We start from the raw sequence: 56,017 nt of genomic DNA, 5'->3' as shown, positions 1-56,017 counted from the left end.
AGGCAACCCTGCCCTGCTCCTGTCGCGCCGTCCGGACATTGCCGGCGCCGAAGCGCGCGTCGTCGGCGCTGGCCTGCGCGCAGAGCAGGCCCGCCTCGCCATGCTGCCCTCGCTGCGCCTCACCGCATCGGTCGGCACAAATACGACTGACTTCGCCGATGCCTTCGATCCTGAACGCATCGCCGCCAATCTGATCGCCAGCCTGGTCCAGCCGCTCTTCACGGGTGGCCAGCTCGATGCCCAGCGCGACGCTGCCGTTGCGCAGGCCGAAGCCGCCGTCGCCAATTATGCGTCCACCGCCCTCGACGCCTGGCGCGAGGTCGAAAACGCCCTCGCCGCCGACACTTATCTCGCGGAACAGGAAGACGCGCAGGCCCGTGCCCTCGAAGAGGCCCGCCTCGCCGAGGACCTTGCAGAGCGCCAGTACACCAGCGGCACGATCACCATCTTCAACCTGATCGACGCGCAAACGCGCCGCCTGACAGCTGAAAGCCAGCTCGTGACGGCCCGCGCCAGCCGTGCGACCAACCGCATTTCCTATCATCTCGCCCTTGGCGGCGGCCTCCCGACCGGGACCGCCTCTGCACAATCTGCTAAAAGCAATTCTGACACGGACGCCGCAAGAAGCGGCAGGAGCTAATCTTTCATGGGCCGCCTTGTATCCATTCTCGCCCCCCTGGGCATCATTCTTGTCGTCGGCATCGGCGGCAGCTTCGTCCTGCACGCCATCAAGCCTGAGCCTGAAAAGGCCGACGAGGCGCGTGCCGGGCTGAACGTGTTCGCCGAGCCCGTGCGCCGCGGTGATCTGCACCTGACCGTCGAGGCCCAGGGCGAAGTGCGTCCGCGCCGCGAGATCGTTGTTTCGCCGCAGATCACGGGCCGCGTCGCCTATGTCTCGCCGGACTTCATCGATGGCGGCTTCATCAAGAAGGGCCAGCTCCTCGTTCGCGTCGAGGCGGCCGATTATGAACTCGGCGTCGTCAGTGCGCGCTCCGGTGTCGCCAGCGCTGAACAGGCGCTCGCCCGCGAGATCGCGGAAGCCGAACTTGCCCAGCAGGACATCAAGGATCTCGGCCTCGACAATGCTTCCCCGCTTGCCCGCCGCGAACCGCAGCTGGCGCAGGCCCGCGCCGCCCTCGATGGGGCCAAGGCCCAGCTGAAGGATGCTGAACTCGCCCTCGACCGGACCGCAGTCTACGCGCCCTTCGATGGCCGCGTGCGTGAGCGCAATGTCGATATCGGGCAGGTCGCAGCGGCTGGCTCGACGCTCGGCCGCATCTTCGCCAATGACGTGGTCGAAGTGTCCCTGCCGCTCGATGATGGCGAGATGGGCCGGCTTGGCCTCCCCCTCGCCTTTGCCGCCACGAAAGATCAGCCCGGCCCGAAAGTCACCTTCACCGCCAATGTTGCCGGCAAGCCGCGCACATGGATCGGCGAAGTTGTCCGCACCGCCGCCGCCGTCAACTCGATGACCCGCCAGATCAACGTGATCGCCGAGCTGAAGGATCCGTATGGCGCTGGCGCCGACGGTGACGCGCCAATGGCGCCGGGCCTCTTCGTCAATGCCACGATCGAAGGCGCAACAATTCCCGACGTGCTGATCGCCCCGCGCGGCGCCCTGCGCGGCGAAGACCAGCTTTTCATCGGCGATGCCAAGCACGGCAAGCTTTCCATCCGCACGGTCGACCTCGTCTTTTCAGATACCGATGGCGCCTACATCCGCTCCGGTGTCAACGCGGGCGAACTGGCCATTGTCAGCCCCGTCCAGGCGGCGTTTGACGGCATGAGCATCACCGTGATGGAGCGTCTCGAGGACGGCACGGTCAAGGTTTACGAGCCTGAAGAAGATGGCAAAGCCGCAACGGCGGCTGCCACGACGGCCACGCAGGGAGCAGAGGGAACTCCGCAATGAACGGTATTGTCTCCTGGTTCGCCCGCAACGCGGTTGCCGCGAACCTCCTGATGATTGTCGCCTTTGTCGGCGGCATTTTTGGTTACACCCGGATGGAACAGGAAATGTTCCCGGTCGTGAACGTTACCGGCGCGTCGGTCATCGTCGCCTGGAACGGCGCCTCGCCGCAGGACATCGAAGACCAGATCGTCACCCGTATCGAGGAGGCTGTTGCCGACCTCAACGGCCTTGACCGTATCACCTCGATTGCCAGCGAAGGCTCCGGTGTGGTCAACATCAAGGGCCGCGACGATGTCGACATGGACATCTTCCTCAAGGACGTCGAGCGCCGGGTCAACCAGATCAACAACCTGCCCCAGGCCGCCTTCCAGCCACAGATCCAGCGCTGGGAACAGCGCGACCAGTACATGGGCTTTGCCATCCACGGAAATGTCGACAGCCGCACGCTGAAACGCGTTGCCGACAAGGTGCGCGACGAGCTGGCCAAACTGCCCGGCGGCGAACTGGCCGAGCTTCAGGGCACACTGGATGAGCAGGTCAGTATCGAAGTCTCCGAACAGGCCCTCCGTCGCTTCGGCCTCAGCTTTTCCGATGTCGCCAATGCCATCCGTCAGTCTTCGCTGAACTCGTCCGGCGGGCGCATCGAATCCTCCATCGGCGACGTCAACATCACTGCGCGCCAGCTGGCCGACACGGCTGACCAGTTCAACAAGATCATTGTCCGCCAGACAACGTCCGAGGGCACGGTCTATGTCTCCGACATTGCCACCGTCATCGACGGCTTCGTCAGCGACAAGCTGAAGGCAACGTTCGATAATGAACCCACCGCCTTCGTCATGATCCCCTCCCCCGACAAGATGGACATCGTCAAATACACTGACGGCTTCAAGAAGTTCGTCGAGGAAGCCAACGACCATTCCAACGGCATCCTGCCACAGGCCGTGCGCATCGACACGCTCTGGGACAACTCGGTCGAGTTCAAGGCGCGTATGGACCTGATCACCCAGTCGGCGCTGTCCGGCGCCGTGCTGGTCATGCTCGTCCTCATCCTCTTCCTGCGCCCCGTCGTCGCGCTCTGGGTCACGATGGGCATCTTCACCGCTTTTGCCGGCGGCATCATGCTGCTGCCCTACTTTGGCGTCTCGTGGAACATCCTCTCCACCTTTGCCGTGCTCCTCGTGATCGGGGTCATCGTGGATGACGCGATCGTGGTCGGTGAGAACATACACAGGGAAGTCGAGAGCGGTCGGCAGGAGGGCCTCAACGCAGCCATTATCGGCACCCAGCTGGTGCTCAAGCCGATCATCTTCGGCGTCCTGACCACGATCATCGCTTTCCTGCCCTGGGCTTTCATCTCCGGCCCAACGCGCATGTTCACGCAGCAGATCACCTTCGTCGTGGTCGCGGCCCTGATCTTCTCGATCATCGAGTGCATGCTGATCCTGCCAGCCCACCTGTCACACATGAAGAAGCAGGAATTCGATGGCCCGGCCGGCGGCTTCCTCAAGCTGCAGCGCCGCATCGCCGACAGCCTGCTCTGGTTCGCCAACCATCTCTACAAGCCCGTGCTCGAACTGGCCCTGCGCTTTCGCTATGCCACCGTGGCCTTCTTCTTCTGTCTCTTTGGCCTCGCCTTCCAGATGCAGATGACCGGCATCGTGCCCTTCCAGTTCATGCCGGAAATCGAGGCTGACCTCATCCAGGTCAATATCGAGATGCCTGAAGGCACGCCCTATGAGCGCCTGCTCCAGGTGCGCGACCAGCTCCAGGTCGGCATTGACACCCTCACAGAAGAAACCGGCAAGGAATATCCCGACATCGAAGGCGGTCTGATCACGCAGGCCTCCGTCGTCGCCTCCGGCGCTTTCGTGCGGGCATGGGTCGGCCTCGCCGCGCCCGAGAACCGCCCGGTCACCCTGCGCTCGCGCGATATCTCAGAGCGCTTGCGTGACGCTGTCGGCCCGGTCCAGGATGCTCAGGAAGTCGGTTTCGAATTCACCTTCAACGATGATGACAGCGGGGTGCGTTTCGCCCTCAACCATCCGGATCTTGCCCGCCTGCGCGCCGCGTCTGCTGACGTGAAGGCCCACCTCGCCACCTATTCCAGCGCCTATGATATCGGTGACAACCTCTCCTCCTCCGCCGAGGAGATCCGCATCACGATGAAGCCCGGCGCCGAGACGCTCGGTGTCACGCTCGCCAGCGTATCCCAGCAATTGCGCCAGGCCTATTTCGGCGAAGAAGTTCAGCGCCTCCCGCGTGACGGGGAAGACGTGCGTGTCATGGTCCGCCTGCCGATAAGCGCGCGCTCTGATCTCGACAGCCTCAACAATCTCAAGGTGCGCACAGCCGATGGCCGGGAGATCCCTGTCACCCAGGTCGCCGATTTCGAATATGCCCCCGGGATCAACCGCATCGTGCGGCGCAACCGCACCCGCTCGGTCGCCGTCTATGCCGAGGTCAAAGGCGAAGGCGAACGCAGCCGCATCATGGCCGACATGGAAAAGAATTTCTGGCCTGAATTCCAGCAACGCTTCCCCGAAGTCCAGCGCGGCGAGGCTGGCGGCTTCGAGGAAGAGCAGAAATTCTTCAGCGAGATCGGCCGTCTCGTCGTCATGGCCATCGGCGCCATGTACATCCTGCTCGCGGTGGCCTTCCGGTCCTATTCCCAGCCCATCCTCCTGATGATGGCCCTGCCCTTTGCCTATTGCGGCGCCATTTTCGGCCTCGCGATCTTCAACACGCCCATGGCCATGTTCGCTTTCTTCGGCATCGCGGCGGCGGCGGGGGTCGTCATCAACGACAACCTTGTGCTGATTGATTACGTGAACCGGCGGCGCGACGAAGGCGCGGGCGCCATCCAGTCGCTCGTCGACGCAGGCGTCTCCCGCTTCCGTCCGATCCTGCTCACATCCGTCACCACTTTTGTCGGCATCCTGCCGCTGCTGGCGGTGCGCTCGACACAGGCCCAGTTCCTCAAGCCGATGATCGTGTCGCTCGCCTGCGCCGTGGCCTTCGCCCTCTTTGTCTCGCTGCTGATGGTGCCCGCCATGTATGCCGTTGGTGTCGAAATCGGCCGCATCTTCCGCTGGACATGGGGCGGCAAACCCTTCCGCCAGATCGGCGAAACCTATTCCGGCGAAGTAACTATCGACGAGGACGAACTCATCGGCACCAGCAGGGATGATGCAGTTGGCCCCCTTGCCCCCGCCGAATAATGGCGTGATTTAACCCGGATGCGCCCCTCCCCTACCGCGCTTTTGTGGCACGGGCTGTGGACGCATCCGATCAATCTGGAGAGACCTTCATGAAACATCTGATGCTGGGCGCAGCCGCGATCGCGCTCCTTACCGCCTGTGGCCAGGCCAAGGACACCGCGCCCGCCGAACCCGTCGCCACCGAAACGCCTGCCCCCGTCGCCAATGCCGACGGCAAGTATGAAACCGACGAAGGCCTTGAGCTGACCGTGCCCGACACGTGGGGCAAATGGGGCGTCAATCTCGACAATGTGAAATCCGACGTGAAGCCGGGCAATGACTTCTTCGCCTACGTCAACGGCAAGTGGCTCGACAGTTTCGTCATCCCCGCCGACAAGACGCGCTACGGCTCCTTCACCCTGCTCGGCGAGAAATCCGAACAGCGCGTGCGCAAGATCATTGAGGAACTCGCCGCTGCGCAGCCGGACCCGTCGACGCTCGAAGGCAAGGTCGCGACCATCTATAACGCCTACATGGACACCGACGCCATCGAAGCAAAAGGCCTCGTCCCCGCAGAGCCCTACCTCGAACGCATCAAGGCCATCACAACCCGTGAAGACCTGGCCAGGACCTTTGCCGCCAATGGCTTCACCACGCCGGTCGCAGGCTGGGTCGATGTCGATTCCAAACAGACCGACCAGTACATCTTCTATGTCACGCAGGCCGGTCTCGGCATGGGCGACCGCGACTATTACCTCGTCGACAATGACCACAACAAGGAATTGCTCGCCGCCTACAAGACCATGCTCTCCACCCTCCTGGCGCGCGCGGGCTATGACGATCCGGATGCGGCCGCCGACAAGGTGATCGCGCTCGAGACAGAACTGGCAAAAGCACACTGGGACCGCGCTGCGGGCCGCAACCGCAACCTCACCTACAACAAGATGTCGAAAGAAGACCTCATCAAGCTGGCCGGCAAGTTCCCCGCCGCCGCCATGATTGACGGGCTCGGCCTTGGCGACCAGACAGAGTTCGTCGTCCGCCAGGTCACGCCGACAGCCGAAGAGATCAAGGATAACGGCCTTGAGGGCGACGAGCTTGCCAAGGTTTCCGGCGGCGGCATTGCCGGCCTGTTCAAGGTCATGGAAGATGCGCCGCTTGATCAGTGGAAGGCCTATCTCGCCGCCCACCTCCTGATCGACACATCGGATGTCCTGCCAGCCGATATCGACAACACCGTGTTCGATTTCTACGGCAAGACGCTGAACGGTCTCGAAGAACAGCGCGAGCGCTGGAAGCGCGCCGTGGATACGGTCGAGAACTCTGTCGGTGAAGCCGTCGGCAAGGTCTATGCCGAGCGCTACTTCCCGGCCGAGAACAAGGCCGCGATGGACAAGCTCGTCTCCAACCTGCGCGCCGCCCTCTCCCAGAATCTCGAAGGCATCGACTGGATGGGCGCCGAGACAAAGGCCGAGGCCGAAACCAAGCTGACCCAGTTCACGCCCAAGATCGGCTATCCGGAAAAATTCGAGACCTATGACAGCCTTGTCGTCAGCGACGACGCTTTCGCCAACCACATGGCCGTCGGAGCATGGCAGTACCAGGACATGATCTCCGATCTCGGCAAGCCGATCGACAAGACGGAATGGGGCATGCTGCCCCAGACGGTGAACGCCTATTATTCGCCGAACCGCAACGAGATCGTCTTTCCGGCCGCCATCCTGCAGCCGCCTTTCTTTAATCTCGCCGCTGACCCGGCCGTAAACTATGGTGCCATCGGCGCCGTGATCGGCCACGAAATGGGTCACGGATTTGACGACCAGGGTGCCAAGTCAGACGGTACCGGCCTGCTGCGCGACTGGTGGACGGCCGAGGACGAAGCCAATTTCAAGGCCAAGACCCAGGCCCTCGTCGCGCAGTACAATGCGTTCTGCCCCTATGACGACGGCGAGACCTGCGTCAACGGCGCCCTGACACTCGGCGAGAACATTGGCGACCTTGGCGGCCTCTCAATGGCCTACAAGGCCTACCATCTCAGCCTGAATGGCAAGGAAGACAAGGTGATCGACGGTCTCACCGGCGACCAGCGCTTCTTCATGGCCTATGCCCAGGTCTGGCGTTCCAAGAACCGCGAAGAGGCCCTGCGCCGCCAGATGCTGACCGATCCGCACTCCCCGCCGGAGTACCGGGTCAACGGTATCGTCCGCAATTTCGACGCATGGTACGATGCGTTTGATGTTCAGCCAGGTGACGCGCTCTATTTGCCGCCTGAACAGCGCATCCACATCTGGTAACCTTCGGTTACTGCAGTGAAAACGACAGAAAGCGGCGCATTTTGGCGCCGTTTTTTTTCGCTCTGTTAAGGCCTTGGCGTGATACTTGCTCAGAACGGGGCCTATGGGTCCATGTGACCCAGAAATAGAAGAGTGAGTTAACGCCATGGCCCTGATGACCCGAAAGTTCGGTCAGAAGAAATCCGCAGCCGCTGCCCCTGCCAGCCGGATTGCGCAGGCCGTGTCCACCAATCATGCAACGCCGCGCCCCGTGCGCGGCACCGCCTACCGGGAAGCCTCAGTCGTCTTCGAATCGGGCTATTCGCTCCGCTGCATCGTGCTGGACTACAGCAAGACCGGCGTGCGCCTGCGCTTCCCCACGAACGAAGTCCTGCCCCCGCGCCTCATCGTCAACGCTGCCGCCGTCGGTGTGTCCGGCCCGGCCCGCGTCATCTGGCAGCACAATTCCGAAGTCGGCCTCGAACTGATCTGACCTGATCGGCGCCATTTCCGCCCTCACACGAAAAAATGTTCGCTCGCGGGGGTGACGCCGCCCCCAGTCCGTCTACTTGTATGCGAACAGATTCAAGGAGCCGCCCATGTCCATCCTGCGCCCTGCCCTCCCGCTCGCCCTTGCCGCCCTGCTCGCCTCTGCCGTCTCGGCCGAGCCCATGGCCGCACAAGACCATTCCGCCCACCAGATGGAGCCCGCCATGACCGCCACAGAATTCACCTCCATCGACGGCAAGCCGCTCGACCTCGCCACTCTCGGCGCGAAGGCCGTCCTCGTCGTCAACACGGCCTCGAAGTGTGGCTACACACCCCAATATGCCGGTCTCGAAGAGCTTTATAAGGCCTACAAGGACAAGGGCCTCGTCATCGTCGGCGTGCCCTCGAACGATTTCGGCGGCCAGGAGCCCGGCACCGAAGCCGAGGTGAAAACCTTCTGCCAGATCAATTATGGCGTCACCTTCCCGCTGACCAGGAAATACAAGGTCACCGGCGCCGAAGAACACCCCTTCTATGTCCACGCGGTCGAAACGCTCGGTGACGCGGCCCAGCCCAAATGGAACTTCCACAAAGTGCTGACCAATGCCTCCGGCATGCCGATCAAGGCCTACCCCTCCGCCACCAAGCCCGCCGACGCCGAACTCGTCGCCGACATTGAAGCCGCCCTCAAGGGGTAGCGAGGTATGACGGATACGCCCTCCCCGACTCCGTCCGCATCCCCGCCTTCCTGGATCCTCTGCGCCACGCCCCGTACAGGCAGCACGCTCCTGTGCAGCCTGCTCGAGTCCACGGGCGTCGCCGGCCATCCGCAATCCTGGTTCCGCAGGCAAGACATGGGCCGCATGGCACATGAATGGGGCGTCACGCCGTCTCCTGACGCGCAAGTGCCCTTCGCCGCCTATCTCGAAGCGGCCAACCGTGCAGGGCGCACCGCCAATCGCGTCTTCGCCGCCCGCATCATGTGGGGCACAATGGACGAACTCACGGCCAATCTCGCCGAGGTCTATCCCGAATACGCCGGCGATACCGCCGCCTTGCTCGCCCGCAGCTTCGGCCCGGTCCGTTTCATCCATCTCCAGCGCGAGGATGTCGTGGCACAGGCCGCCTCCTGGATGCGCGCCGAACAGACGCAGCTCTGGCATTACCGGCGCGGCGAGCCCGTGCCGCTGCGTGCCACGCCGCGCTATCATTTCGGCAAGCTGAAGGATTTCGTCCACACCATTGATGCCCACAATGCCGCATGGGACGCCTGGTTCGCCAAGGCTGGCATCACACCGCTACGCGTCTGCTACGAAACGCTCGACGAAGATCCGGCGGGCACAGCGGCCGATCTCCTCGCCGCCCTCGGCATAACCCTGCCGCCCGGCCAGAGCCTCGAGTCCCCCACACTCCGTCAGGCCGATGCGCTCAACCGCGAATGGGTCGCCCGCTTCCATTCCGACGCCGCCGCGCGCACCGGCTAAGCCCTCAGGCCTCCGCGCCAATCGCCGCCAGCTCAGCCAGCAGCGCGGTCCATTCCGCATCCACTTGCCCCGTCCAGTCATCCGCCATGATCTCGCGGAAAACGTCGCGCATGGCCACGAACATCAGGTCCACCTCGGCGGGCGTCAATCCGTACCCGTCATGGATCATCCGCGCCGCCTCGATCAGCAGGCGCGGCGTCTCGCTCTGCCCCTCGGCCACGCCGATCATGCAATTGAGGCTCGTCTCCAGCATGCTGCCGCGCACGCCCCCATCCGTATCCATCACGAACAGCGGCTCGAACTTCGCGTCCAGCGCATAGAGCCGCGCAAAAATCCGCCCCTTCGGATCCGCGCACCGCTCCGAAACCGTCTCAAGCGTGGACGTGATAATGGCGGAATTGATCATGCAGCATCTCCTGCGCGGTCGTCGCCGCAGCCACAGGCAGCTTAAACTAGGCGCGTGCCTGTGTCTTCACAACAGAACAAGCAGAAACGAGGGCGTCCATGCGGACGCCCCACCTCTAATATGAGGGCAAGCATATAGGCCTGATGCCTATTTCAGGCTGGCCATGACGCTCCCGGCCTGCGGGTCGGTGCGGACGCTGTGCAGGCTTATCAGGCTCGGATTCTTCGTGGCGGCCACCGCATTGGACAGGAGTTCAGCCTGGCAGGCGCGCTCATATTTCGCCTTTACACCCAGGTCGACCACACTGCGCTTGCCCACCCGGCAGGCCTTGCGGGCCTGGCGCTCAAAAGAAGTGTAGGTCGCTTCCGGAGAGAGGTCCGGATTGTAGGTGAATGCGGCTTCGAAGCTTGGGTCGGCGCTGGCGGCGCCAGCCGTGACGAAGCCAAGCGCAGCTGCGGCGAGGATTGCTTTGAACGTGGTGGACATTGGGTTTCTCCTTCGGGATCTGCATGTCTCTGATGCAGCGCTCCGGCTGCCTCACCATTCATCACGGCATGGGCCGCGTGATCCCGATGGACGCCCGATTTCGATCTGAGGAATTTCTGAGGAAGCCTGTTTCAAGCAGGATGTATCCGTCCGCTGATCAGGTTTGACTTGCCACCCGGCCGGGCGACGCCGATGATCCCGTCACAGAACGCAGCGGAGGCAGGCCATGGCCGTCTATAATCTGGAAACGGCACAGACCCAGTTGACCCTCGCAGCGATTGCGAATGCCGCTGTCGGACAAAAGATGAGCGTGGTGAAACCCGCCATCGAAGCCGAGCTTGCCAAGACAGCCTATGCCACGCGGGGCGAATGGTCGCTTGTCTGGGGGCCGGTGGTCGGCACCGTCGACCAGAACATGCTCTACGTGGCGCGCCAAAAGGCTACCGGTTTTCTGTCTGTCGTCCTGCGCGGCACGATCTATACGGTCGACAGTTTCTGGGAGGATGTTCCCAAGAGCCAGTCGCCCTGTCCCTACACGCAAGGGACCGAGACGGCCGTGTCGTCCGACTTCCTCGAAGCGGTCAACGGAATGCTGGGCGTTGCCGACGATATTTCCGGCCTCACCCTGCCAGCCTTTCTGAGCGCTGCAGCCAGCGCGGCACACGGCTTCAACCTGTTCGTCACCGGCCACAGTCAGGGCGCGGCCCTCGTTCAGATTCTCTATGCCTGGGCCCTGCAACAGGCGCCGACATGGTCCAATTCCGGCGGGACCAGCATAATCGCCTATGCGTCAGCGCCGCCCTCGCCGGGTGACCCTGCCTTCGCCGCCTGGATCGCAGCAACCCGCGCGTCATTCCAGATCATCAATCCGCTCGATACCATTCCCTATTGGTATGGCCGGATCGACCAGCTGATCCCCGACAAGGTCCCCGAGGCGCTGCCCGACACGATCGAAGGCGCTCTTATCCGCGATGGGACACGGCTCTGGGCTGACCAGGCCCGGGCCGCCGGCGCGTGGCAACAGGCCGAAACGCTCGTGCGCCTTGGATCAGTCCAGCTTCCGTCAACCATCGGCTTTGTCGATCAGGCCAAAAATCAGCACACACACAATTCATATCTTTATCTCATGGGTGCGCCGCAAACCGATATCGGTCCTGCCTCTTTGCTGCCGGCCTACGGCTCGCCGACCGGCTGACCGCATGCGAACCGCCCGTCGGTTCCGTCAGTGCCAGGCAATGGTGCGCAGCCCGCCGGCCAGCCGAACTCGCGCCACACCGCTGCCAGCCCGCGCGATTCTGCAAAGGCCGGAAAGCCTGTATGGCTGCGGAACGCGCGCGCCCAGCTGTAATCGCCCCACATGGCAACAGACGCGACGCTCTTGATGGCATAGGCATCGCCCCACTGGGCCATCAGTTCCTCCACCATGCCGAGATTGGCAACCGCGGTGAAAGTCGAGGCCGAGGGCTCATAATCCTTTGCGCCCATCTGCATCGACAGCACCTGCCGCATCATGTCGCCATCAGGCCGGCTGTCATGAAAAACGGCGCGGGCGAACATTTCCCAGATCGGACGGCCCTGCGTACCGCCCTCCATTTGCGCGCCGATCTCGTCGAACAGCGTCAGGTGCTGGCGCTCGGCCTCGTCGCGGTCACCTTGCGCAAAGGCGTTCCAGGCAAGCACTTCCCGCGCCAGGCGGTCACCCAGCTTGATGGCGTGCCGTGCATGGCGTTCCGCCACCTCGTATTGCCGCATGTTCTGGCGCACCAGCGCCAGCGTATGCCACGCGAACGCGTCCAGAGGATCAAGCTCAAGCGCGCCCTCGAGCAGCCGTGCCGCCTCTTCATGATAGCCGAAGCAGGCGGCATAATGGCCGACGCTGAACATGATGCCGGAATTCTGCGGCGCAAGCTGCAGGGCCGTCTTGGCCATCCGGAACGCCGTCAGCGCTTCGCCCTCGAAATAGCGGATATTTGCTGACCAGATGATTGTTTCGGGCGCGGAGGGGGCAATGTCCATCGCCCGCTCAACCGCTGCCCTGGAGGCTTCAAACATGGATTTCAGCGTTCGGTCCCGGTGATAGGCCGAGGCAAAATTGTTCAGGGTGGCAATCTCGATCCAGGCCGCCACGAAGTCAGGGTCAATCTCGACCGCCTCTCTCAGCATCGCTTCGGCGCGAGCGAATGTCGCTTCATCCTGATTGAGGCGATAGCTCGCCCGGGCCCGCAACAGGAGGTCATAAGCCTCGAAACTGATTGTCAGGCGCGGCGCCAGACGGGCCTGATCAGACGGATGAAGCAGCATGTTGAACTCGCGTGCCACGACTTGGGCAATCCGGTCCTGAAGATCGAAAATATCCGTCAGCTGCGCGTCAAAGGTTTCCGACCATTGATGAAACCCGTCTGCTGAACGTATCAGCTGGGTCGTTACCCGAACCCGCGTGCCGTGTTTGCGCACAGAGCCTTCAAGCACGAATTCGACATTCAGCGCCGCCCCGATGGCGCGTATGTCCCGCGTCTGTTCCCTGAAAGCGAACGAGGACGTTCGCCCGGCCACTTTAAGTCCCTCGACATGCACCAGCGCATTGATGATTTCCTCGGCGACCCCGTCGGCGAAATAGGCCTGGTCGCCCGTATCGCTCAGATCGGCAAAGGCCAGGACCGCAACCGACGGCGCCGCCGCTGGCGCATCCTTTCCGGGTGCAGGCCCATCGGGCACGACACGCCCTTCAAGGCGGTAGCCCAGCGTCGGAACAGTCACCACAGCGACGTCCTTTTCGCAGACAGCCAGCAGGGCCTTGCGCAGCAGCGACACAGCACGCGTCAGCACTTCCTCGCCGCTTGGGCTGCCCGGCCAGACACGCTCGAACAGTTCATCGCGCCGCCACAGCCCGCCCGGCCGCTCGGCCAGCGCCAACAGCACGGCCATCACCTTGGGCTCAAGCACCGTTTGCCCGCGCGGGGACGTCAGCCGCAACGCGCGCGGCTCGACCTTCGCGTCATGCAACTGGAAATCATTGAGCGTAAGGAAAGAGTCGAACACGCCTGCCATTTCGCTTCGCCTCCCCCTATTCCGGTAGCTCCCGTCCTTTATGCGGCCACTCCCTGCGCAGCGATAGCCCCCCGGACGCCCCGCCTGATCACCCTTACGGATTATCGGCCAGGAATGTCTCCAACTCATCCTTCCAGAACACCGGCCAGGTATGCGTGCCGTGGCCGCGTGTCTCTTCGCTGGCCGGCACCAGCACAAAGCGCGCATTCGGCATCTCGGCCGCCTTCGCTTCCGGGTCGCCAAGGCCCGGCGGGTTGATGAAATCATCCGCCGAATTGATCCACAGCACCGGCACAGTGATCTCGGAAAGGCGCGGCGCCGGATTGTAATTCCGCGACGCGTCGAACTGGTAGATCGTGTCGTTCGGGTCTGCCGGGTGGGCCGTAAACCGCTCCAGCGCGGCGTGCAGCTGGTCCACCGCCGCCTCCCGCGTCGGCGCCTCGGCCTGCATCCGGTACGGGTTCGATCCGGCAAGGATCAGCGCATTGGCCCAGATGGTGACGCCCCGCTTCAGGTCGCCCGCCTCGGCATAGTCCCCGCCCGCATAGGCCGGGTCCTGCTCGAAGCCGTCAATGATCATCTGCCGGAACATGCGGTTGCGCCCGGCAATCTCGATCACGTTGCAGGCCAGCGGCACCAGCCGCCGCGCAAAGCCGGGATGCTCCTCCCCCCATACAAAGCCCTGCATGCAGCCCATCGACGTGCCGACAATCATCTCCAGACCCTGCACATCCAGGCCCTCGGTCAGCATCCGGTACTCGGCTTCAACCATGTCGTCATAATCATAGCGCGGGAACGCCGCGCGCAGCCCGTCGCTCGGCTTGGAACTGTCGCCATGGCCCAGATTGTCGGGCGAGATCACGTAATAGCGCGCAAGGTCCAGCGGCTGGCCCGGCCCGAACAATTCATCCCCGAACGAGGGCCGCAGCAGCGACAGCCCGCTGCCCCCCGTCCCATGCAACAGCATCACCGCGTTGGATATATGCCCATCCGCGTCCCGCTGCGGCGTGCCGAGCGTATAATAAGTCATGGTGATCGCAGGCAGCATCTCGCCCGTGCCGAAGCTGAAATCGGCCAGTTCGACCGAATGCTTCTCCGCCCGCGCCTGCCAGTCCTCAGCCCCCGCCTGCCCCACGCCGAACAGGGCCGCAATCAGCGTAAGCGCGCACAAAATCCGCATGACGGGTTTCCTTTTTATCTGCTGCGATATGCAGCCAAAGGTAACCCGCTCGCGAGGGATGGCAACAGGTGCCCCCCCCAGATCAATTCCGGCACACCGCCGCGCTGGCATTGCTGCCGGCCATCTCGCAATGGGCCGTGCGGTATTTGTCGCGCACCTGGGCGGCGGCATCCCCTGCGCCGAACGTCCTTGTGGACGGTGTCGAAGGCGACGAAGCCCGCGTCGTGGGCATTGAGGAGCCATACAGCTCCTTCCAGCGCGCATCGGCGGCACCGGCCGAGTTCGTCCCTGTGCCGAACGTGCCTTCCAGCCCCGTGCCACGGGCCGCCATTTCCGCATCGGCGATCCGGCGCACCTCGCCGGACGAGAACCACGAGGCGACCACATAAAGGTCCTGCGTGTTCACCTTCGACATGGCGCCTGCATTGCTGGCCGCGCGCACCGCGGCCTCAACCTGGTTGGCAGAGCCCATCTGATAGATCGCGGTATTGACCGCCTCGCCATAGCGCCCGGCATTGATCAGGCCATTGATCGTGGCGGCGCGCTCGGCTTCAGCCGCCTCATAGTCCGCCTTCGCCGTCAGATACGCGCGGAACGACTTGGCTTCGGCGCAGGTCTGCTCCATACCCAGCTGGCAGGCCTTCTCATAGGCCACTGTCCCCAGCTCAAGCTCATTGATCATATAATAGACGCGCGCGAGGTTGTTGCAGCTCTCCGCAATGTCGGAGTCGCAATTGACTTCGGAATATTCCAGAGACTTTTCCGCATCGAACAGCGCCGATGACGGATCGCCAAACAGGGTCTCCGACACAACGCACGCCGACAGGTTGCCCTTCTCGCACCCCATCTCGCCAATGATGGCGGCCTTGGAGATGTCGGCCATCTCCGGATACTTGCCGCCATAGCCGTCCTGCGCCGCCCGCGCGCCCCAGCCGCACGCCCACATGGACCCCGTCTTGCACCCCTGAATCAGGACATCGACCACCTTGCCTGTGTCCGCCATCGGATTGTCTTGCGCTGTCAGGTATCCGACGGTCGATTCACACCCCTTGTCATCGCCGCGCATGCAACCGGTTTCCAGGATATGCATCCCCGCTTCAAGGTTCGGCTCGAGATCGCCAGCGCCGTCCAGAATGTACAGACCGGCCGTGGTGCAGCCCTGCGGCATGCCCCGGTCGCAGGCGCGCAGGAAGAACGGGATCGCCGCATTCATGCTGGCCTCAACGCCAGTGCCTTCTGCATAGGCCGTCCCTGTCTCGAAACACGCCTTGCGGTCGCCGGCCGCGCAGTCCGGCTCGGACGGAACTTCGGCTGACGACAGACCGGCAAGACAAAACCCGACGAGGCCTGCGAAAAACATCCTGCGCATGGCGCACTCCTGTAAAGAATCCACGTGATTGCGCACTTTGCTACACCAAAGAAAAATGCCCCGCATCACCCCTCGGGGGTAAGACACGCCTCCGGGCAGCCCCGATAAGCAGCAGACATTTCATCTGCCAAAGGGTCTCCAAAATGAACATCAAATTCCTCGTCCCCACCGTCGCCGCACTCGGCCTGCTCACCTCTGTTTCCGGTTGCACCACCGCCGTCGGCGCGGCCGGCTCCGCGCTCGCCGGATCAGCCGCCAGCGGCGCGCTCGCCAGCGGCGGCAACAAGGCCCGCTTCTCGCGCCAGTCCTGTGAAGAACTGGAAAAGGAAGTCGCCGGCGCCCAGCGCTCGATGATGAACCCGATGAACATTCCCTTCGCCCGGTCCTACATCAAGGACGTGAAGGAAGTCGCCGCCGAAAAGGAATGCGCCTTCGTTGCGACAGACGAAACAGAAGTCGCCGAGACAGACGCGACAGCCACCGAATAGGCCTTCTTCCCCATCCTCCCCTGCAACGCGGGGGAGGTGGCGCGGGCCGCCCGGCCCGTGACGGAGGGGGAAACCGCCAGCCCGCGCAAGCCTCCCCCTCCGACCCCTTCGGGGCCACCTCCCCCGCTGGGCGGGGGAGGATAAGCCCTCTCCGCCCCCTTCCCCCAATCCGCACACCACATTCCGCCCATCTTCTCCCCGCCCCGGCCCCACGCGCCTATACTCGCCGCCATGACACGCGCTGAAATCTCTGCCCTGCTTGCCTGCTTTGCCATCTGGATGCGGCCATTCGTGTGGGTACAGCTGATGCTCCTCAAGCGCGCCCAGATGCGCCATCGCCGCGAACTGATGATCCATGTCTGCTATGCCACGGGCCGCCTCCGCATCGTCTACATCGCCGATGCGCCGCAGCAGCCTTCCGGCTGGCAATGCCCCGTCCCCGCCGTCACGGCGCTGGACAGGCTGGCCCTCGCGCCGCCTGCGCCCGCATGCACATATGTTCGTTCAACCCTCGGGCTGTTAGCGCGTATCATGGCGACAGCCAGCTGGACGAAACAGATAAACCCCGCACCTCCCTAAACGCTCATCCTGAGCGAAGTCGAAGGACGAGCGTGGGCGAATCCAGCCCTCCCCCGGGCTCGTCCTTCGACTTCGCTCAGGATGAGCCCTTCCATTATTCTATGCGCCCCCGCCGCGCCTTCCCCCGAAGGCTGCGGACACCCGTGTTCTGCATAAAATATTGCAGAGCCTTCCTACCATTATTTCACGAAATCCGATGCAATTTTTGATTGCTAGCGTGATCTTTGAGCGACATGGTGGCGCAAATCACTTTTCAGGCGCCCCATGATCACTCCGTCCAACGCGCTCCTTCTCGGCTATCGCAAGACGGCGCTGGAAAAACTTTTCAAGGCAACCTTCATGCGCTCGCGCGCTGAAATGAATGACGGCGCCTGCGAGCTGGGCATGCTGCAATGCCTGATCCCGCCGGGCAGCACCACGATCGATATCGGCGCCAATGTGGGCGATTTCTCGCGTCGCCTGTCCCAGCTTTCAAAAGGTGGCCTCGTCATTGCGGTCGAGCCGCAATCCATGCCGCGCTCCGTGCTCACCATGGCGGGCTTTTTCAAGAAAGCGTCCAATATCCTCGTCGTGCCGGTCGCCCTCGGCGATACGCACGGCCTGGCGGTGCTCTCGGTGCCGATCAAGGCCAAGGGCAATGTCGGCATTGGCCTCGCTCATATCGGCGATGCGGCAGATTTCGCCGGGCGGTTCGACGTCAAGAAGGAGCTGGTCAGCCTCACCACGCTTGATGCCCTGATGGCGCGCATCGTCGCAGGGCCTGTCTCCTTCATCAAGATCGACGTGGAAGGCGGCGAACTGGCCGTCCTGCGTGGCGCGGCGGCCACGATAGATGCCTATCGCCCGTCCATCCTGTGCGAGATCGACGACCGCGAAGCCCGTTTCGGCGCCACGCGCACCGAACTCGTCACTTTCCTGACGGACAGGGACTATATTCCGCGCCGGATTTCCGATCTGGCCGAGCTTGCGCCGGACCAAATCGAAAAGAACACGGTTTTCGTGCCACGAGAGACCGTGATCCCCGCCCGGTCTTGACGACCGCCGCGTCAGGGCGCCTATACGTTCGCAACTGCAAGAAAATGCGTACTGGAAGGAACCCTGAATGTCTGAACAAGATCCCGTCGTCATCGTTGGTATGGCCCGCACTCCAATGGGCGGCCTGCTGGGCGACCTCGCCAGCTTCTCCGCAAACGAGCTCGGCGCCATCGCGGTGAAAGCCGCTGTTGCCGAAGCCAAGCTCCAGCCGGGCGAAGCAAACGAAATCATCATGGGCAACTGCCTTCCCGCCGGCCAGGGCCAGGCCCCTGCCCGTCAGGCCGGTTTCAAGGCCGGTGAAGACAAGGGCCTCGAAGCCGTCACGATCAACAAGATGTGCGGCTCCGGCATGCAGGCCACCGTCATGGGCCGTCAGGCCATCCTCTCAGGCGACGCCAATATCGTCATCGTCGGCGGCATGGAATCCATGACCAATGCGCCCCACCTGCTGAACGTCCGCAAGGGCCACAAATATGGCGCGATGACCTCCGAGGACCATATGGCCCTCGACGGCCTCTCCGATGCCTACAGCCAGGGCCCGATGGGCCTCTTCGCTGACAAGATCGCTGGCGAATACCAGTTCACCCGCGAGCAGCAGGACGCCTACGCCCTCGAAACGCTCAACCGCGCCCAGAACGCCACCAAGAACGGCAAGTTCAAGCGCGAGATCGCACCGGTCACCGTGAAGGGCCGCAAGGGCGACACGATAGTCGATAGCGACGAGCTGCCCCGCACCGCCATGCCGGACAAGATCCCGACCCTGAAGCCCGCCTTCTCGAAAGACGGCACGGTCACGGCGGCCAACGCTTCGGGCATTTCCGACGGCGCCGCAGCCATGGTGCTGATGCGCGAATCCGAAGCCAAGAAGCGCGGCCTCACGCCAATCGCCAAGATCGTCGCTTCGTCCAGCCACGCCCACGAGCCTGAATACTTCACCACCGCGCCTGTGCCGGCCATGAAGAAGGCCCTCGCAAAAGCTGGCTGGAGCATCGAGGATGTCGATCTCTGGGAAGTCAACGAAGCCTTCGCGGTCGTGCCGATGATCGCCATGAAGGAACTCGGCATCAGCCATGACAAGCTGAACGTGAACGGCGGCGCCTGCGCCATGGGCCACCCGATCGGTGCCTCCGGCGCCCGCGTCATCATCACGCTGCTCGCCGCGATGGAAGATCGCGGCGTCAAGAAGGGCATGGCTTCGCTCTGCATTGGCGGCGGCGAAGGTATCGCCATGGCTGTCGAGCGCTACTAGTCCACACCGGCCTCTTGGCCATCTGGAAGCCCGGGCCGTGCCAACGCACAGCCCGGGCTTTTTCATATCAGGGGGAAACACATGCCACTGCAGAACCGCGTCGACCCGTTCGGCCAGCTCCACGCCGTGCCTGACAGGGGCGCCTTCATGGGCAATCGCGGCGGCTGTTTCCACCGGCCTGACCAGACGCTGAAACCGCGCCACTGGGCGACGCGCCAATGGATCATCTGCCAGCTTGAGTTCAAGGGCCGCAAACGCCCTCTCATGCAGCCCGGTCTCTATACCGAGCTTTTCTTCCTCGACGAGGCCACCGCCCTCGCCGCAGGCCATCGCCCGTGCTTCGAATGCCGCCGCAACGCCGCCAAGGCCTTCCGCGATGCCACCGGCCTCGCCGCCCCCGTCCGCGTCGGTGATCTGGACGCCCGCATTGCCGGCGAAATCCAGTCCGTCCTGAAGGGCGAGACAGCCCGCGAGTCCATCTCGCCTGCCAGCCTCCCCGATGGCGCCTTCTTTGCCGTCGGAGACACAGCCTATCTGAAGCAAGGCACCCATGCCCGCCCATGGTCCTTCAGCGGCTATGGCGCCCCGGCTGCCCTACCCGCCAGCGCCCAGCGCCTGACACCCGCCACCACCTGCGCCGCCCTCGCCAATGGCTACCGCCCCGCCCTTCACGCCTCGGCCGCCGCATGATGCCGGACCGGATCGTCTCCCATTTTCACGAACAGGCCGGATGGTGCCGCGATCTCGGCTCGCCCTTCACGGCCCAGCTCCTGATTGCCCTCGCAAGGGACTTCAAAGCCACCGGGATTACCCATGAACTGGTCTCGGAATGGTCCGGGAACCCCCGCAGGGATGCCCTTGGACTCCGCCTTGTGGGCGCCCTCCACCATGCCGCGCTCAATGGCTCGGCCCCCTCCCTCTCCGCTATCTATCCTGCGGAAAACCCCGGTTGGACCATGGCAACGGTCTGGCCCGTCGTGGAAGCCTATCTGAAGACGCAGGGCGATACGGTTCTCGCCTTTCTCCAGTCCGCGCCGCAGACCAATGAGACGCGCCGCTGCATCGCCCTCCTGCCCGGTTTCCTTGATCTCGCCGCCCGGCATGATAGGCCGATGGACCTGCTCGAACTCGGCGCCAGCGCGGGCCTCAACCAGAACTGGGACCATTACGCCTATCGGACAGCCAACTGGCAGCGCCCCGGCCCGTCAGACGTCGTCATATCAACAGAATGGACCGGCCCGGCGCCCGCGCACCTCAGCGCCTCTCCCACCATCCGCAGCCGCGCCGCCTGCGACCTGAACCCGCTCGACATTACGGACGACGCAGAGGCCCTGCAGCTCAAATCCTATGTCTGGGCCGACCAGCCTGCCCGCCTCGCCCGGCTCGATGGTGCCATCGCCCTCGCCCGCAAAACTGGCCTCAGGGTCGACAAGGCCGACGCCGCCGACTGGCTGGAAACACAGCTCAGCCAACGCCGCCCGGACGGGCTGACGGTCATCTATCACTCGGTCTTCCTGATCTATCCGCCGCAGGAAACCCGCGAGCGTATCCGCGCCCTCATCGAAACCGCCGGCGCCGCCGCCACGCCCGAAGCGCCCCTCGCCTGGCTCTGCTTCGAACCCGAACCCCTATTCGGCGGCGAACCCGCCTCCGGCATGATGCGCACACGGTTGCAGACATGGCCCGGCGGCGCGGCGCGCTTCCTCAACCAATCCGACGGACATGTAACATCTGTTAGAGTGCTGGACGCCTGACGTCTCAGGAGGATTTCAGCTTGTCGCCCACAAGGCCCAGCGGCAGCGCGGTTGTGCGCTTCGACACGCGGACAACAATGCGCGATTGCACATCCGAAACGAGCGCTGAGCCGAGCAATTTGTCACGGAGGAAATTATCATAGGCGTGCATGTCCGTCGTCACGACATGGATCATGTAATCGACCGCGCCTGTCACCGTCATGCACTCGATCACTTCGGACCAATCCTGCACGATGGATTCGAACGCCTCGAGATTTGCCCGGCTCGGCAGCGCGAGTTTGACGCTGGCCATCACTTCGAAATTGAGGCCAAGCGCGAAATTATCCAGCAGCGTGACGCGCCCCGTAATGAAACCCGCTTCTTCCATGCGCTTGATACGGCGCCAGCAGGGCGAAGACGAAAGTCCCACGCGATCCGCTATCTCTGCAACTGACAGGCTCGCGTCGCGTTGGATGATATCAAGGATGCGTGCGTCGATCGTGTCTAGGTCTTGGGCCAATTTGCTGCGTACTCCAGAGTTTGAGGCATAATATGCCCCTAACTAACAGGAACGGCGCAAGATAGGCAAGCAATTTCACTAAAATTGCCCAATAATATACCCAATAGATATTCAGGGATGAAATCCATGAAACACCGTGAAGTCACGCTGGACGACAAATACGAGCTTGTCGAGGGCAACGCTTTCATGACGGGCATTCAGGCGCTCGTGCGCCTGCCGCTTGACCGCAAACGCCTCGATATTGGCAGTGGCCACAATACGGCCGGCTTCATCTCGGGTTATCGCGGTTCGCCGCTCGGCGGCTATGACCAGCAATTGCGGGCGGTCCAGCCCTTGCTCGACAGCCACAACATCCAGTTCTGGGAAGGCCTCAACGAGGATCTCGGTGCCACGGCTGTCTGGGGCAGCCAGCAGCTCGGCCTCTTCCCCGGCGCGCGCTATGACGGCCTCTTCGGCATCTGGTACGGCAAGGCCCCCGGCGTCGACCGCACGGGCGACGTGTTCAAGCACGCCAATGCCGCCGGCACTTCGGCCCTTGGCGGCGTGCTCGCCATCATCGGCGACGACCATAATTGCAAATCCTCGACCCTGCCCTCGCAGTCCGAATTCGCCATGGCGGATGCCGAGATTCCGGTGCTCAATCCCGCCTCGATCCAGGACGTGCTCGACTATGGCATCCATGGCTGGAACATGAGCCGCTATAGCGGCGCCTGGACTGGCCTCGTCGCCCTCGCCGACACGATGGATTCAGGCTCTGTCGTCAATGTCAGCCTCGACCGCTTTGCCTTTGCAGAGCCCGGCTTCCACATGCCCGAGGCGGGCGTCCACATGCGGCGCGGCGACACGCCGCTCGACAAGGAAGCGCGCCTGCGCCACTTCAAGCTGCCCGCCGCGCAGGCCTATGTGCGCGCCAACCGGCTTGACCATGTTGTCATCCCCTCCCCCAAGCCGCGCATCGGCGTCATCGTCACAGGACAGGCCGCCCGCGACGTGTTCGAGGCGCTCGCCGCCATCGGCCTTTCGCCCGAAGAAGCTGGCCGTCTCGGCCTCACGGTCTACAAGGTCGCCATGCCCTGGCCGCTTGAGCCGGAAGGCGTGCGCGAGTTCTGCGCGGGCCTCGAGCGTGTCGTCGTCATCGAACACAAGCGCCCCCTGATCGAAGAACAGCTGAAGGCTGCGCTTTACGACCTCCCGGATTCCCAACGCCCCCGGATCGAAGGCAAGCGCGCAGCGAATGGCGAGCCGCTCCTCTCGGACGTCGCCTCCATCTCCATCCCGGAAATGGCGCACGCCCTGATGAAGATCATTCCCACAGGCTGGGACACGGCCCGCGCCGATGCCTATTTCGACCGCGTGGGCCGCGCTGGCGAAGCCGCACGCGGCAATGCCTCGGAAACCGTCCGCAGTCCGCACTTCTGCTCCGGCTGCCCCCACAACACATCCACAACCGTGCCCGAAGGCTCACGCGCCCTTGCCGGTATCGGCTGCCATTACATGGCGAACTTCATGCCTGACCGGAAGACGGACATGACAAGCCAGATGGGCGGCGAAGGCATCGCCTGGGTCGGCCAGCATTGGGCGACTGATGAAGATCATGTCTTCGTCAATCTGGGCGACGGCACCTATTCGCATTCCGGCAGCCTCGCCATCCGCGCCGCCGTCACCTCCGGCGCCAAGATGACCTACAAGATCCTCTACAATGACGCGGTTGCCATGACCGGCGGCCAGCATGTCGAGTCCGGCCAGACACCCGCCCAGATCGCCCAGCAGGTCGAAGCCGAAGGCGTGAAAACCATCGTCATCGTCACCGAAGACCCGACCCGCTATGCAGGCGTCAAAAACCTGCCCCGCAGCGTGAAGATCTTCGACCGCGAAGACCTTGAAGACGTGCAGGTCATGCTGCGCGCCACGCCCGGCGTCTCGGTCATGATCTATGACCAGATGTGCGCCACCGAGAAACGCCGCCGCTCCAAGCGCGGCATCATCGCGCCCGACCGCGTGCGCGTGATCATCAATACCGAAGTCTGCGAAGGCTGCGGCGACTGCTCGATCAAGTCCAACTGTCTCTCCGTGGAGCCTGTCGAGACCGAGCTTGGCCGCAAGCGCCGCATCAACCAGTCCTCCTGCAATACAGACCTCTCCTGCCTCACCGGCTTCTGCCCGAGCTTCGTCACCGTCAAGGATGGCGAACCGGCATGGACCGGCGAAGTGCGCCGTGAGTTCGATGCCTCGAACCTTCCCCTCCCCGAGACGCCGAGCCTCGCTGCGCCCTGGAACGTGCTGTTCACCGGCGTCGGCGGCACGGGCGTCACCACGGTGGCTGCCGTGCTCGCCATGGCCGCGCATGTTGACGGCAATGCCGCCTCCTCGCTCGACATGACGGGCCTTGCCCAGAAAGGCGGCCCGGTCCTCTCGCACATCCGTTTTGCGCGTGAGCCGGAAGACATCTCCACAGGCCGCGTACCGCCTGCCAGCGCCGATCTCATCATCGCCTGCGACCTTGTCGTGGCGGCGGGCGGCGACGCCCTCCTGCTGATGGATCCGACCCGCACGGCGGCCTATGCCAACTCTGATGTCACGCCGACCAGCGAGTTCATCCGTAACCGCTCGAAGCGTTTCGAAAGCGACCTGCTGGCAGGCCGCGTGAAGCGGCAGGCGCGTGACTTCGGCGCCTTTGATGCCGAAGCGCTCGCCGTCGGCTACCTCCACGACGCAATCTACACGAATATGATAATGGTCGGTTACAGCTGGCAGAAAGGCGCCGTGCCCGTCTCGCTGCGCGGGCTTTATCGCGCGATCCGCCTCAACGGCACCAAGGTCGACGACAATATGGCCGCGTTCAATATCGGCCGCATCGCCGCTGCCGCGCCTGAGCGCCTCGCCCAGCAACACGACCCGCGTGGCCACCTTGAGCCGAAGACGCTGGACGAGCTGATCGACGACCGCGCCACGCGTCTGACGGCCTATCAGAATGCCGCCTATGCGCAGGCCTATCGCGATGCCGTCACGCGCGTGCGCAGTGCTGAAGAGGCCGCAGGCCTCGGTGACAAGCTCACCCGCGCCGCAGCAACCTATGCCTACAAGCTGATGGCCTACAAGGACGAGTACGAAGTTGCCCGCCTCTATACGGATGGCTCATTCGCGGCCCAGCTCGCCAGCCAGTTCAAGGGCGGCAAGCTGCGCTTCTGGCTCGCCCCGCCGATCATGTCCAAAAAGGACAGCCACGGCCACCTGAAGAAAAAACATTTCGGCGGCTGGATGATGCTCGGCTTCAAACTGCTGACGAAGTTCAAAGGCCTGCGCGAAACGCCGTTCGACCTGTTCGGACGCACCGAGGAACGCAAGATGGAACGCGCCCTGCGCGACACTTATCTCGAAACGCTGGAAACGCTCGCCTCAGGCCTCACGGCCAAGAACCACGCCGTCGCGGTCGCCATCGCCGAAGTGCCGGACGAAATCCGCGGCTATGGCCATGTGAAGGAAGCCGCCGTGGCCGTCGCCAGCGAGACCGAAGCCGCCCTCTGGAAAGGCTGGCCGACAGGCGACATGCCGAAAGCAAAAACGACGCTGATCGCGGCGGAGTAGCCGGAAGGGCCCTCACCTCCCACTGCCTTTGGCAGCGGGTCCCTCCTCTCCCAGAGGGAGAGGGGTTAAGTGGTTCTTCCGGTCAAACCCCTCTCCCTCTGGGAGAGGAGGGGCCCATCGCAAAGCGATGGGAGGTGAGGGAACCTAATCCCGCGCCAAAGCCTCATCAATCAGACGGGCCGTCTCTTCCACACCGTACAGCGCGGCGAAGCTGCCGAAGCGCGGCCCCTGCTCCTGTCCGAGCAGCACTTCATAGAGCGCCTTGAACCATTCGCGCAGGTTCTCGAATGCATGGTCCTTGCCGACGGCAAAGGTCATAGTCTGCAGGTTCTCTGAGTTCGGCTCTTCATCGAAGGCCTTGAGGCGCGCTGACAGATCCACCATTGCGGCGCGTTCCTGATCGGTCGGCGCACGGAACACTTTCGCCGGCAACACGAAGTCGCGGTAGTAGCGCATCGCATAGCCTGCGAGGCTGTCGAGCAGCGGGTGCGTCTCGGCCGAGGCTTCCGGCGCATAGCGCGAGATGAAGCCCCAGAGCTGGCTCTTGTCTTCAGGGTTGGCCACGGCGACGAGGTTCAGCAGGAGCGCGAAGCTGACGGGCATATCGGCCTTTGGCGGATTGCCGGAATGGATGTGCCAGACCGGGTTTTCCAGCTGGCGGGCTGGTTCCTCGTCCGGGTATTTCTCGAGGAAGGTCAGATATTCATCGACCGTCTTCGGGATCACATCGAAATAGAGCTTCTTGGCCACGCGCGGCTTCTGGAACTGGAACAGCGAGAGGCTCTCGTCCGGCGCATAGGCGCGCCACTCTTCAACCGAGATGCCGTTGCCCTTGGACTTGGAAATCTTCTCGCCCTTCTCGTCCAGGAACAGCTCGTAGACATATTGCTCCGGCGGGCGGTGGCCGAGGATTTTGGCGATGCGCGAATAGATCGGCGCATTGGCCTGGTGGTCCTTGCCGAACATTTCGAAGTCGACGCCCAGCGCGGCCCAGCGCATGCCGAAATCGGGCTTCCACTGCATCTTCACGCGGCCGCCCGTTACAGGCAGCGTCACGTCCGTGCCGTCTTCATCTTCAAACGTGATCTCGCCCTTTTCGGCGTCGACATGCTTCATCGGCACATAGAGCACCCGGCCCGTGCTGGGCGAGATCGGCAGGAAGGGCGAATAGGTCGCCTGACGTTCCGCGCCGAGTGTCGGCAGCATGACGGCCATGATCTCGTCGTACTTCTCGGCTGCGCGCAGCAGCATCGGATCGAACCGGCCGGACTTGTAGCATTCGGTCGCCGAGATGAACTCATACTGGAACCCAAACTGGTCCAGGAAGGCGCAAAGACGGGCATTCATGTGCGCGCCATAGGACTCATGCGTGCCGAACGGGTCCGGCACAGAGGTCAGCGGCTGCTGCAGGTAGGGCTCAAGGCTTTCGGGGTTCGGCACGGTCGGCGGCACCTTGCGCATGCCGTCCATGTCGTCGGAAATACAGATCAGGCGCGTCGGAATCTGGCCGCCCGTCAGCACTTCAAAGGCGTGGCGAACCATGGTCGTGCGGACCACTTCCCCGAACGTACCGATATGCGGCAGGCCCGAGGGGCCATAGCCTGTCTCAAATACGACCGGGTCATCGGCCTTGCGTTGGCCCGCCTTGACCTGATCATCGACCCGCTTCTTCAGCGCGCGCGCCAGTTCAAACGGCCAGGCCTTGGCAGATTGGGCGAGCATGGAGAGGTCGGTCATGAGAAGCGTCAGTCATTGTTGATTGTTACGGCTGGCCGGAGGTAAAGGCCCCACGCCACAGCGTCAAGCAAACGCGCGCTGATGTGCTGGATATGCCTATAGGGCTGGAATAGACGCGCGGGTGACGCCGCTAGGCCAGCCTGACGCGGCTCGCGCGCGGATCGCCATAGGAATACGCAATCTGGTTTCGGCCGCCCCGTTTGGCTTCGTACATTTTCCGGTCGGCAATCGACATCATGGCAATGGCATTCTGGTCGGCCGAATTGATTGCCACGCCAATGCTGACTGACAATTGATGGCGGCATCCGTCTTCAGGCTCAAAATTCAGATTGAAGACGCCAGCCAGAATGCGCTCGGCAATGGCAACGACGGACAGCGTGTCCGTTGCCTGCACGAAGACCAGGAATTCCTCGCCGCCAACACGGCCGCAAATATCGCCTATGCGCACGCCTGCAATGACTGTTTCGGCGACAAGACGAAGCGCCTCATCACCAGCTGAATGGCCAAACGTATCATTCACAATCTTGAAGTTGTCTGCGTCGATCATCAGCATGGCGCCCCCGATACGCTTCAGGAGGCTTTCGTCGACATCGCTCATGAATGCGCCGCGATTGAGCATGCCGGTCAGCGGGTCTGTTCGGGCGCGCCGATCAAGTTCTATATGCGCCGATTCGAGATCGTGAACCGTTTTTGCCAGTCTGTTTCTCTCGCGCTGCAGCCGCCACGATATGGGAAAGGCCACAAGGATGGCAACAATCACGCAGGTGATGCCGGCAACCGGGTAAATTTCGAGCACCACATCCCTCGGCAGCGGCGAGGCCCACAGGACGATCATGCTGACCGCTTGGGAGACAAGAGCGCTGGCAACCGTGACAAGCAGGGGCCTGTGTAAGGAATGGAGAAAAACTGAATATCGACCGGGCAGGACGTTTGACATATTACCTATATGAAACATTATAATCTATAGAATGGTCGCTGGATCGATGAAATTTGATCGGTCCACCCGATTTTTCTAAGGTCCGCAAAGTCAGGTATTTTGGTATTGACAATCATTCGCATCTACATGCAAATGGTTCTCATGATCATCTGCATCTGCAACCGCATTAACTGTTCAAGCGTCCGCGCCGCGGTCGGCGCCGGTGCGCGCAGCCCACGGGCCGTGCAGGCGCATCACGGCTGCAAGTTCAATTGCGGCAAGTGCAGCTGCTCGATCGGCGAGATCATTTCGCAGGAAATGGATCGCCAGGGCCCCGCGCCGATGCTGGTCGCCGCCGAATAGTCCGTTCTTTTTGAGACTGCGTTTCAGCACGCTGTGAGACTGTGTCTCACTTGCAGATGAACTTGATTTTATTCGAGAATTTCTTGCTTTTGGTGGCGCCTTCCCGTATCCCGCGAGTCTATCCATTTACCTTGCGCAGGAGTGCCCCATGAAAGGCGACACCAAAGTTATCGAGTTCCTGAATCTCTGTCTCAAGAACGAGCTGACGGCGATCAACCAGTATTTCCTGCATTCCCGTATGCTCAAGGACTGGGGCGTCTCCAAGCTCGCCAAGCATGAGTACGAGGAATCAATCGAGGAAATGAATCACGCCGACTGGCTGATCGAGCGAATCCTCTTCCTGGGTGGTCTGCCCAACCTTCAGGACCTCGGCAAACTGCATATCGGCGAAAGCGTGCAGGAAATTCTCGAGTGCGACATGAAGGTCGAGATGATGGCCATCCCCACGCTCAAGGACGCTATGGAGCACGCCGAGAACGTGCGCGACTATGGCAGCCGCGACCTGTTCGGCAAGATCCTCCACAATGAGGAAGAGCATGTCGATTATCTCGAGACGCAGTTCGACCTGATCGAACGCATCGGTATCGAGCGCTACACGATGCTGCAGTCTGAAGCCAACGGCTCCTGATAAAAAGCCGGCCTTTCGGGGCCGGCTTTTTTCTTTGCGGCGTCACATCGCTAGTTGAACGTGTCTGTCGGATTGATGCGCTTGTGAATGGGCCACTCCGCAAAGGCGAGATAGGCAAAGGCGATCAGGTTCACCAGCGGCACCAGCATCAGGAGCGACCAAGCGCCGCTGAAGCCGGCTTTGCTCCAGATCTTCCAGTAGCAGACGATAAAGAATATAATTACTGCCAGATATACCACGCCAACAACGGCAAAGGCAGCTGAGTTTCCGGATTCCATGAGTGCGTCCTCCTCTTCATGATCCGACACGGATCAAACCAAGGTTCGCTGCAATTGCCAAGGTTCAGACGTTAAATCCTATATATTCAGCGGTCTGAAAGAGGCAGCCTGCGCCATCGCCCATTCATTTGCGAGCTTGGTCTCTTTCGGCGCATTGATCAGCACATTCTTGTCGAGCAGATCATAGGCGCGGTGCGCCGGCAGCACGATGTCTTCCGTCACGCGGTGCATGATGTGGCGCGGTGTGAGTTCGGCCGGATGCTCAAGGCCTGCAGCCCCCACGACTTCCATAAGCGCCTTCATCGTGTTGCGGTGGAAATTGTAGACGCGCTCAGCCTTGTCCGCGATCACGAGACCGCGCTGTCGACCCTTGTCCGTCGTCGCAATACCCGTCGGGCACGTATTGTTGTGGCAGTTGAGCGACTGGATACACCCAAGCGAGAACATGAAGCCGCGCGCCGTGTTGATCCAGTCCGCCCCGAGCGCCATGGACGAGGCAATCGCGAACGCACTGGTCTGCTTGCCGGAGCATGCAAGACGGACCTCATCCTTCAGTCCCGTACCGACCAGCGCATTGCGCGCCAGCACCAGGCCTTGCCTCAGCGGCGCGCCGACATGATCAAGGAATTCCGCAGGCGCCGCGCCCGTACCCCCTTCCCCGCCATCAACGACCATGAAGTCCAGCCGGATCTCGGTTTCCAGCATGGCCTTGCAGATGGCGAGCAGTTCCCACCGGTTGCCGACGCAGAACTTGATGCCCACAGGCTTGCCGCATGACATCTCGCGTAGGCTCGCCGCAAATTCCATCATCTCGATGGGCGTCGAAAACGCCGTGTGCCCCGGCGGCGACACGCATGTCTCGCCCACAGGCACGCCGCGCGCCTCGGCAATCTCCTCGGTCACCTTCGCGCCCGGCAGCACGCCGCCATGACCGGGCTTGGCGCCCTGGCTCAGCTTGATCTCGATCATCTTGATCTGCGGGTCCTGCGCGACGTCCTTGAAACGCGCCGCATCAAACCGACCGTCACGCGCGCGACAACCGAAATAACCGGAACCAAGTTCCCAGACGATATCTGCGCCGCCGGCGCGGTGATAGCGCGAGACGCCGCCCTCGCCCGTGTCGTGATAGAAGTTGCCTTTCTTGGCGCCGGTCGACAGCGCCTCGATGGCATGCGCGCCGAGCGAACCAAAGCTCATGGCCGAGATGTTCAGGACGCTGGCGGAGTAAGGCTGCTTCGTTCCCGGTGCGCCAACATGAATGCGCGGAGAGTCGTCTGCGGTATGCTTCGCGGCAATCGAATGCGCCAGCCATTCATAAGGTGGCTTGTCGATGTCCAGATGGCTGCCGAAGGGTTCGACGGAAGATACATTCTTTGCCCGGCGATAGATCAGCGCACGCTGTTCATTGTTGAAGGGACGTCCTTCGGTTTCACTCTCCACGATGTAGGAGCGAAGGAAGGGATGCAGCTCTTCAGCAATCCATCTGATGTGCGCAATGATCGGGAAGTTGCGCCACAAAGTGTGGCGTGACTGGAAAAAATCATAAAGACCGAGAAGCACGAGTGCGCCAAGAATCCCGCTGAAGACAACAAGCCATGGCGCAGCCTCCATACCAATCAGACTCAGCACGAACAGACCCGTAACAATGAGAAGCGGAATGAAGCGCATCATGGCAAACTCCCTGCAGTTATTTGACTTTCCGAGCCTTGGGCCAAGCAAGCGACATCGTCAACAAATCCCGTGCAGCGCGGAATGTTCCGAGATGCAGTGCGAAGGCACGCTTGCAGACATCTTTAATTTTTCATCCGCTCACGTTCATTATTCAAAGTTTGCGACTCACATTCCACCACTTTAAGGGGTTGGCACGCTGTTCAAAAGAAGGTCAGTGTGCCAGCGCGTGTCGAAATGATTCGAGACCTGAGCTGCGTAAGATCGATAACCGCCCACAACAGGGCCCATTGAGGAGAAAATCCCATGGCAAAAGCAACCAAGCCAACCACCAAGAAACCTGCCGCTGCGAAGAAGGCTGCACCTGCGCCTAAAGTCAGCGCTCCGGCAAAAGCTCCGACAGCCAAAGAAGTGCTTATGGAGAAATACGTCACCGACCTGAAAGAAAAGGTCGGCGAAGCGCGTCCTGACATGGCGCTGCTCGAAGCCGCTGTGAAAGCATCCGGCCCAACCATCTACAAGTCCGACACGGCAACGATTGCTGCTTCCGACAAGGACGAACTCGCACGCGTCAAGAAAGGCTTCATCGCCAAGAAGCTCGGCGTCACCGACGAAGCCAAGGCTGATGCCGCACTGGTTGAGGCCGTTGCCAAATACGGCAAGTCCGTCCGCGCCAAGCACCGCCCCGTGATGTATTACCTCATCGCCAAGGCCCTGAAAAAAGGTTCGGTCCTCAAGGGCTAATCTTCATTCCGCTTGCGGACAAAAAATAAAAGCCGGGCACAGCATGGCTGGCCCGGCTTTTTCATGTCTGGCTCCGAGATCGATCAGAAACCGTTGAGGCGCGCATAGCGATCACGGTGCCAGCTGGCGCCGCCATACATGGCTTCCTGCACGCGTGCGCGCTTCATGTAGAGGCCCGGGTCTGCCACATCGGTCATGCCGATGCCGCCATGCATCTGGACACATTCATTGGAAACGAGATGTACAAGCTCGCTCGCCTTCGCCTTGGCGAGGCTGGCCAGTTCCGCCACATCGCCGCTACCGGCATCGACGGCCGCAAGGGCCGCCGCGACGCAGGAGCGTGTCATTTCCATCTCGGTGAACATTTTGGCGGCGCGGTGCTGGAGCGACTGGAACGAACCGATCAGCTGGCCGAACTGCTTGCGGCTCTGAAGGTATTCGAGCGTCATCTCGAAAGCTGCGGCCGATGAGCCGAGCATTTCAGCGGCCTGGCCGATGGCTGCGCGGTCCAGCACGGGTTCAAGTACGTCAGCGCCTTCGTCGACCGGGCCGAGCACACCGCCCTCGCCCACGATGACATCCTCAAACGTCACATGTGCGGCGCCATGGGAATCCACCGTCTTCAGTTCCTGAACGGTGACGCCCTTCGCGTCGCGCGGCACGAGGAAAAGCGTAATGCCGTGGCGGTCGCCAGACTCACCAAACGTGCGGGCAACCACAATGAACATGTCGGCATCATGGCCACCCGGCACGAAGCGCTTCATGCCGTTCAGCGTATAGCCTTGGCCGTTGCGCTCGGCTTCGGTCGCCACGTTCAGCGGCGCAAAATGCGCGGACTCGTCGAGCGCGAGGGCGAAGGTCGCCTCGCCCATAGCGATCTTCGGCAGCCATTCGGCCTGCTGGGCCTTGCTGCCGCCAAGCTGGATGGCGGAGGCCGCGATCAGCGCCGTTTGCAACAGCGGCGTCGCGGCCAGTGTCCGCCCTTGGGCCTCGAGAATCTGGCCAAGACCAACAAGCCCGAAATGCTCTCCGCCCGGTTCGTCGGAAATGATCACGCCGAAGAAGCCGAGCTCTGCCAGTTTCTTGCGGGTTTCGGGGTCGTGGCCATTGGCGCCCTTGTCGCGCAGCGCGCGCAGATGCGTCAGTGGCAGTTCATCACGTGCGAATGCCATCGCCGTGTCGCGCAGCATTTCCTGGTCTTCAGTCAGTACGAAGCTCATCTCGTCCCTCCAATGGACATTATTTGCAGGGGGGCGGCCAACCAGTCGAAAGCATCTTCCAACCGGTCATTGCCCCAGAACATTTCGCCGTCATCGGCAAAGAAAGTGGGGGAGCCAAATACGCCGCGGCGCATGGCTTCCTCTGTATTGGCCTTCAGCGCGGCCTTGATCGTTTCGTCGCCCGCCCGCGCCATGATGGCCTCTGGGCTTTCGCCTGCCGCCACGATGCACTGGCTGACGATGTCAGGGGCCGAGATCAGGGCGCCTTCAGCGAAGTTGGCCGTGTAGACGGCTTTCACAAAAGCAGCCCGGGACGCCTCAGGCAGTGCCAGTGTGCAGCGCGCGGCCAGCAAGCCGTTCTGCGGGAACACGGCCGGTGTCTCGAGTGGCAGGCCCGCCCGGGCACACACGCGGGCAAGGTCGCGCCACATGTAGCGCCCCTTGACCGGGAAGGCATTGAAGGGGCTATCCGTCAGCCCCTGCTGGGTATTGAAGACAGGTCCGAGCAGGAACGGCTTCCACACGATCTCGTGCCCCGCCTCATCGGCGAGAGCCTCGATCCGCATGGCCGCCGGATACGAGTAAGTCGATGCGAACTCGAACCAGAATTCAATCCTGCTCATGCCTATTGATGGTCTTTCAGGCCCAGCACACGCTTGGCGATGACATTAAGGTTGATCTCGCTCGTGCCACCCTCGATGGAGTTGCCCTTCGAGCGCAGCCAGCCGCGGGTCGCGCGCATGGCGCCCTTGTCAAAGCCCTCCCCTTCCCAGCCGAGCGCCTCTGAGCCAAGCGCCTCGATCAGGAGTTCGTGACGATCCTGGTTCATCTTCGCGGCGCCATATTTCAGGATGGACGCGGTATGACCTACCTGCTGGCCGGCCTTGGCCTGCTCGGTCTGGCGCTGGACGGTCAGGTTAAAGGCCTTGGCATACATCTTGTGGTCCGCGATGCGGCCGCGCAGGTCGCCATCGGCGATCCGGCCTTCGCTGTCGGTGCCGACATGAATCTTGGCATATTCTTCCGGTCCGAGAATGCCCGAGCCGCCCGTGCCGCCGAAGCCGCCAGCCGAAATCGACGAGCGTTCGAATTGGAGCAGGCGCTTGGCGATTTCCCAGCCGCCATTTACCCGGCCGACCAGCTGATCCTTTGGAACCTTCACATCGGTGAAGAAGGTTTCGCAGAACGGGCTCTCGCCGGAAATCAGAAGAATCGGACGCGCCTCGACGCCGGGGCTCTTCATGTCGAACAGGATGAAGCTGATGCCTTCATGCTTCGTGCTCGTATCCGTACGCACGAGGCAGAATATCCAGTCGGCCTTGTCGGCATAGGAGGTCCAGACTTTCTGGCCATTGATCAGGTAATGATCGCCCTTGTCCTCGCAGCGCGTCTGCAGGCCGGCAAGGTCAGAGCCTGCGCCCGGCTCTGAATAGCCCTGGCACCAACGTGTCTTGCCTTTGACGATGTCCGGCAGGAAGCGCTTCTTCTGCTCTTCATTGCCAAACTCCAGGAGGGCCGGGCCGAACATCCAGAGGCCGAACGAGAACAAGGCCGGGCGGGCCTTGATGCGGCGCAGCTCTTCCTGAAGGACACGGTTCTGTTCCTTGGTCAGGCCGCCGCCGCCATAGGCAGCCGGCCACTCAGGGGCCGTCCAACCCTTTTCGCCCATACGCTCCAGCCAGATCTTGGATTCCGGATTGGGGAACTTCTCGCTCTTGCCGCCCCAGACAACTTCGCTGTCCTTCATGGGGGTGCGCATGGAGGGCGGGCAATTCGCCTCCAGCCAGTCTCGCGTCTCTACGCGAAACGCGTCCAGGTCTTCGGTGACGTCATAGGCCATAGGGAAGGCTCCTCGATTGTCGGTATGTTATGTCTGGATGAAGCCTAAATCCCCCGAGCCCGCCCGCCAAGCCTGACGCAGCGGAAAAGTCATGGCGGCGGTCAGACCACAGGGGCGTCGTGCGGTGTCTTGGCCCAGAAATGGGGCTGGTGCCACAGACCATAGAGCGCGCGCGCCATGGCAATCGACTGGAGTGGCCAGTAGACTGGCGATGTCAGCGCAGCCGCAATCGCCCCTGCCCCGTCCCTGCGCGGCGCCGCGAGTCCCGTCGCAATGCCAATGATATAAGACACCACCATCAGGCACGTTCCCAATGTGCCTAGGTGCAGTCCGGGCACAATCACGCAGATAAGACACCAGAGCGCCCATGGTCCATGCACCAGCGCCGACAGGATCGCCGCGCCGAGCGTCAGCTGCATCGACAGGAACCCACCCCAACCCATCTCGCGAGCCGCGCTCAACGGCGTGCGCATAAGCACAAGCCAGGTCTGAAGGAAGCCTTTCAGCCACCGTGAACGCTGTGCCAGCCAGACAGAGGCATGCTTTGGCGGTGCTTCCAGTGTCGGCGGAGAAATCACGCCCACACGGGCCCCACACCGCGCAAGCCGCAGGCCGAGGTCTGCGTCCTCCGTTACATTCCACGCGTCCCATCCACCGGCCTCGACCAGTTTCGACCGTTTGAAATGGTTGCTCGTTCCGCCAAGCGCGATCGGCAGGCCATAATGTGCCAGCGCAGGCAGGACACGGCCGAACTGGATGGCATATTCAAGCGCCCACTGGCGCGAGAGCCAGTTGCCGTGCTCGGGCACGCCAATAAGGGGCGCCTGGACACAGGCAAGGGGGGCTGGACCGACCGCGAAGGCGCGCGCAGCGGTCCGCAACTGGTCCGGGTCTGGTCGGTCCTCTGCATCATAGACGACCACATAGGCGCCGCGCGCCCGTTCAAGACCGTAGTTCAGGGCCCGCGGCTTGGTGCGTGGCAGACCGGGCGGCAGTACGAGCAGTTCTGTTCCCTCAGGCCACGCCTCTGCCAGCAATGCTGTGCGCGTTGCCTCATCGCCTGTCTCGATAAGCAATTTAAGATCAAGCCTGTCAGCAGGATAGTCGAGCCCACGCATCGCTCTGGAAAGCTGGCCAGCACTCCCGGCTTCATCCTTCAGGGCAATCAGGATCGTATAGATCGGCAAGAGGACATCCACTGCCGGAACAGGCGAGCGGCGCGATGGCAGGAAACAGCCCGTAGCGACAAGCCATACGCGAAAAGCGAGGATAAGACCGAACAAGCCGAGCCCGGCCAGCATCAGGGTCTGAACAAGCAGGCCAGGTCCCAGAAGGCCACAAATCCCCGCCGCAATGGCGCCGCGTCGGAAGACCTGAACCTGAGGCTGTGTCAGCGCAGACATGGCCGACTGGCCTGGAAAAGCCTGCGCAAAGCCGAGCGCCGCGCGCTCCGCCATGTCGGAATCCGGCGCCGGCTGGGGCAATTCCCCATGCCGGATCGCCTCCCCCTGCCCCGAGAAGATGAACCCATCCGCACCCATGGTAGCAGAAAAGACCTGTGGATAACTTTGGGCTACGAACCAGAAGTTGAAATCGTTTCGATTCCGAAACGATCCATTTACCAAAATGCCGAAACATCCGCCCGATGAAGAAAACACTTGAGTGATTGCTTGGATGTTCTATATTTGTTCCATGAGCAATATGCATGTCGTCTGGTTCAAGCGGGACCTCCGGGTCCACGATCACGCGCCTCTCCTCGCAGCAGTGGCCAGCGGAGCCCCTGTATTGCCGCTGTATATATTTGAGCCCGAATTCTGGGCCCTGCCGGAGCATTCCGGCCGTCAGTTCGATTTCATGATGGAGAGCCTTCGCAGCCTCGATGAAGCACTGAAGGCGCGCGGATCGGCGCTATGCATTCGTGTCGGCGACGCCAATCAGGTTTTTGCGGACCTTCACAAGCGGCACGGCCTGGCCGCGATCCATGCGCATGAGGAAATCGGCCTGCAATGGAGTTTCGACCGGGATCGCGCCGTCCAGCGCTGGGCGCTCAAGGCGGGCATTGCCCTGCGCGAACAGCCTCAGCACGGGGTCATGCGCCGCCGTCAGGGAGCTGGCGATGGCTGGCTTCGGCAATGGGAAGCCTGGATGCTAGCGCCGCGGGCCAAGGCTCCGGACGCGATACAGCCTGCAAATGTGCCGGCAGGAGAATGGCCTGAGGCCGATGACTTTCGCCTGAAACCGGATACCTGCCCCGGGCGTCAGCCCGGCGGACGCGCAGAAGGGGTGGAATTGCTGCGTTCATTCATAGCTTCGCGCGGGCGACGCTATCGCACGGCCATGGACAGCCCCCAATCGGCAGAAGGCGCCTGTTCTCGCCTCTCCCCTCATTTCACATTTGGCACCGTGTCGATCCGCGAAGCCTATCAGGGCGCCATGCGGGCACGAGCCGAACTTCAGCTGGACGGCGATTCCACCTTTGCCGCGTCGCTCGACAGTTTCCTGTCGCGCCTGCAATGGCATTGCCGTTTTCTGCAAAGGCTTAGCGACCAGACCACGCTCAACAGCCGGAACCTTCATGTCGAGGCAGACGGCCTGCGCGACAGGGTGAGCGATGGTGATCCCCGCCTGGAGGCCTGGATCAGCGGCCGTACCGGCTTCCCCTTTTTGGATGCGTGCATGCGCGCGCTCAACGAGACCGGCTGGCAGAACCATCGCATGCGCGCAATGGTCATGGCATTTGCCGCACAGCACCTCTGGATGGATTGGCATCAACCGGCAGCGCGCCTCGCGGCGCTGTTCACGGATTTCGAAGCCGGGATCCATTATCCGCAGGCGCAAAAGCAGGCCGGTGTGCGGGGCACTGGCATTCCGCGCATCTATAATCCGGTCAAGCAGTCCGTCGATCACGACCGCGACGGGGACTTCATTCGCCGCTGGGTGCCGGAACTCTCGGGCCTTTCCGCCGCGCATATCCATGCCCCCTGGGATGCGCCGAAAGCGGAGCTGGCTAGAGCCGGCATCGTGCTCGGACAGACCTATCCCATGCGGATCGTCGACCATATGGCAGCAGCGAGGGAAGCGCGCGACCGGATTTATGCTGGCCAGGGAGCCTCACATCCTAACAGGCAAGCGAAACCTGACCGGCCGGAATGGGCGGCTGACCGTCCGCTTCCGCCTTCACAGCGCGCTCGTCCCCAGACAAGCGCGTCTCAGCAGCTCACTTTTGACCTGCAGATGCCAGCCCCGGCCGGGGCCCAGGCGTCTCCGCACGCCTAACCCCCTTTTCTCCAGGATTTTTTCGAATGATTCGCTTGCAAGAAGCCTTGTAGGGCGTCTAAACCCTCTCCATATCGAAAAACAACGAGGCGCAAGACCTTATAAAAGCTACAATTTATTCTTTTTCGATAAATTATTATTGCTTTTCGATAATTATAGTCCTATCTTGATCGTGTCGACGGCGGAATGGTCCGCACCAGACAAACAGATCAAGCAAGAAGGACTAAAGAAAATGACCCCCCGCCTCCGTCTCAACGACGTCGAAACCACTGCCCCTGCCGCTGAGATGGCTCGCGCCATCCTGACAGGTGCGGCAACGGTCATGGCCCACCCGGCCAATGATGTCACACGTGGGGGTCGGCCTGGACTGCTTGTCCGTCGTCGCCGCCGGCTTACCCGCCGCGAAGCGCACTAACACCCCCGCTCTCTCCCCTCCGGCGCTGCGCTGCCCGCAGCGCCGACTTCCCCGAACCCCGAAATCCAAAAGAAGGATACACACACATGAAACGCTCCCTGATCGCCGCCGCCCTTGCCGCCTCACTCATCGCCGCACCGGCATTCGCCGCAAGTGATACATTCGACATGGCCATCTCGTACGACCGCGATGCCGCGGCCACGCCGGAAGGCGCCAAAGCCCAGTACAAAGTGATCCATGAGCAGGTCGAAGATCGCTGCGAGGCTGAACATGCCAACCTGAAACTCGGCCAGACATTCGCCACCACAATCTGCACGGCGCGCACAATGGACAAGGCCATCAAGTCCATCGACAGCCCGCAACTGACGCAAGTTCACGCTGCCAAATAAGCAGGCTGAACGACGAAAAGGAGCTGGCCTCACCGGCGAGCGCTGCCTCTTTCCCCCTGAAAACGCTCGTCTGCAGCTCCTTGCGCCATCCTGTCCCTCTCCAAGGCAGGGTGGCGCACTCGCGCTCAATGGATCAGGCGAGGCCTGTCTCTCGAAAGTCGCGCGCGCGCATTACATCCGTGAGTCGGAAATGTACCGGCAGGAAAGGCCCGTTCTCATCTGACTCAAACAGCGCCGCGCAGGCGGTCGGGAATTTCTCCGCAAGCCGTTCGGAACTCTCATGATCGCTGCTGCCGCCATCGCGCATCAGGTTAAGGGCAAAGTCATGCAGGCCCGGATTGTGCCCAATCACCATCAGCGTCGTCGCACCGTCATTCTGGCGCACAGCATCAAGGATGCCCCGCTGGCCTGACAGGTAAAGCGCTTCCATCGGGCGAACGCGCTCGCCTTCCACCACTTGGGCAACTTCTGAACAGGTCTCCCGCGCCCGGCGTGCGGTCGAGACGAGGATCCGCTCCGGACTCCAGCCACGCGCAACGATCTCTTCGGCCACGCGGCGCGCATCCGCATGCCCCTGCTCGGTCAGCGCGCGACCGAAATCGTCAATGCCTTCCGTCCAGGGTTCGGTCTTGGCATGACGCATCAGGATAAGGCGTTTCATGTGCGCTGTGTGCTCGCTCTGCCGGGACCATTAGAAAAACTGATCGACACATTCAGGTGTCGCGCATTGGTTCTATAGCCCTTAGGCACCATTTCTGGTCCAGAAATCAAGTGATAGGAGTTTGAATTATGAGCCTTCTGATTGGCGATGTCGCCCCGGACTTTGAAGCGGATACCACGGAAGGCCGGATCAAGTTTCATGAATGGGCCGGTGATGACTGGGTGATTTTCTTCTCCCACCCGGCGGATTTCACCCCGGTCTGCACAACCGAGCTCGGCTATACAGCCAAGCTGAAGGACGAATTTGCCAAGCGCGGGGCCAAGGCGCTGGTCGTGTCGGTTGATAGCGTGGAAGATCACAAGCGCTGGATCGAGGATATCAACGAGACCCAGAACACCAGCGTCCAGTTTCCGATCATTGCCGACACTGAGCGCAAGGTCGCCACACTGTACAACATGATTCACCCGAACGCTGACGCGAAAGTCACGGTGCGCGCGGTCTATGTGATTGACCCCAAAAAGAAAATTCGCGCCTCGATCGTCTACCCGCCAAGCGCAGGTCGCAATTTCGATGAAATCCTGCGCTTGCTCGACAGCCTGCAACTGACCGACGGCCATAAGGTGGCGACACCGGTGAACTGGCAGCAAGGCGAGGATGTGATCATCGTTCCGTCGCTGACCGATCCGGAAGAAATCAAGCGCCTCTTCCCGAAAGGCTACAAAGCCGTGAAGCCTTACCTGCGCTACACGCCGCAGCCCGAGAAATAGCGCTTCTTCCCGGCGGAGAGACACCGTCAAACATCTATCCGATCCCGCCCCGCTTCCATTCATTCCGAAGGGTTCCGGGGCGGGATAATTGTTTTTGCCTGATCTACCGTTGACTCTGATGCTCGCCTGCAGAACGATCAAAACGTGAACGGAGCAACGCCATGGCTGACAAACTGACCCTCTACACAAATCCCATGTCGCGCGGACGCATCGCGCGCTGGATGCTTGAAGAGACCGGCGCAGACTATGAAACGAAGATCCTGAAATTTGGCGAGGGATCGCAGTCAGCCGATTATCTCGCAATCAATCCCATGGGCAAGGTCCCCGCCATCACGCATGGCGACAAGGTGGTCACCGAATGCGCCGCGATCTGCGCCTATCTTGCGGAGGCCTTTCCCGAGGCCGGCCTTGCGCCAACGCCTGACGAGCGGGCCGACTATTATCGCTGGCTGTTCTTTGCGGCCGGTCCGGTCGAGGCGGCGGTCGTCAACCGGTCGCTGGGCGTGGAAATCCCAGACGATAAGGTCGGCATGGTCGGCTACGGAAATTTCGAGCGGACACGTAATGTGCTGATCTCGGCCATCGCGGACCGGCCTTATCTCTGCGGCGACCGGTTCACTGCGGCGGATGTCTATGTCGGCTCGCAGATTGGCTGGGGCCTGCAGTTCGGCTCGATCCCGCCCAGCCCGGAACTGACGGCCTATTCCGAACGCGTATATTCGCGTGAGGCCTTCAAGCGCGCCTCGGCCCTGGATGACGCTGCAATCGCTGCGGCAAGCTGATCCGCACGACGGCTGAGCCGTGCCCGGCGGTGCGCTTTGCATTGGCAATTGTGCCACTGCGTCACATCACCAGAGCATCCTGACTTGACCCCCTGCCCGGCGTCCACGCAAGTGCGCGCAAATCAGGAGTGGATCATGGGAAAAATGACAAGACGGGTGTTGCTGGCTGGCGGCGCGGCAGTGATCGCCACAGGCGCTTATGGCGCCTACGCATGGCGCAAGCGGCCAGACGCGGCACCGCTGGGCTTTGACCTGACAAACGAAGAACACGCACGCGGCGTCGCCTTCCTGAAGGCGAACCCGGCGATTGATGCGCACGCTCATCCGGGCCGCACATTCCTGCGCGATGCCAGCGGCCTCTCCCCCATGATGAAGGCTTATGCGGCCAAGGGCATATTCGAGCGGCGCACTGTGAACGACATGACTGAAGGCGGTCTGGCGGGCGCGAGTTTTGCGGCCGTTTCGGACATAAATGTGCTCAGCCCGACGAAAACAGGCATTGCCGAAAGCCGCCCCTTCGAGCCGGGCGAGGCTTGGGCCAGTTACAAGACCCAGATCACGAACCTGAAGAAACTGGCCAGCGACGGCCTGGTCACACCTTTTTCTGCGCCCGGCGACATCGACATGGTTCGTGCATCCGGTAAGCCGGGCGCCATATGGAGTGTCGAAGGCGCCGACTTTTTGGAAGGCTCCAGCGACCGCCTGGCTGAAGCCAAAGCGGACGGCGTGCAGTCGATCACGCTGATGCATTATCGCGCCAACGAGATCAGCGAGCCGATGACGGACTCGGAGGATGACAGCGCGCTTTCCCTCGCAGGCGAGGCAATCGTACGCGAAATGAACCGGCTCGGCCTATTGATCGACCTCGCGCATATGCCGGAAAAGGCAGCCCGCCGCGCGCTGGAGCTTTCCGACAAGCCGGTCATGTTCTCGCACACGCATATCAAGACGCCGGAACTTGACCATCCCCGTTTCATCTCCGCCGACCTTGCCCGCGAAGTTGCGGCCAGCGGCGGCGTGATCGGCGCCTGGCCAAGCGGCATCGGCATCAGTGACCTGGCGGGCTATGCTGACCGGATTTTCACGCTGATCGACGCGGTCGGCATCGACCATGTCTGCATGGGCACCGACATGGACGGCAATTACAAACCGGTCTTCGATGATTACCGCCGCCTGCCAGACCTTACAGGCCTGCTGCTGAAACGCGGCATGGGCGAAACGGAAGCGGCCAAGTTCTTGGGCGGCAACCTGCTGCGCGTCTGGGGACAGAGCGCAGCGGAGTAGCGCGGTAAATCAGAGGCGACCAGCCCGAGGGTGGTTTAACCCCTCGGGCGATCCTATCTGGTGAGAACCCGCTGGCTGCATCCGGCAGCTGTTTCAGAAGGAGCCTCCCACCATGTCCATGCCCACACCGAATTACGACACAAGCGCTCCGGTTCTTGTCACAGGCGCGACGGGCTATGTGGCCGGGTGGCTGGTCAGCCGCCTTCTGGACGAGGGCTTCACGGTACATGCCGCCGTGCGTGACCCGTCGAATACCGAAAAGACCGGACCGCTGCAAAAGCTCGCCGATGCCAAACCCGGCACGATCAAATTTTTCAAGGCCGACCTTCTGGAACCCGGCAGCTATACCGAAGCCATGCAGGGCTGCGCTGTCGTCTTCCACACCGCCTCGCCTTTCACGGTGAATGTAGACGATCCCCAACGCGACCTCGTTGATCCAGCCCTCAAGGGCACACGCAACGTCCTCGACTCGGCAAATTCACTCGACAGCGTAAAGCGCGTCGTCGTCACCAGCTCCTGCGCGGCAATCTATGGCGTGATCGAGGACGTGGCCAAGGCGTCAGGCGGCGTCTTGACCGAGGATGACTGGAACACATCTTCTTCCCTCACAGTGACGCCCTACAATTACTCCAAGACTCTGGCAGAGCGCGCGGCCTGGGACATGGCCGAAGCGCAAGACCGTTGGAAGCTGGTCGTCGTAAACCCGGCCCTCGTGTTTGGCGCCGGCATCAATCCTGACCAGACATCGGAATCCTTTAACTATATCAAGGCCTATGGCACGGGTGCCATGAAAGACGGTGCGCCACCGCGCGAGATCGGCATGGTCGATGTGAAGGACGTGGCAGAGGCGCACATGATGGCAGGCTTCGTACCCGAGGCTGAAGGGCGCCATATCACGTTCGCCGAGGCGCACGACTTTCTCTATATCGCGAATGTCCTTCGCGAGCGGTTTGGCGATGACTGGCCCTTCCCCACGAAAGACGCGCCCTCCGACGGGCCGAAACTGCCTTGGAAGGCCGACAATTCAAAGTCGCGCCGCGCGCTCGGCCTCACCTACCATCCCGTGAGCGACGCGATTGTGGACATGTTCGCCCAGCAGGTGGAAGCGGGCGCCATTGCGCGGCCCTGAAACAGGCTCTTGAGTCAGGCCGAGCTACGAGGCAAAGAACATTCCCATGACAGACACACTCCCCGACCGCCTGAGCGTCAACCCGAAAAGCCCCTATTATAACGAGGCCCTGCTGCTGCGCGGCGTGGGCATCCGTTTCAAGGGTGAAGAGAAAAACAATGTCGAGGAGTATTGCATCTCCGAAGGCTGGATCCGCGTGTCCGCCGGCAAAGCCGTCGACCGCAAGGGCAACCCGCTGACAATGCTGCTGAAAGGCCCCGTCGAGGCCTGGATCAAGGACGAACCAGCCGAAGGCTGAACCTCGCGCCCTAGAGCGCGAGTTCCATCTTGCCGTTCACGAGCTGCGTATAATCATCCACCAATGCGTGGCTGATCGTGGCCGGCTTGTAGACGTGTGCCCCGATTTCAGCGACCGGCGTGATCTCTGCGGCGCTGCCCGTGATGAAGCATTCGGAGAAGGTCGCCAGCTCGTCCGGCATGATGGCGCGTTCGATAACCTCGATCTGGCGCGCTTGGGCGAGCTTGATCGTGGTCTGGCGCGTCAGACCATTGAGGAAACAATCCGGCGTCGGGGTGTGCAGGACATTGTCGCGTACAAAAAAGATGTTCGCGCCCGTCGCCTCGGCGACCTGGCCGCGATAGTCGAGCATCAGCGCGTCGGCATAGCCGGCCTTTTCAGCCGCATGCTTGGAGAGCGTACAGATCATGTAGAGGCCAGCGGCCTTGGCGTGGCAGGGCGCGGTATCCGGGGCCGGACGGCGCCATTCGGCGTGCGTCAGGCGGATGCCCTTCATCTTGTCGGCAAAATAATCGCCCCACGACCACACGGCCACAGCGAGGTGGATCGTGTTGTTCTGAGCTGAAACGCCCATCATCTCGGAGCCACGCCAAGCGACCGCACGGACATAGGCGCTGTCGAGACCGGACTTTGCCAGCGCTTCGCGCTTGGCTTCTTCCAGCTGTTCAACGGTAAACGGAATTTCGAAACCCATGATGCGGGCTGAATTATGCAGGCGCTTGGAATGGTCCAGCGAGCGGAAAATCTTGCCGCCATAGGCGCGCTCGCCCTCGAACACAGCCGAGGCATAGTGCAGTGCATGCGTCAGGATATGTACCTTGCTATCACGCCAGGCGACGAATTCGCCGTCCATCCAGATATACCCGTCACGGTCGTCATAGGGGATACTTGCCATGGATTTCAGCGCTCCTCGCTTGCACTTTTTCTGTATTCGCGTTCATTTCAGACTATGGCCCCTGACGTCAACCTGAACCGACCGTTCGATCCGCGCCTTTTCCTTATGGATCAGGAGCTGGATCGCGGTGTCGGCCTCCTTATGGCGGGGGGGCGCGAACTCCTTTCTGCAGCAGAAACCGCGCGCAAGAAAGCAGGGCTAAGCAAGCCAGAGATGCAAATTCTCATATCTATCCGCTATGAGCCGGGCCGGACTGTCAGCGAAATGCGCGACTCTGTTGGCATGACAGTGCCAACTTTCGCGCGCCTCATCGGTGCGCTGGACACGCGCGGCCTGATCGAGCGCGAACGCGAAGAACGTGACGGTCGGCGCCGGACGCTCGTCCTGTCGGATGCAGGTATCACCCTCACCACGCCGATTGCCATCGTGCTCCGCGAGCGCCTCAGGCTCGCTTTCCGCGCGGCGGGGCCGGACGCGGTGGCCGGCATGCGTCTCGCTCTCGAAGCGTTGGCGAAGTGACACGGCGATGAAGGAACCGGCCCATATCCTTGTCGTCGATGACGATGACCGCATTCGCGACCTTCTAAAGCGCTTCCTCTCGCGCGAAGGGCACCGCGTGACGGCGGCGAGCGACGCAGCGTCGGCACGGCGCCTTCTGACCAAAGTGGAATTCGATCTCGCCATTCTTGACGTGATGATGCCGGGCGAGGACGGCCTCTCCTTGCTTGCAGCCATCCGCTCGGGACCCGAGAAGGAAACACCGGTCATGCTGCTGACGGCGCGCGGCGAGGCGTCAGACCGGATTGGCGGACTGAAACTTGGCGCGGACGACTATTTGCCGAAGCCATTCGAGCCAGAGGAACTGGCCCTGCGCTGCGCCGCAATCCTGCGCCGATCGCATAAGGATGTGCCGCCGGAAGAAGTCGAGATGTCGGGCCTTGTCTTCAACGCAGCGCGCGGTGAGCTGCGCGAGGGCGACAAGCGCATCCGCCTGACCGACGCCGAGCTCCAGCTGCTGACCATACTCGCCGCACACGCGGGCGAACCGGTCAGCCGCGAGGAACTCGCCTCGCTGACATCTGCAGGCATGGAGCGTTCAGTGGATGTGCAGGTGACGCGTCTGCGCCGGAAGATCGAGCCCAATCCGCGTGAGCCCGTGCATATCCAGACAGTGCGCGGTGTCGGTTACCGCCTGATGCCGGATTGAGGCGCACGTTATGGCACGTCTGAGAGATATCACACCGCGCGGCCTTTATGCGCGCAGCCTCCTGATGGTGGTGGCGCCGGTCGTGCTGATCCTCGCGCTGATGACCTGGTATTACTATGACAGCCACCTCGCCGAGGTGAACCGCAAGCTGGCGCAGGCAATTGCCCGCGACGCAGCCCAGATCCAGTCATTTTGCGATGCGCGCCCCGATACGCTTTTCACGAAAGAGAAACTCCAGCGCGATCTGGACATGACGTTTACGTGTGATTATGCGGACCCGGCGGATGGCAGCCCTCGCCTCATTCACAGTTTTGCTTATGGAAAGACGCTGACCGAAGAGCTCACGATCCGGCTCGGCGTGCCGGTCGATGTCAGCGTCGATCCGCGCACAATGCTGCACTTCCGCTTTCCGTCAGGTAGCGGCACAGCCGAAATCCTGATCGAGCGGAAGCGGGCGCTGGTCGTGAACTCGCACTTCTTCATTGTCTGGGTGATCGCCTCTTCCCTCTTGATGCTTGCACTGGCTGTTGCCTTCCTGAACCAGCAGGTGCGGTCCATCCTGCGCCTGTCGGAAGCTGCGCGGGCCTTCGGCCGGGGACGTGACGCACCGGGCTTCCGCCCGTCCGGGGCGACCGAAGTACGCGACGCCGCCCGTGCGCTACTCGACATGAAAAGCCGCCTGACCGCCTTTGCAGATCAGCGCACAGCCATGCTGGCCGGCGTCAGTCACGATCTACGCACGCCCCTGACGCGCCTGAAACTGTCCCTCGCCATGATGGAACAGTCGGAAGATCTTGCAGCCGCTCAGTCGGACCTTGATGACATGGCCATGATGCTCGACGAGTATCTGACCTTCGCCCGAGGCGAGGAAGGCGACGAACCTATGGCGCTGGACCTCGCCGAGCTCGTGCGCGAGGCCGCTGCTGGATTCGGAGCCCATGTACCGGTTGTCGGACCGACTTCAATCTCGGCCACCGGCCGACCGCTAGCGCTGAAGCGCGCCATCAACAACCTGATTTCCAATGCCGTAAAATATGCGACCGATGTGCGGGTCACCGTGCTCGATGGTCCGCATGCCGCCGAAGTCCATGTCGACGATAATGGTCCCGGCATTGCGCCTGAGAGACGCGAAGAAGCCTTCCGTCCCTTCTCCCGTCTTGATGAAGCGCGTACGCAAAACACGTCGGGCACAGGGCTGGGACTTACGCTTGCGCGGGACACGGCAAGAGCGCATGGAGGCGATCTGCGCCTGTCTGACAGCGTCCTTGGTGGGTTGCGAGCCAGCCTGCGACTGCCGCATTAACTGGAACTTTCCAGGACACCGCCCATATTGTAGCCCTTCCCCCAATCCGGAGCCTCCATGACGAATTCTGCCGCCAAACTGATTGTCCGCAACGCAAAGCCCGCTGATGTGAGCGCGATGATCGACTTGTCGGAGCGAATTTACGGCACCGGCATGGGCTATACCCGAGACAATCTGCTCGGCCATATTAACCGCTTCCCCGAAGGTCAGTTCGTCGCCGAATATGAAGGCAAGATCGTCGGCCATGCGGCGACGTTCATGATCAAATCCGAGGTCGCCTTCGCGCCGCACACGTGGGACGAGATTACCGGTGTCGGCTTTGCTGCGCGTCATGATGTCGAGGGCGACGTTCTATATGGCATGGATGTCGGCGTTGACCCTGACTTCCGCCGCCTTCGGATCGGCCAGCGGTTCTATCGTGTGCGTCAGGAACTTTGCCAGTATCTCGAGCTCAAGGGTATCGTGTTCGGCGGACGCATGCCGGGCTATGCCCGCCGCGCCAAGGAATATCCCAACCCGGCCGACTATGTCGCCGCCGTCGTTGCTTCCAAGCTGAAAGACCAGGTTATCACGTTCCAGCTGCGCCAGGGCTTTGAGCCTATCGGTGTGCTGAAGAACTACCTGCCCGGCGACGCAGCTTCGATGAACCATGCCACCCACATGTTCTGGAAGAACCCGCTTGCACAGGAAGAGATCAAGGCGAAAGCGAGCCTCGGCAATACCGACCTGCCTGAAAGCGTACGCATCACCACCGTGCAGTTCCAGATGCGCCGCATACAGTCGATTGACGAGTTTGAGACGCAAGTGGAATACTTCGTCGATATCGCGTCCGACTACAGGTCGGACTTTGTCGTCTTCCCGGAACTGTTCACGCTGCAATTACTATCGCTTGAGCAAAAGCCACTCGGGCCGATGGAAGCCATCGAGAAAATCTCGGAATATACGCAGCGCTATATCGCCTTCATGGAGAAGCTGGCTGTCTCCTACAATATCAACATCATTGGCGGCTCGCACCCGAGCAAGATGGAAAATGGCGACATTCTCAACGTCTCCTACATCTTCCTGCGGGATGGTTCGGTGCATACCCAGCAGAAGCTCCATCCCACGCCTTCGGAGCGCCGCTGGTGGAACATCCAGGGCGGCAAGGGCAACACGGTGATCCAGACCGATTGCGGCCCGATCGGTGTGATGATCTGCTATGACAGCGAGTTCCCCGAACAGGCCCGCCACTTGGTCGATCAAGGCGCCCTGCTACTGTTCGTACCCTTCTGCACCGATGAGCGGCGCGGATATCTGCGCGTGCGCTATTGCTGTCAGGCCCGGGCGGTCGAGAACCAGTGCTATGTCGTCATGTCCGGCGTGGTGGGCAACCTGCCAAACGTCGAGAACATGGACATTCACTATGCTGAGAGCTGCATCCTGACGCCATCTGACTTCCCCTTCTCACGCGACGGGGTTGCCGCTGATACGCCAGCCAATACAGAGACCGTTGCCCTCGCCGATCTCTCGCTCTCGGATCTGCTGACGGCACGCCAGTCGGGCGCCGTGCAAAATCTGAAGGACCGCCGGTTCGATCTCTACCAGGTGGCGTGGAAAAAGGGCGGCTAAACCCGTTCGGGTTTATATCCGGCGCGGATTTTACATTCCCTACATAAATGCCCACTAGGCTGGGGGTTTGGGGGAATGGACAGGCCAAGATGCAGGATGAAAACAATATCCCTGCCGAAAGGGCGTGGCTGGCACTCGATCAGCTGCAGGGGGGCTTCATCGTCTATCGGCCCGACGGCACGCTTCGGTACGCCAACAAGGCGGCCCGCGAACACTGGCCTGTTCTCTATTCCAGCATGGACGACGGCATCTCGTTTCACGATTCTGTCGCGCGCCAGATCCGCAGCCTTTTCCCGCGCCTGAACGAAGCCACTTTTCAGGTGCGCCACACCATCGTCATGGACGCGATCCGCAAGTGCAAGGACCTTGATATGGTCACGGCCACAGGCCGGCACGTCGTGACCAGCCATTCGCACCTCGATGATGGCCATATCATTGGCGTGACGCATGATGTAACCGACCTTGTCCAGCGTGAGATTTCACTCAATGCCGCGCGCCGCCACGCGCTTATGGCCAGCGAGGCAAAATCGGAGTTCCTGGCTTCGATGAGCCACGAAATACGCACACCACTGAATGGCATTATCGGCATGGCCGAGGGTCTGCGTCATCGCGCGCTGGGAACCGAAGAAGCGGAAATGGTCGACACGATTGTCGAGAGTTCGCATACGCTTCTCCTCCTGCTCAATGACATCCTCGACCTTTCGCGGATCGAGGCGGGTCGGCTGGAAATCACCCCGGTCGTCGAAAATGTCCGCAACAGGATTTCCTGGATCGAACGCAATTACAGGCCGCTTGCCGAGCAGAAGGGCCTCTCCCTCAAGGTCGTCTTTGATCCGAAACTGCCGGAGCATCTTGCGATCGACACGACGCGCGTGCGCCAGTGCATAGACAACCTTCTCACGAATGCTCTCAAATTCACCAAGGAGGGCGGCGTCACGCTCGCCGTGATGGCTGGCGACATGTCGCGAGACGGACGGATTGCCATAAGTGTCCATGTTTCAGACACCGGAATAGGCATCAGCGAGGAGCAACGCAGCAGGCTGTTCCAGAACTTCCAGCAGGCGGACTCCTCTACTACACGCGAATATGGCGGCTCCGGCCTCGGTCTCGCCATATCCCGCAAGCTGGCCCAGCTCATGGGCGGTGATGTAACATGCGTCAGCAAGCTCGGTGAAGGATCGATCTTTACCTTCTCGTTCGAGGCCCGCGTTGCCGATGCACCGCGTAAAGTGACCAAGTCAGTATCGGGCATGGCCAATCGTGAAGTGGACCTCCTGAAAGGCGTGCGGGCGCTCGTCGTGGATGACAACACGATCAACCGGCGGGTGGCGCGCATTGTTCTGGAGCCGCTGGGCGTCATCGTGACCGATGTGCCGAGTGGCAAGGACGCGCTAGCCCATCTCTCCAGCGAGACCTTCGATATCGTCCTGCTGGATGCGCATATGCCGAACATGGATGGCCCGGAAGTGCTGCGGCGAATCCGTGACAGCCGCGAGCGCTGGAGCGACATTCCCGTGATTGCGCTCACCGCTGATGCCATGAATGGCGACCGGGAACGCTACCTGAAGATAGGCATGGATGACTATGTCGCCAAGCCGATCATAGAGCATGACCTCATGGCGGCGCTGACGCGTGTACATGAAAAGAAGGGCATAAGGCGCCTGGACCCGGCCAGGCTCTGACAGACCTTTCCGATCATGACATCACCTCCGCAGACAACACTCGCAAGGCGACCGTCGGAAGCTGATACGCTCGCGCTCAGCCCAGCTTGTCGGCCAAGGCGTCCATATATCCGGCAAGCTCGACATCCTTTGAGGAAACGCCGTCCACGTCATGCGTTGTCAGGGTCACTTCGACCTTGTTGTACACATTGAACCATTCAGGGTGGTGATCCATCCCGTCAGCCTTGATTGCCGTACCGGTCATGAAGGCCCAGGCCGTCTTGAAGTCGGCGAATTTATAGGTCTTCTCGATTACGTCGCGGTCGCCTTTGCCTTGCGCCCAGCCCGTGAGTTGTTCCAGTGCGGCGCGCGCGCCTATCTTGCCTGACATATTTTCATTCCTCTCCATCAAGTCCGAGCACGAAATAGACCCAGCGGCCATCTTCCGCGATAGCGGTGCGCATGCCCGGATAGCCCTTGCCGGCGCGTATCAAGTCAATCCCGTCATCACCGATGAGTTCCCGCAATTCCTTGCGCTCCTGAAAGGAGAGTTTCTCAGGGATAAGTTCATTGGCATCGCGCGCGGCAAGTGAGGGCCACACATACCAGCGCTCCCCGTCGACCATTCTCACACCCGGTGACTGATCCAGCAGTTCGCGCAGTTTCAGGTTCGGGTCCAGACCGGTGCGTCGCAGCAAGTCCCAGAACTCCTGATGGGGCTGACCATTGAAATTGGAAATGAACCCATCGCTCTGGTCTGCAAGGCGCGCCAGTCGGGTGAGCGACCCCTGCGCCGCATATCTCAGCAATAGCTCGCGTGTGTCGCTCACGGTCTCCGTCAGGTAGACCGAGACGGCTGGCTGCGGAGACTGCGTCAGGCTCTCGTCGGGGATCGCCGGCTCTGGTGCGTCCACGCCCTGGCCGCACCCGGCGAGGGCGAGCGTCGCCGCCGCGACGAACGCCTTACGCCAGCACATAGCCGGTGGCGGCCTCAAGATCGGCCAGCAACTGGTCTTCGCCGAGCACCTTGATTGTTGTCATTCCCATCTGGCGGGCGGGCTTGAGGTTGATGCCGAGATCATCGAGATAGACGCAATCGGCCGGGTCCACATCCAGCGCTTCGCACATCAGCGCATAGATGCGCGGATCAGGCTTGCGGATGCCGAGCTTCGAGCTTTCGATGACATGGTCGAACATGGCGAAGACTTTTTCCAGATCAGCCGCCTTCTGGGCGTCATTCGTCATTGAGGCCCCCTTCCCGATCGGCGCGTTGTTCGTGATGCAGCCGACCTTGCCCTTGGCCTTGCAAACTTTGAGCGCTTCCACGACGCGTGGACGCAAGCTGCCGGACAGGAGGGACAAGACGTCGCGGCCCGGTACTTCGTGGCCGAGGGCCGCAGATTCCGTCCGGAACATCCCATCGAAACCGGCGGCGTCCACTTCGCTGCGCTCAAGCAAGGCCCATGCGTTTTCCAGCGGATTCACGGCATTTACCGAGCGGATAAAGTCCTTTGGAAGGCCTTTTTCTTCCTCGTAGCGGGTGAAGGCGTCGAAGGGAGAGGAGGTAAACACGCCCCCGAAATCCCAGATCACGGCTTTAAATGTCTTTGTCATGCCCCAGCCTTAGCCTTCCTCAATTCGCGTTTCAAACCTTGAACATTGCTTGGCGGTATCTAGGGTGCCCGTCAATCACATGGAAAATTCGGAGGATTAACAAAAATGGGCGTTCTTGACGGAAAAGTGGTGCTGGTCACCGGTGGCGGCAACGGTATCGGGCGTGAGACCGCCCTTCTGGCGGCCCGCGAAGGCGCCAAGGTCGTCGTCAACGATCTCGGCGGCAGCCTGACAGGTGGCGACGAAGGCGATGCCGGACCGGCTGAAAAGGTCGCGGCGGAAATCCGCGCGGCTGGCGGCGAGGCTGTGTCTAACTCCGAAAGCGTCACCGACATGAAAGCCGTGCAGGGCATGGTCGAACAAGCGAAGGACACCTACGGCACGCTGGACTCGATCATCAACCCGGCCGGCATCCTGCGTGACGGCATGTTCCACAAGATGAGCGAATCTGACTGGGACACCGTGATCGACGTTCACCTGCGCGGCAGCTTCAACGTCACCCGCGCCGCCGTGGAACTCTTCCGGGAAAAGGAAAGCGGCTCGTTCGTGCTGTTTACGTCCACGTCCGGCATAATCGGCAACATTGGTCAGGCGAACTATGCCGCCGCCAAGATGGGCATTGTGGGCCTCTCGCGCATCATCGCCATGGAAGGTGAGCGCAAGAACATCCGGTCCAACGTCATCGCGCCGTTTGCATGGACGCGCATGATTGCCTCCATCCCTGTAAAGGATGAGGCTGGCGCCCAGCGCGTCGAGCGGATCAAGAACTCCATGCGCGCAGACCAAGTGGCCCAGCTCGCCATCGCCCTCTGCGCCGACAAGGCGAAGACGGTGAGCGGCCAGATCTTCATCGTGCGCGGCAATGAGGTCATCCTCTGCGACCAGCCCCGCCCGATCAAATCCGTTGCCCGGATGGAAGGCTGGACACCCGACAGCATCATCGACCAAGCCTTCCCCGCCATGCAGGGCAGCTTCTTCGATCTTGGCGCGTCGGCCAGCGTCTTCCCTTACGACCCGGTCTAGACCGCTTCAGGACAGCCCGCTTATTGCGGCGGGCTGTCCGGCTCCGGCTCAGGGTCCAGTCCCAAATCATTGCGCGGACGCAGGTCCGTCGGACCGCTCTCCTGCGGCGCAGCGGATTCTGCGGGCGTTTCTTCCTGCGGTGCCGGCGCCAGGTCGGGCTCGCTAAACGGCTCTGGCTCTTCGGTCACCTCAGGTGCGGGCCGCGAGAAAGACTGGTCGGCGGCATCCAGCACATCGTTCAGCGGATCCTCAGTCGATACCGGCGCATCCGGTTGTGTTTCTTCCGGCTGCGGCTCGGGATCCGGCGGCAGGTCGGGCATCACTTCAGGCGCTGGTGCAGGTTGGCCCTTCACGGGCGGCAAGGCTGCCGGACGCTTATCCCCGAAGACACAGGCATCGAGCCCCTGGTTGCGCACCACGCGCATGCGCGCCTGCAGCGTGCCTGCCCGCTTGGAAACATAAGGCCCGGGTGGATCGACCCGCCACTTGTTCGGGCTGGGCAGCACAGCCGCCAGGAGCGCCGCTTCGCGCTCTGTCAGTTTCGAGGCTGGCTTGCCGAACCGGGCCTGAGCCGCAGCCTCGGCGCCAAAGATACCGTCGCCCCATTCAGCCACGTTGAGATAGGCCTCCATCACGCGGCGCTTGCCCCACGTGTAGTCGATGAAGGTTGCCATCCACATGTCGCCGGCCTTGCGGGGGGCGCCGCCGCCATTCCAGAAGAACACGTTCTTGGCGGTCTGCTGGGTGATCGTGGAGGCGCCCCGCGCTTTGCGGCCGCGCTGGTATTCGTCAATGGCCTTCTCGATGGCTTCCGGATCGACGCCGTGGTGTTCGCAGTAGCGGGTGTCTTCTGCAGCAATGACTGCACTAACGAGGTAAGGCGAGATGTCTTCGATAGGGGTAATGTCGCGGCGGAGGCTCTCACCGCCAATGGCGCGTTGGGCCATGAGTATTGTGCCTGGGACCGGCACGAACTTGAGTAGCAGTGCATAGACATGAAAGGCCACGAACAGGCCTGCGATGAGCTTTACAAGGCGGCCTAGCCATACGCGGACGGGCCCTTTTGAGTCCGTTCCGTGTCCGTTTGCGTAGGTCATGCTGCCCCTTCCCATTCCGCCAAGACGCCCGGATCGGTCTCTTCCGCCATCCGCGCGGCCTTCTCGGCCTCAAATCTGTCAGGATCAAGACGCGTGAGCGCCCAGATGGCTGCACCCCGAATGTCAGCCGCCTCATCGCCCAGCAAGCTGAGCAGCGATGGCACGAGGCGCACGTCTCCAGAATTACCGATAGCGACGCACACATTTCGCACGAAGCGGGTCCGGCCGCTACGCTTGATCGGTGAGCCGGAGAAGACTTCACGGAAGGTGGCATCATCCAGCGCGGCAAGTTCATCGAGGCCCGGTGTCTTCAGTTCAGCGCGGGCATGGAGCGCGGCTTCCGAGGCTGCCTCGGCAAACTTGTTCCACGGGCAGACGGCAAGGCAATCGTCGCAGCCATAGATGCGGTTGCCCATCGCGGCGCGGAACTCGCGCGGGATGGGCCCGGCATGTTCGATGGTGAGGTAGGAAATGCAGCGGCGTGCATCGAGCTGGTACGGCGCCGGAAAGGCCTTGGTCGGGCAGGCATCAAGGCAGGCGCGGCAGGAGCCGCAATGGTCTGTCTCTGTTGCATCAGGCTGCAACTCTGCCGCTGTCAGCATCACGCCGAGGAAGAACCACGAACCAAGCTCGCGGCTCACCAGATTTGTGTGCTTGCCTTGCCAGCCCATGCCCGCCTTGGCGGCGAGCGGCTTTTCCATCAACGGGGCGGTATCGACGAAGACTTTCACCTCAGAGCCAGTCTCCGCCACGAAAGCACGGGCGAGCTGTTTCAGGCGCGACTTGACGAGGTCGTGATAGTCCCTCCCCCGCGCATAGACGGAGATGTTTCCCACACTGCGTTCAGCCAGCAGCTCCATCGGGTCGATGCCGGGGCCATAGTTCAGCGCGACCACGACAGCTGATTTCGCCCCAGCCCACATGGCGGTGGGGGCCTTGCGTCGCTCAAGCGTGGTTTCCATCCATTCCATCTGGCCATGGCGACCGTCGGCAACGAAAACCTCAAGCCGTTCGCCTGCCGCCCATGGCTCATCGGCCCGCGTAATGCGAACGCTGTCGAAACCTATCGAACGCGCCGTGTCTTTGAGAAAGGCTTCGGGCGAACTGGCGAGGGGGTCAGAAGTCGAGATCGGCATAATGGGAGACAGGTCGCGTACCCTCGATCCGGTCGCTCAGCAACGGGCGGAAGCTGGGGCGGGACTTGATGCGCGCATACCATGTCTTGAGATCCGGCACCGCGTTCCATTCCACATCGCCGAAATAGTCGTAGGCCGAGAGGTGCGCCGCCGCGCAAAGATCAGCCAGCGACAGCGTACGGCCCGCCAGATAGCCGTTCATCTCGACCATGCCATTCAGGAAGGTGAGACGCCCGCGAAGGGCATGGGCGCCCCGGCGCAACTTTTCGGAATCCGGCTGGCGGTCGCGCCGCACCCATTGCATGACGCGCTCTGTCAGCAGCTTGTCGGTCACTTCCTCGCAGCCCGCCTCGACCCATGCCCAGAGGCGACGTGCCTCGGCGCGCTCGTTCTGGTCAGTTGGCAGGAGGGCGGGCGTTGGCTTGATCTCTTCCATCTGTTCGCAGATGGCCCGCGTGCCGCAGGCGAAGAGACGCCCGGTGGGCAAGGTCTCGACCAAAGCCGGCGCAACGGCGCCATAGGCGAGCGCGGCCACATCGGGGTGCGGCGCCCAGGGCGTGGAGTCAAACAGTTCGAAGGCTTCACCCTTCTCGGCGAGAACGAGGCGGACCAGCCGTCCGGCTGGATCAAGAGGCCAATGGTAGAGCCGTTTCATGGTCGCATACACTCACAACAGGCTGCCTGCGCCCGTCAAGCCAAGCCTTATCGGCCGCCGTCCCGCGCACTTCTGCCCTGTGTATAACTTGCCAGCCCTTACCGGCCCATGAATTGCCGCACAGCGTCTGTCGACAGGGTGAATTTTGCGAAGGACCAGTCCTTGCCCTTGGAGAGCGTACCGAGCGTCGCGATCAATTGGCGACGCGCCTCGAGCTTGTCGGCGAGCCAGGCATCGATACCGCCGGCTGCAATCGCATCACTTGCTGCAGTTGCCTGCAGCCGCACCAACTCGCTGACCAGACGCCTGCCCGCGACGCGGTCCCAGTATCCGGCCTTTTCCAGCCCTTCCAATGCGCTGTCACGCAGGCGGTCGAGCCGCAGCGAGTCG

General features: G+C 61.9%; 55 protein-coding genes (2 of these 55 cut by a window edge). 32 read left to right on the top strand and 23 right to left on the bottom strand.

Going from position 1 to position 56,017, the window contains the following annotated elements; translation table 11 throughout:
* From V7651_RS06815 to V7651_RS06785, 7 genes are all read left to right on the top strand, one after another.
* Positions 1–640 carry the end of an efflux transporter outer membrane subunit gene (locus V7651_RS06815; protein WP_035536780.1) on the top strand. Its footprint begins 833 nt before the window's first position, so the window shows 640 of its 1,473 coding nt (coding positions 834–1,473); its start codon lies beyond the left edge, outside the window; it ends in the stop codon at positions 638–640.
* Positions 641–646: 6 nt separating this feature from the next.
* Complete coding sequence (locus V7651_RS06810) at positions 647–1,912, top strand: efflux RND transporter periplasmic adaptor subunit (protein ID WP_035536778.1); 1,266 nt, start codon at positions 647–649, stop codon at positions 1,910–1,912.
* Complete coding sequence (locus V7651_RS06805) at positions 1,909–5,130, top strand: efflux RND transporter permease subunit (protein ID WP_335612688.1); 3,222 nt, start codon at positions 1,909–1,911, stop codon at positions 5,128–5,130. Before V7651_RS06810 ends, V7651_RS06805 begins: the two co-directional genes overlap by 4 nt.
* 89 nt (positions 5,131–5,219) lie before the next feature.
* Positions 5,220–7,403, top strand: coding sequence for a M13 family metallopeptidase (locus V7651_RS06800; protein WP_335612687.1), 2,184 nt, complete (start codon positions 5,220–5,222; stop codon positions 7,401–7,403).
* 145 nt (positions 7,404–7,548) lie between these two features.
* Positions 7,549–7,875, top strand: coding sequence for a hypothetical protein (locus V7651_RS06795; RefSeq protein WP_335590891.1), 327 nt, complete (start codon positions 7,549–7,551; stop codon positions 7,873–7,875).
* A 106-nt stretch (positions 7,876–7,981) separates the two neighbouring features.
* Complete coding sequence (locus V7651_RS06790; protein ID WP_335612686.1) at positions 7,982–8,569, top strand: glutathione peroxidase; 588 nt, start codon at positions 7,982–7,984, stop codon at positions 8,567–8,569.
* 6 nt (positions 8,570–8,575) lie between these two features.
* Positions 8,576–9,355, top strand: coding sequence for a Stf0 family sulfotransferase (locus tag V7651_RS06785; protein WP_335612685.1), 780 nt, complete (start codon positions 8,576–8,578; stop codon positions 9,353–9,355).
* 4 nt (positions 9,356–9,359) lie between these two features.
* On the opposite strand, the gene V7651_RS06780 is transcribed toward V7651_RS06785, so the two are convergent.
* Both V7651_RS06780 and V7651_RS06775 read right to left on the bottom strand, forming a co-directional pair.
* A complete protein-coding gene (locus tag V7651_RS06780) occupies positions 9,360–9,761 on the bottom strand; it encodes a globin (RefSeq protein WP_335612684.1) in 402 nt (133 codons plus the stop codon).
* A gap of 147 nt (positions 9,762–9,908) precedes the next feature.
* Positions 9,909–10,247, bottom strand: coding sequence for a hypothetical protein (locus V7651_RS06775; protein WP_335612683.1), 339 nt, complete (start codon positions 10,245–10,247; stop codon positions 9,909–9,911).
* A gap of 226 nt (positions 10,248–10,473) precedes the next feature.
* On the opposite strand from V7651_RS06775, the gene V7651_RS06770 reads away from it, so the two are divergent.
* The gene (locus tag V7651_RS06770) at positions 10,474–11,442 is read left to right on the top strand and encodes a lipase family protein (RefSeq protein WP_335612682.1); all 969 of its coding nucleotides are present in this window, start codon (positions 10,474–10,476) and stop codon (positions 11,440–11,442) included.
* On the opposite strand, the gene V7651_RS06765 is transcribed toward V7651_RS06770, so the two are convergent.
* From V7651_RS06765 to V7651_RS06755, 3 genes are all read right to left on the bottom strand, one after another.
* Positions 11,421–13,295, bottom strand: coding sequence for a winged helix-turn-helix domain-containing tetratricopeptide repeat protein (locus tag V7651_RS06765; protein WP_335612681.1), 1,875 nt, complete (start codon positions 13,293–13,295; stop codon positions 11,421–11,423). The genes V7651_RS06770 and V7651_RS06765 overlap by 22 nt on opposite strands.
* A 94-nt stretch (positions 13,296–13,389) precedes the next feature.
* Entirely contained in the window at positions 13,390–14,475 is a 1,086-nt protein-coding gene (locus V7651_RS06760; protein WP_335612680.1) for an alpha/beta fold hydrolase, read from the bottom strand.
* 82 nt (positions 14,476–14,557) lie between these two features.
* Entirely contained in the window at positions 14,558–15,844 is a 1,287-nt protein-coding gene (locus V7651_RS06755) for an SEL1-like repeat protein (protein WP_335612679.1), read from the bottom strand.
* A 143-nt stretch (positions 15,845–15,987) separates the two neighbouring features.
* Between V7651_RS06755 and V7651_RS06750 the strand changes: the two genes are divergently transcribed.
* The 6 genes from V7651_RS06750 to V7651_RS06725 all read left to right on the top strand — a co-directional run bounded on the left by V7651_RS06750 (position 15,988) and on the right by V7651_RS06725 (position 20,949).
* Positions 15,988–16,332 carry a hypothetical protein gene (locus V7651_RS06750; RefSeq protein ID WP_035542356.1) on the top strand — a complete coding sequence of 115 codons (345 nt, stop codon included), beginning with the start codon at positions 15,988–15,990 and terminating at the stop codon, positions 16,330–16,332.
* Positions 16,333–16,563: 231 nt separating this feature from the next.
* Positions 16,564–16,911, top strand: a complete 348-nt coding sequence (locus tag V7651_RS06745) for a hypothetical protein (RefSeq protein WP_335612678.1) — start codon at positions 16,564–16,566, stop codon at positions 16,909–16,911.
* 264 nt (positions 16,912–17,175) lie between these two features.
* Positions 17,176–17,946 carry an FkbM family methyltransferase gene (locus V7651_RS06740; protein WP_035537986.1) on the top strand — a complete coding sequence of 257 codons (771 nt, stop codon included), beginning with the start codon at positions 17,176–17,178 and terminating at the stop codon, positions 17,944–17,946.
* Positions 17,947–18,013: 67 nt separating this feature from the next.
* Positions 18,014–19,195 (top strand): thiolase family protein, encoded by a 1,182-nt coding sequence (locus tag V7651_RS06735; protein WP_335612677.1) that lies wholly within the window; start codon positions 18,014–18,016, stop codon positions 19,193–19,195.
* 81 nt (positions 19,196–19,276) lie between these two features.
* Positions 19,277–19,885, top strand: coding sequence for a hypothetical protein (locus V7651_RS06730; protein ID WP_335612676.1), 609 nt, complete (start codon positions 19,277–19,279; stop codon positions 19,883–19,885).
* On the top strand, positions 19,882–20,949 hold the full coding sequence (locus V7651_RS06725; RefSeq protein WP_335612675.1) for a DUF2332 domain-containing protein: 1,068 nt from the start codon (positions 19,882–19,884) through the stop codon (positions 20,947–20,949). Before V7651_RS06730 ends, V7651_RS06725 begins: the two co-directional genes overlap by 4 nt.
* Before the next feature lie 4 nt (positions 20,950–20,953).
* Here V7651_RS06725 and V7651_RS06720 read toward each other — a convergent pair whose 3' ends face one another.
* Positions 20,954–21,448, bottom strand: coding sequence for an Lrp/AsnC family transcriptional regulator (locus V7651_RS06720; RefSeq protein ID WP_335590907.1), 495 nt, complete (start codon positions 21,446–21,448; stop codon positions 20,954–20,956).
* 126 nt (positions 21,449–21,574) lie between these two features.
* Between V7651_RS06720 and V7651_RS06715 the strand changes: the two genes are divergently transcribed.
* Positions 21,575–25,033, top strand: a complete 3,459-nt coding sequence (locus tag V7651_RS06715; RefSeq protein WP_335612674.1) for an indolepyruvate ferredoxin oxidoreductase family protein — start codon at positions 21,575–21,577, stop codon at positions 25,031–25,033.
* Between the two features lie 144 nt (positions 25,034–25,177).
* Here V7651_RS06715 and V7651_RS06710 read toward each other — a convergent pair whose 3' ends face one another.
* Positions 25,178–26,770: a lysine--tRNA ligase gene (locus V7651_RS06710; protein ID WP_335612673.1), complete on the bottom strand. Its 1,593-nt coding sequence runs from the start codon at positions 26,768–26,770 to the stop codon at positions 25,178–25,180.
* Positions 26,771–26,900: 130 nt separating this feature from the next.
* Positions 26,901–27,605, bottom strand: coding sequence for a GGDEF domain-containing protein (locus V7651_RS06705; RefSeq protein ID WP_051624703.1), 705 nt, complete (start codon positions 27,603–27,605; stop codon positions 26,901–26,903).
* Positions 27,606–27,848: 243 nt separating this feature from the next.
* Between V7651_RS06705 and V7651_RS06700 the strand changes: the two genes are divergently transcribed.
* Entirely contained in the window at positions 27,849–28,049 is a 201-nt protein-coding gene (locus V7651_RS06700) for a (2Fe-2S)-binding protein (protein ID WP_035538120.1), read from the top strand.
* A gap of 148 nt (positions 28,050–28,197) precedes the next feature.
* On the top strand, positions 28,198–28,677 hold the full coding sequence (gene bfr / locus V7651_RS06695; protein ID WP_034741232.1) for a bacterioferritin: 480 nt from the start codon (positions 28,198–28,200) through the stop codon (positions 28,675–28,677).
* Between the two features lie 50 nt (positions 28,678–28,727).
* Here the strand turns inward: bfr and V7651_RS06690 are convergent, their stop codons facing one another.
* Together V7651_RS06690 and V7651_RS06685 are read right to left on the bottom strand one after the other, a co-directional pair.
* Entirely contained in the window at positions 28,728–28,955 is a 228-nt protein-coding gene (locus V7651_RS06690; RefSeq protein ID WP_035537996.1) for a DUF805 domain-containing protein, read from the bottom strand.
* 78 nt (positions 28,956–29,033) lie between these two features.
* Positions 29,034–30,626, bottom strand: a complete 1,593-nt coding sequence (locus V7651_RS06685) for an FMN-binding glutamate synthase family protein (RefSeq protein WP_335612672.1) — start codon at positions 30,624–30,626, stop codon at positions 29,034–29,036.
* A 303-nt stretch (positions 30,627–30,929) separates the two neighbouring features.
* Between V7651_RS06685 and V7651_RS06680 the strand changes: the two genes are divergently transcribed.
* Entirely contained in the window at positions 30,930–31,367 is a 438-nt protein-coding gene (locus tag V7651_RS06680; RefSeq protein WP_084146241.1) for a DUF2853 family protein, read from the top strand.
* Positions 31,368–31,450: 83 nt separating this feature from the next.
* On the opposite strand, the gene V7651_RS06675 is transcribed toward V7651_RS06680, so the two are convergent.
* The 4 genes from V7651_RS06675 to V7651_RS06660 all read right to left on the bottom strand — a co-directional run bounded on the left by V7651_RS06675 (position 31,451) and on the right by V7651_RS06660 (position 35,884).
* Positions 31,451–32,587 (bottom strand): acyl-CoA dehydrogenase family protein, encoded by a 1,137-nt coding sequence (locus V7651_RS06675; RefSeq protein WP_335612671.1) that lies wholly within the window; start codon positions 32,585–32,587, stop codon positions 31,451–31,453.
* Positions 32,584–33,210, bottom strand: a complete 627-nt coding sequence (locus V7651_RS06670; RefSeq protein WP_335612670.1) for a 2-hydroxychromene-2-carboxylate isomerase — start codon at positions 33,208–33,210, stop codon at positions 32,584–32,586. The genes V7651_RS06675 and V7651_RS06670 overlap by 4 nt, the downstream gene beginning before the upstream one ends.
* Positions 33,211–33,212: 2 nt before the next feature.
* A complete protein-coding gene (locus V7651_RS06665; RefSeq protein WP_335612669.1) occupies positions 33,213–34,427 on the bottom strand; it encodes an acyl-CoA dehydrogenase family protein in 1,215 nt (404 codons plus the stop codon).
* A gap of 101 nt (positions 34,428–34,528) precedes the next feature.
* Positions 34,529–35,884, bottom strand: a complete 1,356-nt coding sequence (locus V7651_RS06660) for a glycosyltransferase family 2 protein (RefSeq protein ID WP_335612668.1) — start codon at positions 35,882–35,884, stop codon at positions 34,529–34,531.
* Between the two features lie 217 nt (positions 35,885–36,101).
* Between V7651_RS06660 and V7651_RS06655 the strand changes: the two genes are divergently transcribed.
* The 3 genes from V7651_RS06655 to V7651_RS06645 all read left to right on the top strand — a co-directional run bounded on the left by V7651_RS06655 (position 36,102) and on the right by V7651_RS06645 (position 38,507).
* On the top strand, positions 36,102–37,703 hold the full coding sequence (locus V7651_RS06655; RefSeq protein ID WP_335612667.1) for a deoxyribodipyrimidine photo-lyase: 1,602 nt from the start codon (positions 36,102–36,104) through the stop codon (positions 37,701–37,703).
* A 232-nt stretch (positions 37,704–37,935) separates the two neighbouring features.
* Positions 37,936–38,118 carry a hypothetical protein gene (locus V7651_RS06650; protein WP_335612666.1) on the top strand — a complete coding sequence of 61 codons (183 nt, stop codon included), beginning with the start codon at positions 37,936–37,938 and terminating at the stop codon, positions 38,116–38,118.
* Between the two features lie 86 nt (positions 38,119–38,204).
* A complete protein-coding gene (locus tag V7651_RS06645) occupies positions 38,205–38,507 on the top strand; it encodes a UrcA family protein (protein ID WP_335612665.1) in 303 nt (100 codons plus the stop codon).
* A gap of 133 nt (positions 38,508–38,640) precedes the next feature.
* On the opposite strand, the gene V7651_RS06640 is transcribed toward V7651_RS06645, so the two are convergent.
* The gene (locus tag V7651_RS06640; RefSeq protein ID WP_335591054.1) at positions 38,641–39,168 is read right to left on the bottom strand and encodes a SixA phosphatase family protein; all 528 of its coding nucleotides are present in this window, start codon (positions 39,166–39,168) and stop codon (positions 38,641–38,643) included.
* 128 nt (positions 39,169–39,296) lie between these two features.
* Here V7651_RS06640 and V7651_RS06635 point away from each other — a divergent pair, with 128 nt between their 5' ends.
* From V7651_RS06635 to V7651_RS06615, 5 genes are all read left to right on the top strand, one after another.
* On the top strand, positions 39,297–39,935 hold the full coding sequence (locus tag V7651_RS06635; protein WP_035538007.1) for a peroxiredoxin: 639 nt from the start codon (positions 39,297–39,299) through the stop codon (positions 39,933–39,935).
* A gap of 161 nt (positions 39,936–40,096) precedes the next feature.
* The gene (locus V7651_RS06630) at positions 40,097–40,717 is read left to right on the top strand and encodes a glutathione S-transferase family protein (protein WP_335612664.1); all 621 of its coding nucleotides are present in this window, start codon (positions 40,097–40,099) and stop codon (positions 40,715–40,717) included.
* Positions 40,718–40,852: 135 nt separating this feature from the next.
* Complete coding sequence (locus V7651_RS06625) at positions 40,853–42,001, top strand: dipeptidase (protein ID WP_335612663.1); 1,149 nt, start codon at positions 40,853–40,855, stop codon at positions 41,999–42,001.
* Positions 42,002–42,119: 118 nt separating this feature from the next.
* The gene (locus V7651_RS06620) at positions 42,120–43,130 is read left to right on the top strand and encodes an NAD-dependent epimerase/dehydratase family protein (protein WP_418887227.1); all 1,011 of its coding nucleotides are present in this window, start codon (positions 42,120–42,122) and stop codon (positions 43,128–43,130) included.
* A gap of 46 nt (positions 43,131–43,176) precedes the next feature.
* Positions 43,177–43,428, top strand: a complete 252-nt coding sequence (locus V7651_RS06615; RefSeq protein WP_035538011.1) for a DUF3297 family protein — start codon at positions 43,177–43,179, stop codon at positions 43,426–43,428.
* A gap of 10 nt (positions 43,429–43,438) precedes the next feature.
* Here V7651_RS06615 and V7651_RS06610 read toward each other — a convergent pair whose 3' ends face one another.
* Positions 43,439–44,323, bottom strand: a complete 885-nt coding sequence (locus V7651_RS06610) for a branched-chain amino acid aminotransferase (protein ID WP_035538013.1) — start codon at positions 44,321–44,323, stop codon at positions 43,439–43,441.
* 54 nt (positions 44,324–44,377) lie between these two features.
* On the opposite strand from V7651_RS06610, the gene V7651_RS06605 reads away from it, so the two are divergent.
* The 5 genes from V7651_RS06605 (at position 44,378) to V7651_RS06585 (ending at position 50,123) form a co-directional block, all read left to right on the top strand.
* Positions 44,378–44,842 carry a MarR family winged helix-turn-helix transcriptional regulator gene (locus V7651_RS06605; RefSeq protein WP_051624711.1) on the top strand — a complete coding sequence of 155 codons (465 nt, stop codon included), beginning with the start codon at positions 44,378–44,380 and terminating at the stop codon, positions 44,840–44,842.
* Positions 44,843–44,849: 7 nt separating this feature from the next.
* Entirely contained in the window at positions 44,850–45,530 is a 681-nt protein-coding gene (locus V7651_RS06600) for a response regulator (protein ID WP_335612661.1), read from the top strand.
* 10 nt (positions 45,531–45,540) lie between these two features.
* Positions 45,541–46,833, top strand: coding sequence for an ATP-binding protein (locus tag V7651_RS06595; protein ID WP_335612660.1), 1,293 nt, complete (start codon positions 45,541–45,543; stop codon positions 46,831–46,833).
* Between the two features lie 57 nt (positions 46,834–46,890).
* A complete protein-coding gene (locus tag V7651_RS06590; RefSeq protein WP_035538016.1) occupies positions 46,891–48,441 on the top strand; it encodes a bifunctional GNAT family N-acetyltransferase/carbon-nitrogen hydrolase family protein in 1,551 nt (516 codons plus the stop codon).
* An 89-nt stretch (positions 48,442–48,530) separates the two neighbouring features.
* Positions 48,531–50,123 (top strand): ATP-binding protein, encoded by a 1,593-nt coding sequence (locus V7651_RS06585; RefSeq protein WP_335612659.1) that lies wholly within the window; start codon positions 48,531–48,533, stop codon positions 50,121–50,123.
* 76 nt (positions 50,124–50,199) lie between these two features.
* Here the strand turns inward: V7651_RS06585 and V7651_RS06580 are convergent, their stop codons facing one another.
* Genes V7651_RS06580 through V7651_RS06570 form a run of 3 tightly spaced genes read right to left on the bottom strand, consistent with a single transcriptional unit; the run spans position 50,200 to position 51,716 of the window.
* Positions 50,200–50,493, bottom strand: a complete 294-nt coding sequence (locus V7651_RS06580; RefSeq protein ID WP_335612658.1) for a 4a-hydroxytetrahydrobiopterin dehydratase — start codon at positions 50,491–50,493, stop codon at positions 50,200–50,202.
* Positions 50,494–50,497: 4 nt separating this feature from the next.
* The gene (locus V7651_RS06575) at positions 50,498–51,079 is read right to left on the bottom strand and encodes a hypothetical protein (RefSeq protein WP_335612657.1); all 582 of its coding nucleotides are present in this window, start codon (positions 51,077–51,079) and stop codon (positions 50,498–50,500) included.
* On the bottom strand, positions 51,066–51,716 hold the full coding sequence (locus V7651_RS06570) for an HAD-IA family hydrolase (RefSeq protein WP_335612656.1): 651 nt from the start codon (positions 51,714–51,716) through the stop codon (positions 51,066–51,068). Before V7651_RS06570 ends, V7651_RS06575 begins: the two co-directional genes overlap by 14 nt.
* A gap of 105 nt (positions 51,717–51,821) precedes the next feature.
* Here V7651_RS06570 and V7651_RS06565 point away from each other — a divergent pair, with 105 nt between their 5' ends.
* The gene (locus V7651_RS06565; RefSeq protein ID WP_035538022.1) at positions 51,822–52,739 is read left to right on the top strand and encodes an SDR family NAD(P)-dependent oxidoreductase; all 918 of its coding nucleotides are present in this window, start codon (positions 51,822–51,824) and stop codon (positions 52,737–52,739) included.
* A 20-nt stretch (positions 52,740–52,759) separates the two neighbouring features.
* Here the strand turns inward: V7651_RS06565 and mtgA are convergent, their stop codons facing one another.
* The 4 genes from mtgA to V7651_RS06545 all read right to left on the bottom strand — a co-directional run.
* Positions 52,760–53,836 carry a monofunctional biosynthetic peptidoglycan transglycosylase gene (mtgA, locus tag V7651_RS06560; RefSeq protein ID WP_335612655.1) on the bottom strand — a complete coding sequence of 359 codons (1,077 nt, stop codon included), beginning with the start codon at positions 53,834–53,836 and terminating at the stop codon, positions 52,760–52,762.
* Positions 53,833–54,972 carry a tRNA epoxyqueuosine(34) reductase QueG gene (gene queG, locus V7651_RS06555; RefSeq protein WP_335612654.1) on the bottom strand — a complete coding sequence of 380 codons (1,140 nt, stop codon included), beginning with the start codon at positions 54,970–54,972 and terminating at the stop codon, positions 53,833–53,835. The genes mtgA and queG overlap by 4 nt, the downstream gene beginning before the upstream one ends.
* Positions 54,953–55,627, bottom strand: coding sequence for a glutathione S-transferase family protein (locus tag V7651_RS06550; protein ID WP_035538026.1), 675 nt, complete (start codon positions 55,625–55,627; stop codon positions 54,953–54,955). The genes queG and V7651_RS06550 overlap by 20 nt, the downstream gene beginning before the upstream one ends.
* Positions 55,628–55,725: 98 nt before the next feature.
* Positions 55,726–56,017: the end of an NAD-glutamate dehydrogenase gene (locus V7651_RS06545; RefSeq protein ID WP_335612653.1), read on the bottom strand. The gene runs 4,433 nt beyond the window's last position; only the last 292 of its 4,725 coding nucleotides appear in the window; the start codon falls outside the window, past its right edge — the gene reads right to left on this strand; the stop codon is at positions 55,726–55,728.

Source organism: Hyphomonas oceanitis, assembly GCF_036964545.1.
In the GTDB taxonomy this organism is placed as follows: domain Bacteria; phylum Pseudomonadota; class Alphaproteobacteria; order Caulobacterales; family Hyphomonadaceae; genus Hyphomonas; species Hyphomonas oceanitis.
The sequence above is the reverse complement of the archived record's forward strand: the minus strand, read 5'-3'. Positions and strand labels throughout refer to the sequence as shown.

Bases quoted from the DNA above. Each gene is read 5' to 3' on its own strand.
- V7651_RS06810 (WP_035536778.1), top strand. From the start codon at position 647: ATGGGCCGCCTTGTATCCATTCTCGCCCCCCTGGGCATCATTCTTGTC.
- V7651_RS06805 (WP_335612688.1), top strand. From the start codon at position 1,909: ATGAACGGTATTGTCTCCTGGTTCGCCCGCAACGCGGTTGCCGCGAAC.
- V7651_RS06800 (WP_335612687.1), top strand. From the start codon at position 5,220: ATGAAACATCTGATGCTGGGCGCAGCCGCGATCGCGCTCCTTACCGCC.
- V7651_RS06795 (WP_335590891.1), top strand. From the start codon at position 7,549: ATGGCCCTGATGACCCGAAAGTTCGGTCAGAAGAAATCCGCAGCCGCT.
- V7651_RS06790 (WP_335612686.1), top strand. From the start codon at position 7,982: ATGTCCATCCTGCGCCCTGCCCTCCCGCTCGCCCTTGCCGCCCTGCTC.
- V7651_RS06785 (WP_335612685.1), top strand. From the start codon at position 8,576: ATGACGGATACGCCCTCCCCGACTCCGTCCGCATCCCCGCCTTCCTGG.
- V7651_RS06780 (WP_335612684.1), bottom strand. From the start codon at position 9,761: ATGATCAATTCCGCCATTATCACGTCCACGCTTGAGACGGTTTCGGAG.
- V7651_RS06775 (WP_335612683.1), bottom strand. From the start codon at position 10,247: ATGTCCACCACGTTCAAAGCAATCCTCGCCGCAGCTGCGCTTGGCTTC.
- V7651_RS06770 (WP_335612682.1), top strand. From the start codon at position 10,474: ATGGCCGTCTATAATCTGGAAACGGCACAGACCCAGTTGACCCTCGCA.
- V7651_RS06765 (WP_335612681.1), bottom strand. From the start codon at position 13,295: ATGGCAGGCGTGTTCGACTCTTTCCTTACGCTCAATGATTTCCAGTTG.
- V7651_RS06760 (WP_335612680.1), bottom strand. From the start codon at position 14,475: ATGCGGATTTTGTGCGCGCTTACGCTGATTGCGGCCCTGTTCGGCGTG.
- V7651_RS06755 (WP_335612679.1), bottom strand. From the start codon at position 15,844: ATGCGCAGGATGTTTTTCGCAGGCCTCGTCGGGTTTTGTCTTGCCGGT.
- V7651_RS06750 (WP_035542356.1), top strand. From the start codon at position 15,988: ATGAACATCAAATTCCTCGTCCCCACCGTCGCCGCACTCGGCCTGCTC.
- V7651_RS06745 (WP_335612678.1), top strand. From the start codon at position 16,564: ATGACACGCGCTGAAATCTCTGCCCTGCTTGCCTGCTTTGCCATCTGG.
- V7651_RS06740 (WP_035537986.1), top strand. From the start codon at position 17,176: ATGATCACTCCGTCCAACGCGCTCCTTCTCGGCTATCGCAAGACGGCG.
- V7651_RS06735 (WP_335612677.1), top strand. From the start codon at position 18,014: ATGTCTGAACAAGATCCCGTCGTCATCGTTGGTATGGCCCGCACTCCA.
- V7651_RS06730 (WP_335612676.1), top strand. From the start codon at position 19,277: ATGCCACTGCAGAACCGCGTCGACCCGTTCGGCCAGCTCCACGCCGTG.
- V7651_RS06725 (WP_335612675.1), top strand. From the start codon at position 19,882: ATGATGCCGGACCGGATCGTCTCCCATTTTCACGAACAGGCCGGATGG.
- V7651_RS06715 (WP_335612674.1), top strand. From the start codon at position 21,575: ATGAAACACCGTGAAGTCACGCTGGACGACAAATACGAGCTTGTCGAG.
- V7651_RS06710 (WP_335612673.1), bottom strand. From the start codon at position 26,770: ATGACCGACCTCTCCATGCTCGCCCAATCTGCCAAGGCCTGGCCGTTT.
- V7651_RS06705 (WP_051624703.1), bottom strand. From the start codon at position 27,605: ATGATCGTCCTGTGGGCCTCGCCGCTGCCGAGGGATGTGGTGCTCGAA.
- V7651_RS06700 (WP_035538120.1), top strand. From the start codon at position 27,849: ATGATCATCTGCATCTGCAACCGCATTAACTGTTCAAGCGTCCGCGCC.
- bfr (WP_034741232.1), top strand. From the start codon at position 28,198: ATGAAAGGCGACACCAAAGTTATCGAGTTCCTGAATCTCTGTCTCAAG.
- V7651_RS06690 (WP_035537996.1), bottom strand. From the start codon at position 28,955: ATGGAATCCGGAAACTCAGCTGCCTTTGCCGTTGTTGGCGTGGTATAT.
- V7651_RS06685 (WP_335612672.1), bottom strand. From the start codon at position 30,626: ATGATGCGCTTCATTCCGCTTCTCATTGTTACGGGTCTGTTCGTGCTG.
- V7651_RS06680 (WP_084146241.1), top strand. From the start codon at position 30,930: ATGGCAAAAGCAACCAAGCCAACCACCAAGAAACCTGCCGCTGCGAAG.
- V7651_RS06675 (WP_335612671.1), bottom strand. From the start codon at position 32,587: ATGAGCTTCGTACTGACTGAAGACCAGGAAATGCTGCGCGACACGGCG.
- V7651_RS06670 (WP_335612670.1), bottom strand. From the start codon at position 33,210: ATGAGCAGGATTGAATTCTGGTTCGAGTTCGCATCGACTTACTCGTAT.
- V7651_RS06665 (WP_335612669.1), bottom strand. From the start codon at position 34,427: ATGGCCTATGACGTCACCGAAGACCTGGACGCGTTTCGCGTAGAGACG.
- V7651_RS06660 (WP_335612668.1), bottom strand. From the start codon at position 35,884: ATGGCGGAGCGCGCGGCGCTCGGCTTTGCGCAGGCTTTTCCAGGCCAG.
- V7651_RS06655 (WP_335612667.1), top strand. From the start codon at position 36,102: ATGTTCTATATTTGTTCCATGAGCAATATGCATGTCGTCTGGTTCAAG.
- V7651_RS06650 (WP_335612666.1), top strand. From the start codon at position 37,936: ATGACCCCCCGCCTCCGTCTCAACGACGTCGAAACCACTGCCCCTGCC.
- V7651_RS06645 (WP_335612665.1), top strand. From the start codon at position 38,205: ATGAAACGCTCCCTGATCGCCGCCGCCCTTGCCGCCTCACTCATCGCC.
- V7651_RS06640 (WP_335591054.1), bottom strand. From the start codon at position 39,168: ATGAAACGCCTTATCCTGATGCGTCATGCCAAGACCGAACCCTGGACG.
- V7651_RS06635 (WP_035538007.1), top strand. From the start codon at position 39,297: ATGAGCCTTCTGATTGGCGATGTCGCCCCGGACTTTGAAGCGGATACC.
- V7651_RS06630 (WP_335612664.1), top strand. From the start codon at position 40,097: ATGGCTGACAAACTGACCCTCTACACAAATCCCATGTCGCGCGGACGC.
- V7651_RS06625 (WP_335612663.1), top strand. From the start codon at position 40,853: ATGGGAAAAATGACAAGACGGGTGTTGCTGGCTGGCGGCGCGGCAGTG.
- V7651_RS06620 (WP_418887227.1), top strand. From the start codon at position 42,120: ATGCCCACACCGAATTACGACACAAGCGCTCCGGTTCTTGTCACAGGC.
- V7651_RS06615 (WP_035538011.1), top strand. From the start codon at position 43,177: ATGACAGACACACTCCCCGACCGCCTGAGCGTCAACCCGAAAAGCCCC.
- V7651_RS06610 (WP_035538013.1), bottom strand. From the start codon at position 44,323: ATGGCAAGTATCCCCTATGACGACCGTGACGGGTATATCTGGATGGAC.
- V7651_RS06605 (WP_051624711.1), top strand. From the start codon at position 44,378: ATGGCCCCTGACGTCAACCTGAACCGACCGTTCGATCCGCGCCTTTTC.
- V7651_RS06600 (WP_335612661.1), top strand. From the start codon at position 44,850: ATGAAGGAACCGGCCCATATCCTTGTCGTCGATGACGATGACCGCATT.
- V7651_RS06595 (WP_335612660.1), top strand. From the start codon at position 45,541: ATGGCACGTCTGAGAGATATCACACCGCGCGGCCTTTATGCGCGCAGC.
- V7651_RS06590 (WP_035538016.1), top strand. From the start codon at position 46,891: ATGACGAATTCTGCCGCCAAACTGATTGTCCGCAACGCAAAGCCCGCT.
- V7651_RS06585 (WP_335612659.1), top strand. From the start codon at position 48,531: ATGCAGGATGAAAACAATATCCCTGCCGAAAGGGCGTGGCTGGCACTC.
- V7651_RS06580 (WP_335612658.1), bottom strand. From the start codon at position 50,493: ATGTCAGGCAAGATAGGCGCGCGCGCCGCACTGGAACAACTCACGGGC.
- V7651_RS06575 (WP_335612657.1), bottom strand. From the start codon at position 51,079: ATGTGCTGGCGTAAGGCGTTCGTCGCGGCGGCGACGCTCGCCCTCGCC.
- V7651_RS06570 (WP_335612656.1), bottom strand. From the start codon at position 51,716: ATGACAAAGACATTTAAAGCCGTGATCTGGGATTTCGGGGGCGTGTTT.
- V7651_RS06565 (WP_035538022.1), top strand. From the start codon at position 51,822: ATGGGCGTTCTTGACGGAAAAGTGGTGCTGGTCACCGGTGGCGGCAAC.
- mtgA (WP_335612655.1), bottom strand. From the start codon at position 53,836: ATGACCTACGCAAACGGACACGGAACGGACTCAAAAGGGCCCGTCCGC.
- queG (WP_335612654.1), bottom strand. From the start codon at position 54,972: ATGCCGATCTCGACTTCTGACCCCCTCGCCAGTTCGCCCGAAGCCTTT.
- V7651_RS06550 (WP_035538026.1), bottom strand. From the start codon at position 55,627: ATGAAACGGCTCTACCATTGGCCTCTTGATCCAGCCGGACGGCTGGTC.